The organism is Methanoculleus sp. UBA208, assembly GCF_002498065.1.
Lineage (GTDB): Archaea > Halobacteriota > Methanomicrobia > Methanomicrobiales > Methanoculleaceae > Methanoculleus.
Map to the genome: position 1 here is coordinate 425 of NZ_DAFZ01000054.1, position 51,096 is coordinate 51,520.

Annotated in this window: 50 protein-coding genes and 2 tRNA genes; 29 read left to right on the forward strand and 23 right to left on the reverse strand. The window is 62.2% G+C overall.

All coding sequences use genetic code 11. The annotated features are described in order from the left end of the window. From BRA62_RS05455 to BRA62_RS05480, 6 genes are all read left to right on the forward strand, one after another. The coding region (locus BRA62_RS05455) for an HD domain-containing protein (RefSeq protein WP_292365498.1) at positions 1-1,200 on the forward strand (1,200 nt) is incomplete at its 5' end. Between the two features lie 14 nt (positions 1,201-1,214). Beyond that, the gene (locus BRA62_RS05460; RefSeq protein WP_292365500.1) at positions 1,215-1,769 is read left to right on the forward strand and encodes a UbiX family flavin prenyltransferase; all 555 of its coding nucleotides are present in this window, start codon (positions 1,215-1,217) and stop codon (positions 1,767-1,769) included. Continuing rightward, positions 1,762-3,003 (forward strand): UbiD family decarboxylase, encoded by a 1,242-nt coding sequence (locus tag BRA62_RS05465; RefSeq protein ID WP_292365502.1) that lies wholly within the window; start codon positions 1,762-1,764, stop codon positions 3,001-3,003. The genes BRA62_RS05460 and BRA62_RS05465 overlap by 8 nt, the downstream gene beginning before the upstream one ends. Beyond that, complete coding sequence (locus BRA62_RS05470; RefSeq protein ID WP_292365503.1) at positions 3,004-4,164, forward strand: aconitase X catalytic domain-containing protein; 1,161 nt, start codon at positions 3,004-3,006, stop codon at positions 4,162-4,164. Positions 4,165-4,451: 287 nt separating this feature from the next. Further along, positions 4,452-4,715, forward strand: a complete 264-nt coding sequence (locus BRA62_RS05475; protein ID WP_292365505.1) for a HEAT repeat domain-containing protein — start codon at positions 4,452-4,454, stop codon at positions 4,713-4,715. Positions 4,716-4,747: 32 nt separating this feature from the next. After that, positions 4,748-5,071, forward strand: coding sequence for a HEAT repeat domain-containing protein (locus tag BRA62_RS05480; RefSeq protein ID WP_331518851.1), 324 nt, complete (start codon positions 4,748-4,750; stop codon positions 5,069-5,071). A gap of 7 nt (positions 5,072-5,078) precedes the next feature. Here BRA62_RS05480 and BRA62_RS05485 read toward each other — a convergent pair whose 3' ends face one another. Next, on the reverse strand, positions 5,079-6,359 hold the full coding sequence (locus tag BRA62_RS05485; RefSeq protein ID WP_292365507.1) for an ArsB/NhaD family transporter: 1,281 nt from the start codon (positions 6,357-6,359) through the stop codon (positions 5,079-5,081). Between the two features lie 170 nt (positions 6,360-6,529). Beyond that, complete coding sequence (locus tag BRA62_RS05490) at positions 6,530-9,235, reverse strand: cation-translocating P-type ATPase (protein WP_292365509.1); 2,706 nt, start codon at positions 9,233-9,235, stop codon at positions 6,530-6,532. Between the two features lie 219 nt (positions 9,236-9,454). Between BRA62_RS05490 and BRA62_RS05495 the strand changes: the two genes are divergently transcribed. The 8 genes from BRA62_RS05495 (at position 9,455) to BRA62_RS05530 (ending at position 18,936) form a co-directional block, all read left to right on the forward strand. Further along, positions 9,455-10,000: a type 1 glutamine amidotransferase domain-containing protein gene (locus BRA62_RS05495; RefSeq protein ID WP_292365511.1), complete on the forward strand. Its 546-nt coding sequence runs from the start codon at positions 9,455-9,457 to the stop codon at positions 9,998-10,000. Between the two features lie 57 nt (positions 10,001-10,057). Further along, entirely contained in the window at positions 10,058-11,260 is a 1,203-nt protein-coding gene (locus BRA62_RS05500) for a HEAT repeat domain-containing protein (RefSeq protein ID WP_292365513.1), read from the forward strand. Positions 11,261-11,286: 26 nt separating this feature from the next. After that, positions 11,287-11,814, forward strand: coding sequence for a HEAT repeat domain-containing protein (locus BRA62_RS05505; protein WP_292365515.1), 528 nt, complete (start codon positions 11,287-11,289; stop codon positions 11,812-11,814). A 29-nt stretch (positions 11,815-11,843) separates the two neighbouring features. Continuing rightward, a complete protein-coding gene (locus tag BRA62_RS05510; RefSeq protein WP_292365517.1) occupies positions 11,844-13,706 on the forward strand; it encodes a sensor histidine kinase in 1,863 nt (620 codons plus the stop codon). Between the two features lie 79 nt (positions 13,707-13,785). After that, complete coding sequence (locus BRA62_RS05515; RefSeq protein ID WP_292365519.1) at positions 13,786-14,172, forward strand: response regulator; 387 nt, start codon at positions 13,786-13,788, stop codon at positions 14,170-14,172. Continuing rightward, complete coding sequence (locus tag BRA62_RS05520) at positions 14,169-14,768, forward strand: CheB methylesterase domain-containing protein (RefSeq protein ID WP_292365521.1); 600 nt, start codon at positions 14,169-14,171, stop codon at positions 14,766-14,768. Before BRA62_RS05515 ends, BRA62_RS05520 begins: the two co-directional genes overlap by 4 nt. A gap of 58 nt (positions 14,769-14,826) precedes the next feature. Continuing rightward, a complete protein-coding gene (locus BRA62_RS05525; protein WP_292365523.1) occupies positions 14,827-18,684 on the forward strand; it encodes a DNA-directed DNA polymerase II large subunit in 3,858 nt (1,285 codons plus the stop codon). Between the two features lie 169 nt (positions 18,685-18,853). Beyond that, positions 18,854-18,936: transfer RNA gene (locus tag BRA62_RS05530), tRNA-Leu, on the forward strand. A 119-nt stretch (positions 18,937-19,055) separates the two neighbouring features. Here BRA62_RS05530 and BRA62_RS05535 read toward each other — a convergent pair. Then, a complete protein-coding gene (locus BRA62_RS05535; RefSeq protein ID WP_349680540.1) occupies positions 19,056-19,724 on the reverse strand; it encodes a DUF2115 domain-containing protein in 669 nt (222 codons plus the stop codon). A 462-nt stretch (positions 19,725-20,186) separates the two neighbouring features. On the opposite strand from BRA62_RS05535, the gene BRA62_RS05540 reads away from it, so the two are divergent. Both BRA62_RS05540 and BRA62_RS05545 read left to right on the forward strand, forming a co-directional pair. Continuing rightward, positions 20,187-20,774, forward strand: coding sequence for a hypothetical protein (locus BRA62_RS05540; protein WP_292365526.1), 588 nt, complete (start codon positions 20,187-20,189; stop codon positions 20,772-20,774). 309 nt (positions 20,775-21,083) lie between these two features. Then, a complete protein-coding gene (locus BRA62_RS05545; protein WP_292365528.1) occupies positions 21,084-21,227 on the forward strand; it encodes a hypothetical protein in 144 nt (47 codons plus the stop codon). A 37-nt stretch (positions 21,228-21,264) separates the two neighbouring features. Here the strand turns inward: BRA62_RS05545 and BRA62_RS05550 are convergent, their stop codons facing one another. After that, positions 21,265-22,545 (reverse strand): Fic family protein, encoded by a 1,281-nt coding sequence (locus BRA62_RS05550; RefSeq protein ID WP_292365530.1) that lies wholly within the window; start codon positions 22,543-22,545, stop codon positions 21,265-21,267. 729 nt (positions 22,546-23,274) lie between these two features. On the opposite strand from BRA62_RS05550, the gene BRA62_RS05555 reads away from it, so the two are divergent. The 3 genes from BRA62_RS05555 to BRA62_RS05565 are packed head-to-tail and all read left to right on the forward strand — an operon-like array spanning position 23,275 to position 25,730. Then, positions 23,275-24,639, forward strand: a complete 1,365-nt coding sequence (locus BRA62_RS05555; RefSeq protein WP_292365532.1) for an MBL fold metallo-hydrolase — start codon at positions 23,275-23,277, stop codon at positions 24,637-24,639. A 12-nt stretch (positions 24,640-24,651) separates the two neighbouring features. Continuing rightward, positions 24,652-25,158, forward strand: a complete 507-nt coding sequence (locus BRA62_RS05560; protein ID WP_292365534.1) for a YeeE/YedE thiosulfate transporter family protein — start codon at positions 24,652-24,654, stop codon at positions 25,156-25,158. Positions 25,159-25,202: 44 nt separating this feature from the next. Continuing rightward, a complete protein-coding gene (locus BRA62_RS05565) occupies positions 25,203-25,730 on the forward strand; it encodes a YeeE/YedE thiosulfate transporter family protein (protein ID WP_331518831.1) in 528 nt (175 codons plus the stop codon). Between the two features lie 242 nt (positions 25,731-25,972). Here the strand turns inward: BRA62_RS05565 and BRA62_RS05570 are convergent, their stop codons facing one another. Next, entirely contained in the window at positions 25,973-26,110 is a 138-nt protein-coding gene (locus tag BRA62_RS05570; protein ID WP_276832671.1) for a hypothetical protein, read from the reverse strand. A 377-nt stretch (positions 26,111-26,487) separates the two neighbouring features. Further along, positions 26,488-27,714, reverse strand: a complete 1,227-nt coding sequence (locus BRA62_RS05575) for an MFS transporter (RefSeq protein ID WP_292365539.1) — start codon at positions 27,712-27,714, stop codon at positions 26,488-26,490. Between the two features lie 287 nt (positions 27,715-28,001). On the opposite strand from BRA62_RS05575, the gene BRA62_RS05580 reads away from it, so the two are divergent. Then, on the forward strand, positions 28,002-28,217 hold the full coding sequence (locus BRA62_RS05580; RefSeq protein ID WP_292365541.1) for a hypothetical protein: 216 nt from the start codon (positions 28,002-28,004) through the stop codon (positions 28,215-28,217). A 278-nt stretch (positions 28,218-28,495) separates the two neighbouring features. Beyond that, positions 28,496-29,296 (forward strand): rhomboid family intramembrane serine protease, encoded by an 801-nt coding sequence (locus BRA62_RS05585; RefSeq protein ID WP_292365543.1) that lies wholly within the window; start codon positions 28,496-28,498, stop codon positions 29,294-29,296. Between the two features lie 30 nt (positions 29,297-29,326). Here BRA62_RS05585 and BRA62_RS05590 read toward each other — a convergent pair whose 3' ends face one another. From BRA62_RS05590 to BRA62_RS05600, 3 genes are all read right to left on the reverse strand, one after another. After that, positions 29,327-31,426 (reverse strand): PAS domain S-box protein, encoded by a 2,100-nt coding sequence (locus tag BRA62_RS05590; protein ID WP_292365545.1) that lies wholly within the window; start codon positions 31,424-31,426, stop codon positions 29,327-29,329. Between the two features lie 397 nt (positions 31,427-31,823). Continuing rightward, the gene (locus BRA62_RS05595) at positions 31,824-32,318 is read right to left on the reverse strand and encodes a hypothetical protein (RefSeq protein ID WP_292365547.1); all 495 of its coding nucleotides are present in this window, start codon (positions 32,316-32,318) and stop codon (positions 31,824-31,826) included. Between the two features lie 95 nt (positions 32,319-32,413). Continuing rightward, positions 32,414-32,746 carry a hypothetical protein gene (locus BRA62_RS05600; RefSeq protein WP_292365549.1) on the reverse strand — a complete coding sequence of 111 codons (333 nt, stop codon included), beginning with the start codon at positions 32,744-32,746 and terminating at the stop codon, positions 32,414-32,416. Between the two features lie 182 nt (positions 32,747-32,928). Between BRA62_RS05600 and BRA62_RS05605 the strand changes: the two genes are divergently transcribed. From BRA62_RS05605 to BRA62_RS05615, 3 genes are all read left to right on the forward strand, one after another. After that, positions 32,929-33,405: a PRC-barrel domain-containing protein gene (locus BRA62_RS05605; RefSeq protein WP_292365551.1), complete on the forward strand. Its 477-nt coding sequence runs from the start codon at positions 32,929-32,931 to the stop codon at positions 33,403-33,405. Positions 33,406-33,513: 108 nt separating this feature from the next. Continuing rightward, positions 33,514-34,803, forward strand: coding sequence for a chloride channel protein (locus BRA62_RS05610; RefSeq protein WP_292365553.1), 1,290 nt, complete (start codon positions 33,514-33,516; stop codon positions 34,801-34,803). A 98-nt stretch (positions 34,804-34,901) separates the two neighbouring features. Further along, on the forward strand, positions 34,902-35,162 hold the full coding sequence (locus BRA62_RS05615; protein ID WP_292365555.1) for a DUF3303 domain-containing protein: 261 nt from the start codon (positions 34,902-34,904) through the stop codon (positions 35,160-35,162). Between the two features lie 11 nt (positions 35,163-35,173). Here the strand turns inward: BRA62_RS05615 and BRA62_RS05620 are convergent, their stop codons facing one another. From BRA62_RS05620 to BRA62_RS05640, 5 genes are all read right to left on the reverse strand, one after another. After that, complete coding sequence (locus BRA62_RS05620) at positions 35,174-35,962, reverse strand: ABC transporter ATP-binding protein (protein ID WP_292365557.1); 789 nt, start codon at positions 35,960-35,962, stop codon at positions 35,174-35,176. Next, a complete protein-coding gene (locus BRA62_RS05625) occupies positions 35,962-37,014 on the reverse strand; it encodes a FecCD family ABC transporter permease (protein WP_292365559.1) in 1,053 nt (350 codons plus the stop codon). The genes BRA62_RS05620 and BRA62_RS05625 overlap by 1 nt, the downstream gene beginning before the upstream one ends. An 11-nt stretch (positions 37,015-37,025) precedes the next feature. Beyond that, positions 37,026-38,234 (reverse strand): ABC transporter substrate-binding protein, encoded by a 1,209-nt coding sequence (locus tag BRA62_RS05630; RefSeq protein ID WP_292365560.1) that lies wholly within the window; start codon positions 38,232-38,234, stop codon positions 37,026-37,028. Continuing rightward, positions 38,231-38,746: a hypothetical protein gene (locus tag BRA62_RS05635; protein ID WP_292365562.1), complete on the reverse strand. Its 516-nt coding sequence runs from the start codon at positions 38,744-38,746 to the stop codon at positions 38,231-38,233. The genes BRA62_RS05630 and BRA62_RS05635 overlap by 4 nt, the downstream gene beginning before the upstream one ends. A gap of 428 nt (positions 38,747-39,174) precedes the next feature. Further along, the gene (locus tag BRA62_RS05640) at positions 39,175-39,582 is read right to left on the reverse strand and encodes a hypothetical protein (RefSeq protein ID WP_292365565.1); all 408 of its coding nucleotides are present in this window, start codon (positions 39,580-39,582) and stop codon (positions 39,175-39,177) included. A 171-nt stretch (positions 39,583-39,753) separates the two neighbouring features. On the opposite strand from BRA62_RS05640, the gene BRA62_RS05645 reads away from it, so the two are divergent. Next, complete coding sequence (locus tag BRA62_RS05645) at positions 39,754-40,233, forward strand: ion transporter (RefSeq protein WP_292365567.1); 480 nt, start codon at positions 39,754-39,756, stop codon at positions 40,231-40,233. Between the two features lie 157 nt (positions 40,234-40,390). Here BRA62_RS05645 and dacB read toward each other — a convergent pair whose 3' ends face one another. The 4 genes from dacB to BRA62_RS05665 form a co-directional block, all read right to left on the reverse strand. Beyond that, positions 40,391-41,983: a D-alanyl-D-alanine carboxypeptidase/D-alanyl-D-alanine endopeptidase gene (gene dacB / locus BRA62_RS05650; RefSeq protein WP_292365569.1), complete on the reverse strand. Its 1,593-nt coding sequence runs from the start codon at positions 41,981-41,983 to the stop codon at positions 40,391-40,393. 146 nt (positions 41,984-42,129) lie between these two features. Beyond that, positions 42,130-42,202 (reverse strand) — tRNA-Asn (locus BRA62_RS05655). A 34-nt stretch (positions 42,203-42,236) separates the two neighbouring features. Beyond that, positions 42,237-42,536: a hypothetical protein gene (locus BRA62_RS05660; protein WP_292365570.1), complete on the reverse strand. Its 300-nt coding sequence runs from the start codon at positions 42,534-42,536 to the stop codon at positions 42,237-42,239. Between the two features lie 35 nt (positions 42,537-42,571). Further along, entirely contained in the window at positions 42,572-42,805 is a 234-nt protein-coding gene (locus BRA62_RS05665) for a hypothetical protein (RefSeq protein ID WP_292365572.1), read from the reverse strand. 59 nt (positions 42,806-42,864) lie between these two features. Between BRA62_RS05665 and BRA62_RS05670 the strand changes: the two genes are divergently transcribed. Genes BRA62_RS05670 through BRA62_RS05685 form a run of 4 tightly spaced genes read left to right on the forward strand, consistent with a single transcriptional unit; the run spans position 42,865 to position 46,934 of the window. Beyond that, positions 42,865-43,995: a M24 family metallopeptidase gene (locus BRA62_RS05670; protein ID WP_292365574.1), complete on the forward strand. Its 1,131-nt coding sequence runs from the start codon at positions 42,865-42,867 to the stop codon at positions 43,993-43,995. Further along, on the forward strand, positions 43,992-44,873 hold the full coding sequence (gene map, locus BRA62_RS05675) for a type II methionyl aminopeptidase (RefSeq protein WP_292365576.1): 882 nt from the start codon (positions 43,992-43,994) through the stop codon (positions 44,871-44,873). The genes BRA62_RS05670 and map overlap by 4 nt, the downstream gene beginning before the upstream one ends. 44 nt (positions 44,874-44,917) lie before the next feature. Further along, entirely contained in the window at positions 44,918-46,204 is a 1,287-nt protein-coding gene (locus BRA62_RS05680) for an ATP-binding protein (protein WP_292365577.1), read from the forward strand. Position 46,205: 1 nt separating this feature from the next. Next, the gene (locus BRA62_RS05685; RefSeq protein WP_292365579.1) at positions 46,206-46,934 is read left to right on the forward strand and encodes an MBL fold metallo-hydrolase; all 729 of its coding nucleotides are present in this window, start codon (positions 46,206-46,208) and stop codon (positions 46,932-46,934) included. 162 nt (positions 46,935-47,096) lie between these two features. Here the strand turns inward: BRA62_RS05685 and BRA62_RS05690 are convergent, their stop codons facing one another. The 5 genes from BRA62_RS05690 to BRA62_RS05710 form a co-directional block, all read right to left on the reverse strand. Continuing rightward, on the reverse strand, positions 47,097-47,309 hold the full coding sequence (locus BRA62_RS05690) for a hypothetical protein (RefSeq protein ID WP_292365581.1): 213 nt from the start codon (positions 47,307-47,309) through the stop codon (positions 47,097-47,099). Between the two features lie 341 nt (positions 47,310-47,650). Further along, the gene (locus tag BRA62_RS05695) at positions 47,651-48,559 is read right to left on the reverse strand and encodes a hypothetical protein (protein WP_292365583.1); all 909 of its coding nucleotides are present in this window, start codon (positions 48,557-48,559) and stop codon (positions 47,651-47,653) included. A 468-nt stretch (positions 48,560-49,027) separates the two neighbouring features. Next, positions 49,028-49,486 carry a hypothetical protein gene (locus BRA62_RS05700; RefSeq protein ID WP_292365585.1) on the reverse strand — a complete coding sequence of 153 codons (459 nt, stop codon included), beginning with the start codon at positions 49,484-49,486 and terminating at the stop codon, positions 49,028-49,030. A 262-nt stretch (positions 49,487-49,748) separates the two neighbouring features. Next, a complete protein-coding gene (locus BRA62_RS05705) occupies positions 49,749-50,069 on the reverse strand; it encodes a hypothetical protein (RefSeq protein ID WP_292365587.1) in 321 nt (106 codons plus the stop codon). Between the two features lie 79 nt (positions 50,070-50,148). Beyond that, the coding region (locus BRA62_RS05710) for a hypothetical protein (RefSeq protein ID WP_292365588.1) at positions 50,149-51,096 on the reverse strand (948 nt) is incomplete at its 5' end.

The following is a 51,096-nucleotide window of genomic DNA, read 5'->3' on the forward strand; positions in this document are numbered from 1 at the left end:
ATCAAGGATCCGGTGCACGGCTACGTCGAGGCGGAACCGCTCGCGCTCCGGTTGCTCGACTCGGAGGTAGTCCAGCGGCTCCGCCACGTCACCCAGCTCGGGTTTGCAAACCTCGTCTACCCCGGGGCAAACCATACACGCTTTGAGCACTCGCTCGGGACGATGCATCTTGCGGCCCTCATGTCGGGCGAGCTCGGGCTCGACGACGGCGAGACACAGCTCGTCACCACGGCCGCCCTCCTCCACGACATCGGCCACGGCCCCTTCTCCCATGTCACCGAACCGGTGATGAAGGAGTTTACCGGAAGGTGCCACCACCAGATCGATCGTCTGGTCTGCGAGGGAGCAATCGCCGGGATCCTCGAAGAGGAGGGGCTCGACCCCGCCGAGGTCTGCGCCGTCGTCGCCGGGAAGCACCGCCTCGCGAGCATCATCCACGGGAGCCTGGACGTCGACCGGATGGACTACCTGATGCGGGACGCCCACTACACCGGCGTGCCCTACGGGACGGTCGACGCGCACCGGCTGATCCGGAGCACCATCTTCACCGAATCGGGCATCGCCCTGCACGAAGGCGGGATCAACGCCGCCGAGTCGCTCCTCATCGCCCGGACGCTGATGCGCCCGGCGGTCTACTTCCACCACGTGAGCCGGATCGCGACGAGCATGTTCGTCCACGCCCTCCGCGAGGAGGTGCTGAACGTTCCGGGCACGGACGCACACGAACTGATGCGGATGGACGACGCCGCCTGCATGGAGCGGCTGAAGCACTCGCCGCACGGGATCACCCGCGACCTCGCCCGCCGGGTCTACGCCCGCGACCTCTACAAGCGGGCGCTGTATATCGGCGAGGACCGGGTGAACGCCGCAGCCCTCCGCCAGGAACTCGGCCCCGCCCGGGAACGGGAGATCGCCCGCGAGATCGCCGGGGCCGCCGGCGTCACGGAGGACTCTGTCCTCGTCGACATCCCCCGGCTCCCGGGTGCCCTCTCGATGGAAGTCCGGGTCAGGAACAGCCACGCGATGGTCGAGATCGAGGAGGTCTCCCCCCTCATCAATACCCTGAACGACACCCGGCGGCAGCAGTGGCGCCTCGGCATTTACACCGTAGAGGAGCACCGGAACACCGTGGAGCAGGCGGCAACAGAGGTGCTCCGGGTGAAGCGGGCGACAAAACAGGATAAACTCGTAGTGACATAACATATGGAGAGCACATGAAGAAGGAATTCGTCGTCGGGGTCACCGGGGCAAGCGGGATCGTCTACGCCCGCCGCCTGCTCGAGGTGCTCTGCGATCACTCAACGGTGCATATCGTCATCTCCGATACCGCCCGGCAGATAGCCGGGATCGAGCACGTGGACCTTGAGGGGTTCGACGCTATATACGCCGAGAACAGCAACCTCGCGGCCGATATCGCGAGCGGCTCGTTCTGCTACGACGGGATGGCGATCGTCCCCTGCAGCATGAAGACGCTTGCGGCGGTCAGCAACGGGTTCGCCGACAACCTGATCACCCGGGCGGCGGACGTCTGCCTCAAGGAGAACCGGCCTCTCCTCGTCCTTCTCCGGGAGATGCCGCTCTCCCGGATCCACCTGAAAAATATGCTTGCGGCCGACGAGGCCGGCGCGACCGTGATGGTCGCAAGCCCTCCCTTCTACCAGCACCCGGAGACCATCGGCGACCTCGTCGATATGGTGGTGGCGCGGGTGCTCGACCACATGGGGGTCAAACACGACCTCGGGACCCGATGGAGCGGATACGATGCGTGAATTTATCGAACTGATGCGCCAGCAGGGCAGGGTCGAGGAGATCGAGAGCCCCTGCTCGACCGTGTACGAGGCTCCCCGCATGGCGAGCCGGACGGATAAGATCCTCTTCTTCCGCGACCTCGACGGCCACCGGGGGGTGATGAATCTCCTCTCCGACCGCCAATCGCTTGCAGCGGCACTCGGCGTGGACGAGCGGGCCCTCGTCGGACACCTCGCGTCCATGACCTACGGCGGCTGCGTCGTGGATGCCGGACGGTGTGAGGGGGGCATACCTGCCGACCTCTCCCGCCTGCCGGTCATGAAACACTTCCCCGGCGACGCCGGGCGCTACTTCACCTCCGGGATCGTCTTTTCGCGCTACGACGGCGTCGAGAACGCCTCCATCCACCGGATGATGGTCCTCGACGATCGAAGGGTCGTCGCCCGCCTGGTGGAGGGGAGGCACACCCATACCATGCTGAAATCGGCGCTCGCCCGGGGGGAGAAACTCCCGGTCGCGGTCACCGTCGGCACCCATCCGCTCGTGACGTTCGCCGCCTGCACCCGCGTCCCGGAAGGAAAGGAACTCGCCTACGCCGCGGAGCTGATGGGCGGGGAACTCGCCGTCCGGGAGTGCGAAAACGGCGTCCGGGTCCCCGACGCCGAGATTGTGATCGAGGGCTATATCAGTGCCGAAAAAGCGGCGGAAGGCCCGTTCGTCGATATCACCGGGACATACGACCCCGTGCGCCAGCAGCACGTGATCGAGTTCACGAAGATGTACTGCAAGGAGGACCCCATCTATCACGGCATCCTTCCGGCCGGTGACGAGCACAAGCTCCTGATGGGAGCGCCGTATGAGCCCAGGATCTACCGTGCGGTCGGCGAGGTGACGACGGTGCGTGACGTCCTCCTCACGAAGGGCGGCGCCGGCTACCTTCACGGGGTGGTGCAGATCCGCAAAAACACGCAGGGAGACGCGAAGAACGCCATCATGGCGGCGTTTGCCGCTCATACGTCCTTGAAGCACGTCGTCGTGGTGGACGAGGATATCAATATCCACGACCCCCACGACGTCGAGTACGCGATCGCGACACGGGTGCGGGGCGATACCGATATCATGGTCGTCACCGGGGTGCGGGGCTCGTCGCTCGACCCTACGCGCCTATCAGACGGGACGAACGTGAAGGTCGGGGTCGACGCCACGATGGTCATGGGGAAAGAAGACGAATTCAGGAGAGCGGAGTGGCCGTAGATGTATCTCGATAACGATGACGAGAAGGTGCTCGCCGGCGAGTTCGGCGAGACACGCCAGAAGATGATGGAGATCCTGGTCGCGCTCGGGAGGGTCTACGAGGCTGAAAAACTCGTCCCGATCGCGAGCGCCCAGGTGAGCGGTGCGTCCTACAAGACCATCGGGAAGTGGGGGCTTTCCTGGCTGCAGAGCCTCAACGCCCGGGTGGCGGTCCCGACGGTCTTGAACCCCATCGGGATGCCGCGGGAGGGGTGGCAGGAGTTCGGGATCGGCGAGGAGTTCGCCCGCCGCCAGACGGAGGTCGTCGAGGCCTACCGGAGGCTCGGGATCCGGCTCGAGTGCACCTGCACGCCCTATTACCTCCGCATCACGGAGTACGGGGAGCATCTGGCCTGGTCGGAGTCCTCGGCAGTCGCCTACGCAAACTCGGTCCTCGGCGCCCGGACGAACCGGGAGGGCGGGCCGAGCGCTCTTGCGGCGGCGATCGTCGGGAAGACCCCGTACTACGGCCTCCACATCGTCGAGAACCGGCGGCCGCAGGTCGTCGTCGAGGTCGAGAGCGGCACGGGCCCGCACCCCAACCACTGGGGCGCCATCGGCCACGTCGCCGGGAAGAAGGTGGGGAACCGGATCCCGATCTTTTCCGGTATCCGGCCGGGCCGCGACCACCTCAAAGCCCTCGGCGCCGCGATGGCGGCGACCGGCGCCGTCGCGCTCTTCCACGTCGACAAGATCACCCCGGAGGCCCGGGTATTCTCTTTTGATACCGGCGACCTCGACCGGGTGACGGTGACGGAAGACGAGGTCGAAGCCCTCTTCGCAGAGACCGAGGTAGAGGCGGTTGCGGTCGGGTGCCCGCACTGCTCCACCGACGAGCTCCGGGAACTCGCGGAACTCCTCAGAGGAAAGGCGACGACGAAACCCTTCTACATCTTCGCCGCAAAGGGGGTCGCGCAGAACAACCCCGACCTCGTGGGCGTCATCGAGCGGAGCGGCGCCCGGGTGATCCCGGACACCTGCATGGTCGTCTCGCCCCGGATGGACGAGTTCAAATCGATCATGGTGGACTCGGGCAAAGCCCTCGCCTACGTCCCGGGGATGTGCGGGGCGCTCGCCCGGATCGGAACGAGGAAGGAGTGCGTCGAGGTCGCGACGTCGTGAGGGGCGGCGATCCGCTGTCCCTGTCGAACTTTTTTATACGGGGGTTGAGCTCCGCTCCTACGGAGCGTCGCACTCGAAGCCTGACGGCTTCTCATGCTCCGGACGTTCCGTCCGTCGCAACCCGCACCTGCGGTGCTCCAACTCCGCCTGCCCCTGGCGGGGCACGCGTCGTTACTCGAAAACGCTTCGCGTTTTCTCGAGCTCCGGACGTTCCGTCCGTCGCTACCCATAACGTTCTTAATACGAAAGAAGCATAGATGCGCGTATCGGCCAAAACGGGGAGATGTATGACGCAGAGGAAGGATATCGATACAATGCGGCGCAAGAGGGACATCGACGGGCTGGTTGAGGCGCTTTCAGACCCGGCCGAGATTGTGCGGCTGACTGCCGCCGAAGCGCTCGGCACCGTCGGCGACGAGCGGGCGCTGGAGGCGCTGGAGCGGCTGAAGTTCTCGGACTCTGATACGGGCGTCCGGCGGGCCGCATCCGTCGCGCACGCCCAGGTGGTTGCGAGGCTTGCAGCCCGGAAGGCGGCGGAGGGCCGGACGTAGTTCGGGGCCGCCTCCGGCCCGCCCGGCAAGGCATATATACCGCCGGGACGTCTACGCGAAACGATCAGGAGATTGCTATGGCGACAATCGATGAGGTCGATACCATGCGTGACGACCGGGACGTCGACGGGCTGATCCGGGCGCTGGACGATGAGGACGAGTTCGTCCGGTCGCAGGCGACCCTCTCTCTCGGGACGCTCGCCGACCCGAAGGCGCGGGAGCCGCTTGAGAGGATGCGGCGCGAGGACCCGAGCGCCTCGGTCAGGGAAGCGGCCGCGACCGCGTATAAGTGGGTGGTCGGCCGGCTCCAGGAGGTCGAGGCGACCCGGGAACCTAAAACCCCGCCGACCCGATAACGCCGGGTCACAGGACGGCAAAGGTGAGCCAGAGGATGGCGGTGCCGATCCCGACCGTGACGAAGAGCACGATCATCCCCACCTTCAGGAACTCCAGAAACGATATGGAAAGGCCGTTCCTTGCGGCGATCCCGATAACGACGACGTTCGCAGACGCCCCGATAGCCGTGCCGTTTCCGCCGAGGCATGCGCCGAGGGCGAGCGCCCACCAGAGCGGATAGGTGTCCATCGACGCGCCCATATCCTGGATAAGGGGGATCAGGGTGGCGGTGAGGGGGATGTTGTCGACGATAGCGGATGCGATCGCGGCGAACCAGGCGATGATCAGCATGGCCTCGCCCTCAGAGTGGACGTTGTTCACGACGAACCCGGCGACGGCCGCGATCGTCCCGGTCTCGACGAGGGCGCCGACGACGACGAAGAGCCCGCCGAAGAAGAAGAGGGCCGGCCACTCGATCTTCTCAAAGATCTCCTCCGGCGACTGCCGGCTCCAGAAGAGAAGGATCGATGCACCGATCAGGGCGACGAGGGCGGGCTCGAGATCGAGCTGGGCGTGGACGAAGAACATCCCGATGACGAGCGCGATGACGACAATCGATTTATTGAAGAGAGACCGGTCGCGGATCGCTTCCTGCTCGTTTAAGCCCGCAAACGTCTTCTCGATCCCGGCCTGCCCGTCGGGCGAGACGTGGAGGTCCTTTCTGTAGATGAGGGCGAGCATCCCCATGACGACGGCCAGGTTGACGACCATGATGGGGCCGAGGTTGACGATGAACTCGTTGAACGTCAGGCCGGCGGCCGAACCGATCATGATGTTCGGGGGGTCGCCGATGAGCGTCGCCGCCCCGCCGATGTTGGAGGAGAATATCTCGGCGATGAGGAAGGGGAGAGGAGTGATCCGCATGACGCTCGCGATGTAGAGCAGCATCGGGGTGAGGAGGAGGACCGTGGTGACGTTGTCGAGGAAGGCGCTCGTTATCGCCGTGACGAGCGAGAAGAGCAGCAACACCCGCATCGGGCTCCCTTTTGCCAGTTTTGTCGTTCGTATCGCGACATACTCGAAGAGACCGCTGCCGCGGGCGGTGTTGACGATGATCATCATCCCCATCAGGAGGAAGATGGTGCCGAGGTCGATGTACTCCGGGATCTTCTCCCACGGGACGATGTGGAGAAAGACGATGACCGAGGCGCCGAGCATCGCCGCCACCGCACGGTGGATCCGCTCGTCGATGATGAGCGCGTAGGTGAAGAGGAAGACCGCGATGGCGATCAGTTCCGGGCCGGTCACGCCTCCCCACCCCGGCGAGGGCTGGAGGCGGTGAGGCATGCTATGAGAGATTGACGATAGGTCATGGAACTCTCCAAAAAGAATGAATCGTAGAATTCAGGTATGCACGATTCTCCCATAATCATAACGGTCCGCACCGCCGGGTGGAGGGGGGCCGGGCGGCCTCCGGCTCACTCCGCCGCGGGTGACTCTCCCGAACCCGTCGCCCTTCTCGCCCGCCTCAGCATGACAATTTTGTAAACCTCCCCGGCGATCAGCACCGGCAGGCCGAGGAGGGCGAGCAGCCCCCAGTCGCCGGGGGTCAGCGGTGCGGTCCCGAGGAAGGTCTGCAGGACCGGGACGTAGACCACCAGCGCCTGGAGTGCGAGGCTCCCGAGGATCGCGAGGAACAGGGCGGGGTTGGAGAAGAACCCGACCCGGTGGAGAGGGTAACGGAACGACCGGAAGTTCAGCACGTTGTAGAGCTCGAAGATGATGAGCCCGGTGAAGGCCATCGTCCGCGCCCGGTCGAGGTCGGCCTCGTAGAGGCCAAGGAAAGCGTAGATGGTCAGGAGACCGAGCCACACCCCGAGGATGAGGACGATGAGGTAGGCATTCCGGGTGAGGATGGACTCCCCGGGGTCCCGCGGCCGCCTCTGCATGACGTCCCGCTCGGCGGGCTCGAGACCGAGCGCGATGGCGGTGAGCCCGTCCGTGACCAGGTTGATCCAGAGGATCTGGATGGGGATGAGGATCAGCGGCAGGCCGAGGAGGAGTCCGCCGACGATCGCGACCATCTCCCCGACGTTGGAGGAGAGGAGATAGCGGGTGAACCGGGAGATGTTGTCGTACTCCCGTCTTCCTTCCTCGACGCCGGCGACGATGCTCGCGAAGTTGTCGTCCACGAGCACCATGTCGCTCGACTCCTTCGCTACATCCGTCCCCTTGATCCCCATGGCTATCCCGATGCTCGCCTTCTTCAGCGCCGGGGCATCGTTGACGCCGTCGCCGGTCATGGCGATGACCTCCCGGTCGCGGGCAAGGATATCGATCACCCGGAGTTTGTGCTCCGCCGTGACCCGGGAGAGGACCTTTGTGGTCCGGAGACGCTCCTCGAGTTCGTCATCGGCCAGTGCCTCGAGATCGGTCCCGGTCAGCGCCCCCTCGCTCGATAAACCGAGGTCCCGGGCGATGGCGTAGGCGGTCAGCGGGTTGTCGCCCGTGATCATGATGACGTCGATCCCGGCGCTCCGACAGAGCCGGATCGCCTCCGCAGCCTCGGGCCGCGGGGGATCGACGATCCCGGCAAACCCGAGAAAGATCAGGTCCTTCTCCACTGTCTCCTCGGTCCACTCGAGACCCTCGGGGAGCGGGCGGTATGCCGCCCCGAGCACCCGGAGCCCTCCGGACGCGTAATCCCCGATCTCCGCGAGGAGCGCGTCGCGGAGGTCGTCGGTGAGCGGCACGACCGAGTCTCCCCGGAGCAGCCGGGACGAGCGTGCGAGAAGCACCTCCGGCGCTCCCTTCACGTGGGCGACAAAACCTCCCTCTTCGGGGTAGATGATCGTCATCCGTTTCCGGGTGGAGTTGAACGAGAACTCCTTCGCCGCCGCGGGGGCATCCTCGCGGGAGAGACCGGCCTTCGCCGCCGCGACCACGAGCGCACCCTCGGTCGGCGTGCCGAAGATCCGCCACCCCCCCTCTTCGAGATTGAGGGTCGCGTGGTTGCAGAGAAGGACGGTGCGCAGGAACCGGGCGAGCCCCTGGTCCGCGAGCGGGTCGACGGGAGTGCCCTCATGGAGGAACTCCCCCTCCGGGGCATACCCGGTTCCGGTGACCGCGACTTCGGCGCCGGGCGTCCTCACCCGGACGACCGCCATCTCGTTCCGGGTGAGCGTCCCGGTCTTGTCGGTGCAGATCACCGAGACCGCGCCGAGGGTCTCCGACGCCGGGAGGTGGCGGATCAGGCAGTTTCTCCGCATCATGTTCTTGATGCCGAGGGCGAGCGTGAGCGTCACGACCGCCGGGAGACCTTCCGGGATCACCGCCACCGCGAGCGAGACGCCGATGAGGAACATCTCGAGAAGCTCCCGCTGCTGCAGAAGCCCGACGATGACCACGAGCATGGCTATGCCGACGGCGATCAGCCCGAGGTCGCGGCCGAGGCGGTCCATCTGCCGGGAGAGGGGCGTCGTTTCGTCCTCGACCCGCTGGGAGAGCCCGGCGATCATGCCGAACTCCGTGTTCATCCCGGTGGCGACGGTGATACCCCGCCCCCGCCCGTTGACCACCGTCGTGCCCGCAAACGCCATGTTGCTCCGTTCGGAGAGAGCAGTCCCGGCAGGGAGCGAATCCGGCGCCTTATCGACGGGCGACGACTCGCCGGTCAGAGGCGCCTCGTCCACCTCGAGCGACGTCGCCTCGACGATGAAGAGGTCGGCGGGCACCCGCTCCCCCATCTCGAGAATAACGAGGTCTCCCGGTACGAGTTCCGGAGCATCGATCTCCTGCTGCTCTCCGCCGCGGACGACCACGGCCCGCTGGACGAGCATCTTCTTCAGCGCCTCGATCGCCTCGCCGGCCTGCCACTCCTGGGAGAACCCGAGCAGGGCGTTCAAGACGACGATGATGAGGATTGCGGCGGCGTCGACAGGTTCGCCGACGAGGAACGAGACCGCCGCCGCGATCACCAGGATGACAATCAGGACGCTCTTGAACTGCCGGAGGAAGACCTGGAGACGGGTTTCCCGGGCCTCTTCGCGGAGGACGTTCTTCCCGTAGCGCTGCAGCCGCTCCTCCGCTTCTCCCGGGCTTAAGCCCGACGGGCCGGTTCCGAGTTCCCGGCGGACTTCTTCCGCGGAGAGGGTGTACCAGTCAGGCAGAGGCCTTCCTCCCACAAGCGGTGTTTTTGCCGGGTTCTCCAATCGGCACGGGCATATGTTCCCGGTTCTGCGCAGGGCTATAAAAAGATATAGAGATCGCATCCGGCTGTCCGCGCAAAAGCCGCAACGGCGGCCGTTGTGGCCGGACGCCCGCCGGCCCCGTTCTCGATACTATTATATCCGGCCGAACCGATCAGGGGCGGGTCGGAAGTCCGGCCCCGGGAGGGAAAGGTGATGAGCAGAATAGCAGTCCTGATCACGGATATGTTCGAGGATGTCGAGTACACCAGGCCCGCGGAGGCGTTCCGGGAGGTCGGCCACGACCTCGTCCACGTCGGCCTCTCCGCGGGGGAGACCGTGCACGGGAAGAAGGAGCAGACGCCGGTCACGATCGACCGGGCAGCATCGGACGTATCGCCGGACGACTTCGACGCGCTCTTCATACCGGGCGGCTACTCGCCCGACAAACTCCGGGCCCACGATGCGCCCGTCGAGTTCGTGCGCCGCTTTGTCAAGAGCGGCAAACCGGTCCTCGCCATATGCCACGCGCCCCAGCTCCTGATCACCGCGCAGGTGCTCGAGGGCCGGAAGATCACCGGCTGGAAGTCCGTCGCCCAGGACATCAAGAACGCCGGCGCGGAGTACATCGACCGGGAGGTCGTGATCGACGACAACCTGGTCTCGAGCAGGAACCCGGACGATATCCCGGCATTCATCGAGGCGTCGCTTGCGAAACTGAAGGAGACCGTCGGCAGGAAGGCTGCGGCTGCAGAGCAGTAAGGCGGGAGCCCCGGCGCACAAACTCTTTATGGATGCGGCCCGCATCCACTCTTGACGATGAATCCTGCAGGTCTGCCGGGGGACTCATGGGAATGGGGCAGGCTTGCGATAATTGCTCTCGCCACGGCGCTCTCCGTTCTGCTGGACCTCATCTTTAACACGGTCACGTACACCCACTTCTTCTACCTGGTGCTCATCCTCGCCGCGTTCTGGTACCGCAGACGCGCAGTCGCCGTCGGGGTTCTGCTCGCCGCGGTCCACATCGCCGTCGAGTACCTTCTCTACGGGCCCCCGGGCCCGGCCATCCTCGTAAGCGCGGGGATCTTCGTCGCCGCCGCATACCTCCTCGGCTATCTCTTCGAGCTCGCGGGCAGGCGTGCCGGCGATCTCCACTTCCGTATCGGGGGGGGCGGGGCACCCGCGTGCGACCGGGATGCGGAGAGGCTGATCGCCCGGCTCTCGAGCCGGGACCCGGAGACCCGCTACCGGGCGGCCGGGTGCCTGGGCGACGCCGGCGTTTCCGCCGCGGTCGAACCGCTCGCCGCCCTCCTCGCGGACCCGGAGGTCGGCGTCCGCTGGAAGGCGACGGAGGCCCTCGGAAGACTGGGCTCTCCGGCCGTCGGGCCGCTCACCGAGAGCCTCCGGAGCGACGACGTCGATGTGCGGTGGATGGCCGCGGTCGCTCTCGGCGGGATCGGCGACCCCGCGGCGATCCCGGCACTGATGGGGGCGCTCAACGACGGGGATGCCTACGTCCGGAGCAGAGCGGCCCTGGCGCTCGGGGCTATCGGCGAGGCCGCGCGGGAGGGGCTCATCGCGAGCCTCTCTGCCGGGAACGAGCGCGTCAGGTGGGGGGCGGCCCTGGCGCTCGGCAGCATCGGCGGGGAGAGCGCCATCAAAGCGCTCATCGGTGCGCTCCGCGACCCCGACGGGGACGTGCGGCAGCGCGCCGCGGGCGCGCTCGGGGACATCGGCGAACCCGCCCTCCCCTCTCTCATCGAGGCGCTCCGGACGGACGACGAGGCGCTCCGGCAGGGAGCGATCGCCGCTCTCGGGTTTGTCGGAAGACCCGCCGTCGGGGCGCTCATTGAGGCGCTCGGCACCGGTGACGACTGGCGCGTCCGCGCGGGAGCCGCGCGGGCCCTCGGGGAGATCGGGGAACGGCGAGTGGCCGACCCCCTGATCAGGGCGCTCGACGACGAGAGTGAGGGGGTCCGCGAGGCTGCCCGTGAGGCGCTCGGCAGCATCAGGAAGACATAACACCCGCGAAGGTGTACCTGGACGCTATGACTGACAGGACCCGGATCGCGGAACTGATCGCCGATCTCCGGCAGGGCCCTCTCGCGGCCCGCCGGGCGGCGACAGCCGAGCTCGGGGCAAGCGGAGAAGCGGCCGTCGGCCCACTCATCGACGCAATGCAGACCGGGGACAACGACATCCGGTGGTACGCCGCCCGTGCGCTCGTGCAGATCGGAGAAGCGGCGATCGAACCCCTCCTCGCGGCGATGCGCGCCGCCGAAGACCGGGACTTCCAGCGATACGCCACGGCAGCCCTGACGGGGATCGGCGAACCTGCCATCGAACCCCTCGTCGGCGTCATCGAGAGCGCCGATCCCGACCTCCAGCCGTTCGCCGCGATGGCCCTCTGCCGGATCGGGGAGCCGGCGGTCGAACCGCTCCTCCGCCTGATGCAGAGCCCTGACCCGAAGACGCAGGAACGCGCCGCGCTCCTCCTCTGGAAGATGGGAGAGCCGGGAGCCGGGCCGCTCACCGAAGCGCTGGAGGCGGGCAGCCGATCCGCGAATAATAAATGATCCGGAAGCCTTCAGATCAATAGGGTCTGATGGCACCTCGTATCAAAAAGAGCCCCCTCCAGCTCCTGCCGATGGGGCGTTACCTGAAACCCCGGATGCTCCTGGTTGCAGGAACCTCCGGTGCCGCGGTCATTGCCGCACTCCTTGTGGAGCCCCCCGGCACCAATTTCATCCTCTGGTTCCTCCTTTTCCTTCCCGCCGTGATCGCCGGCTACCTCTACCGCGAGCGGGGGATCGTCGTCGCCACCGTGCTCGGGCTTGCCTACATCGGCGTCACGGTGCTGCGCGCGTACCCGGAGCCTGACGCCCTCCTCCCCTTCGTCGCCATGATCGCCCTTGCGTCGCTCGCCTCGACCGTCGGCTACTCGGCACGGGAACAGATCCACCAACTGGAGGCCATGGAGCGGGCTCCCGGCGGGGCGTTTCTCATCAGGCAGGAGGACGGGACGATAGCGGATGCGAACCGGGACTTCGCCGAGTTCCTGGATTACACGACGGACGATCTGCAGGACCTGCCGATATCGAGGATCTGGCCGTTCGCCGACGACCGCGCACGGTTCTTCGCCCAGGCAAAACCGGATGCGGGCAACGTGGTCCTCGAGACGCAGTTCGTCGACCGGGACGGCAAAATACACTGGCTCGTCCTCTGGGGACGCTGCTTCGACGATGCCGTCATCTCCTGCCGCGTCTCGGACATCACCCGGTACAAAGAGGCGGAAGCGGCCCTGAACGCCGAACACCGCCGCCTCTTCTCGATCCTGGATACGCTCCCGGCCTACGTCACCCTGCAGGCGGAGGACCACACCTTCCGGTTCGTCAACAAGGCGTTCAGGGAGACCTTCGGCGACCCGGGGGACAGGCACTGCTACGAGGTGCAGCGCGGCACCCGCCGGCCCTGCAACCCCTGCCACAGCGCGCTGGTCTTCACCCTCAGGAGCCCGCAGCGGTGGGAGTGGGACCACATGAACGGAAAGACCTACGAGGTCCATGCTTACCCGTTCACCGACGCGGACGGGTCGCCCCTGATGCTGCAGCTCGGAATCGATATCACCCAGCGGGTGCAGGCGGAAGAGGCGCTCAAAGGGTTTGCCGGGAATCTCCAGGCAAAGAACCGGGAACTGGAGGTGCTGCGAAGCCAGCTCTATGTCGTCAACCAGGAACTCGACGAAATGGTCAGGGAGCGGACCGCCGACGTGGAGAAGCTCCTCGCCCAGAAGGACGAGTTCATATCGCAGCTCGGGCACGACCTCAAGACGCCCTTAACGCCGCTGGTCGCGCTCATGCCGGGGATCATCCAGAAGGAGCAGGACCCCGCACTCCGGCGCCTCCTCGAGATCGCCGGCCATAACGTCACCTACATGAAGGACCTGGTCCAGAAGACCCTGCAACTCGCCCGGATGAACTCGCTCTACATCGAGCTCGACCTCGAGCCCCTCGACCTGCGGGCCGAGTTGAACAACATCTTAAGGAACTACGCGGTCACGCTCAAGGCGAAGACGATCGCCCTCAACAACAATGTCCCGCCGCAGATCACCGTCAGGGCCGACCGGGTCCTCCTCGGCGAGATCTTCAACAACCTGATCGCCAACGCCGTCAAATACATGCAGGACGGGACGGGGACCATCACCATCGACGCCGCCCGCGAGCAGGAGGTCGTGGTCATCTCGGTCAGGGATACCGGGATCGGCATGACCCGCGAACAGCTCGACAAGGCGTTTGCCGAGTTCTACAAGGCCGACCCCTCCCGGCACGATCTCGATTCCCCGGGCCTCGGCCTCACGATCTGTCGGCGGATCGTGGAGCGGCACGGGGGGCGGATATGGGCCGAGAGTGCCGGGGAAGGGATGGGCTCGACCATTATATTCACCCTGGAAGCGATCGACGCGCCGTGAGAAGAATCCGCAGGGTTATATATTGATTGGGGCGAGAGAAACTACTCAAAGAACCCGGCGGGTTCCGGGGAGGGAGCAGATGACGGAAGTGCCGTGCCAGCGTATTATGGTCGTCGATGACGACGTGTTCATCCTCGAGGTGATGAAGGAGCTCTTCGAACCGGAGGGAATCGAGGTCGTCGCCGTGGAGAGCGGCGATGCCTGCATAGCGGAGCTGAAGAAAGGGTTCCGGGGAGTCGTCCTGATGGACATCATGATGCCCGGAAAGGACGGCTGGGAGACGATCAAAGAGATGATCGACCTGGATCTCATGGAAGGAAACGTCGTCGCGATGCTCACTGCAAAAGACATCCCGGACGGAGAACTGGAATACATCAAGGAGCACGTCATCGACTACATCACGAAGCCGTTCGAGGCGGACGAGATCGTGACCGTCGTGAAGGGCTACCTCGATTATCTTGCATGACGAGGAGACGCATGGAGAACGCCGCACCATCCAGCCGGACGATCGTGGTCATCGGTTCTTCGACCGGCGGCCCGCGAACGCTGGAGACGATATTTTCGCGGTTCCCGCGCGTCGATGCCGCCATCGTCATCGTCCAGCACATGCCGCTCTACATCAACAGTTCGCTCTGCAGGCATCTTGCAAAGACCACCCGGATGGATGTCAGGATCGCGGAGGACGGCGAGTCCGTGGAGCACGGCACGATCTACGTGGCCCCAAGCGATGTCCACTTGAAACTCGTCGGAAACCGGACCATCCGTCTCTTCGACGACGAGAAGGTGCAGTTCGTCAGGCCCTCCATCGACGTCGCCATGACATCGCTCGAGAAGAACGGCGGCGACCGGTTCGCCGGGGTGATCCTCTCGGGGATGGGGAGCGACGGAGCGCAGGGGATCCGCCACATCAAGGCCATCGGCGGCGTCACCCTCGCGCAGACCCTCCGGACATGCGCCATCCACGCCATGCCCCGCGCCGCGTTCGAGACCGGAAAGGTGGACCAGATGCTCCCGCCGGAAGGAATCCGGGAGCAGATCATCCGGATCGCAGGCACCCTCTGAGGCGGTCCGGTCATCGATCCCGCGCCATCTAAATGCGTGAAGAACCCATACTCCATGCATGGAGGTCTCACCTGCTACCGCCCGGTACTTCGACGAACTGATATCCGGGCTTGAGTCCGCGATGCGGTTCGCCGCTGCCGCACGGGCCCGGGGACTCGATCCGAGGACGGAGATCGAGATCCCGGTGGCAAGCGACCTCGCCGACCGCGTGGAGGCGCTCCTCGGCTACAAGGGTATCGCGGCCCGGATCCGCGAGCTCGAGCAGGAGATGTCCCGGGAAGAGGTGGCGCTCCGCATCGGCGACGATTTTGCGGCTAAAATGTTCGGTGAGACCACGCCGGAGGAGATCCTCGACCACGCCATCCGGGGAGCGATGGCGCTCCTGACCGAAGGCGTTGTGGCAGCCCCGACGGAGGGGATCGCGAAGGTCAGCCTCGGGAAGAACGACGACGGGACGGACTACTTAAAGATCTACTACGCGGGCCCCATCCGGAGCGCCGGCGGGACGGCGCAGGCGCTCTCGGTGCTGGTGGGCGATTACGTGCGCCAGGCGCTCGGGATAGGCCGCTATATCCCCCGGCCGGAGGAAGTGGAGCGCTATATCGAGGAGATTCGGCAGTACAACAACATCATGAGTCTGCAGTATCTCCCGAGCGAGAAGGAGCTCCGGATGATCATCAAAAACTGCCCCGTCTGCATCGACGGCGAGCCGACCGAGCAGCAGGAGGTGAGCGGCTACCGGAACCTGGAGCGGGTGGAGACGAACACCGTCCGGGGCGGGATGGCGCTTGTGGTCGCCGAAGGGCTGGCCCTGAAGGCCCCGAAGGTCTTAAAGAACGTCCGCAAGATGAAGATGGAGGGCTGGGACTGGCTCGAGGAGATGATCGGCGGCGGCCCGAAGAGCGACGACGACGATGCAAGTGCCGCGATCAAGCCGAAAGACAAGTACATCCGGGACCTGATCGGCGGACGGCCGGTCTTTTCCTACCCGATGCGCAAGGGCGGGTTCCGGCTGCGCCTCGGCCGGGCGCGGAACACCGGGTTTGCGGCCGCGGGCTTCAACCCGGCGACGCTGCACATCCTCGGGGATTTCCTGGCGGTCGGGACGCAGATGAAGGTCGAGCGCCCGGGGAAGGCGGCGGGGGTCGTTCCGGTGGACTCGATCCAGGGGCCGACGGTCAAACTCCGGAGCGGGGAGGTGCGCCGGGTGGACGACGCGGCGGAGGCCCGGCGCCTTGCCGGGCAGGTGGACGAGATCCTGGACGTCGGCGAGATGCTGGTCAGTTTCGGGGAGTTCATGGAGAACAACCATCCCCTGATGCCCCCGAGTTACTGCGAGGAGTGGTGGATGCTCGAGGGCGGTCCCCGCCACCCGGCAAATGAGCTCGAGGCGATCGAGTTCGCGCTCGACGGGGCTCCGCTCCATCCCGACTACACCTACATGTGGGACGACGTCGCCCCGGCCGATATCGCCTCCCTCGCGGAAGCGGTCGGCACCGGCGGGACGATCGAGGACGGGATGCTGATGCTGCCCCACACCCCGGAGACGAAGGCGATCCTCGAGGAACTCCTGGTGCCGCATCACCTCTCGGGGGACCGGATCGCGATCGGCGAGCACCTGGTCTTCCTCGCCTGCCTCGGCCTGACGCTGCAGCTCACGAAGCGGCCGGCGTGGCAGGACGCCCCGATGGAGAACTCGCTCGATCTGGTGATGCACCTCTCGGGCTTTACGGTCCGCTCGAGGGCGGGCACTCGTATCGGCGGCCGGATGGGGCGGCCGGGGAAGTCGAAGCCGCGCGAGATGCGCCCGCCGCCCCACTCGCTCTTCCCCATCGGCGACGAGGGCGGTTCCCGCCGGTCGTTCCAGGCTGCCTGCTCTTCAAAGCCCCGGTCGAACACCGACGGCGGGGTGATCGAGGCGGAGGTCGGGGAGCGGCAGTGCCCCGCCTGCGGCGCTTTCACCTACAAGAACCTCTGCGAGTGCGGGGCGCACACGAACCCGGTCTTTCGGTGCCCCCGGTGCGGCAAGGACGTCGGCAAAGAGGTCTGCCCCCGGTGCAACGCGGAGACTGTCTGCCTCCAGAAGGTCACGATCAACGTGAAAGCGGAGTACCTGGCGGCGATGGAGAGCCTCGGGGTGCGTGAATCGTCCGTTGCACTCCTCAAGGGCGTCAAAGGGCTCATCTCCCGCGAGCGGCCGGTGGAACCGATCGAGAAGGGGATCCTCCGGGCGCTGCAGAACCTTTATGTCTTCAAGGACGGGACCTCCCGCTACGACATGATTGACCTTCCCCTGACCCATTTCCGGCCGGACGAGGTCGGCGTCCCCATCGAGCGGCTCCGCGAACTCGGCTATACCCACGATATCCACGGCCGGGAACTCGTCTCGGACGACCAGGTGCTGGAACTCCGCCACCAAGACATCCTGGTCTCGGAGGGCTGCGGCGAATGGCTGGTCCGGGTGGCGAAGTTCGTCGACGACCTGCTGGTGCGGTTCTACGGGCTCGAGCCCTTCTACCGGGCGGAGAGACCGCTCGACCTCGTGGGCCACCTCCTGATGGGGCTTGCGCCGCACACGAGCGCCGGGGTCCTTGCCCGGCTGATCGGGTTCTCGAAGGCCGCGGTCGGCTACGGCCACCCGTTCTTCCACGCGGCGAAACGGCGGAACTGTTTCTCCGGCGATACGGAGATCGCCGTCTCCGACGGTCGGCGGTGGATAACGGTGCCGATCCGGAAGTTCGTGACGGAGAACTTCGATCTCGCGAAACCCGGCTTAGACCATGTCGGGACGTTCTACTCCGATCCGAAGCAGCCGTTCTACGTCCGGAGCATCGATCCGCAGGGGAAGACCAGCCTGAAGAAGGTGACGTCCGTCTCCGTCCACCGGGCCCCGGCGCACCTGATCCGGTTCGCGACACGGCGGGGGAAGGTCCTTTCGGTCACGCCCGACCACGCGATGCTCGTCTGGGACACCGATTACCTCCGAAAGATCCGGGCCCTCGAGGTGAACGTCGGCGACCGCGTCCCGGTGGAGGAGGGCGGGCTCGTCGTGGCGGACGAGGTCGTTTCCCGCGAGACGGTGCAGGCGCTCGACGACCGGGTCTACTGCCTGACGGTCGCCGACAACCACACGCTGGTCGCGAACGGGATCTTCTGCGGCCAGTGCGACGGCGACGAGGACTGCGTGATGCTCCTCCTCGACGGGCTGATCAACTTCTCCCGGGCCTACCTCCCCGAGACACGGGGCGGGACGATGGACGCACCGCTGGTTTTGACGACCCGGATCGACCCCTCAGAGGTCGACAAGGAGAGCCACAACGTCGACGTCTGCGACCACTACCCGATCGAGGTCTACAACGGCTGCCTCGCCTACGCCCACCCCAAAGACCTCGACGACTACGTCGACCGGGTGGAGCGGCGGCTCGGGACCCCGGCGCAGTGCGAGGGGTTCCTCTTCACCCACCCGACCTCGAACATCTCGGCGGGGCCGCTCGAGTCCACCTACACGAAACTCGGGTCGATGCTCGACAAGCTCGAGGCGGAGCTCGACCTCGCGAAGAAGATCCGGGCGGTGGACGAGGACGATGTTGCCGAGCGGGTCCTGAATACCCACTTCATCCGCGACCTCCAGGGCAACCTCAACGCGTTCTCGAAGCAGAAGGTCCGGTGCATGAAGTGCAACGCGAAGTACCGCCGGATGCCGCTCGCGGGGAAGTGCACCCGCTGCGGGGGGCACGTCATCCCCACCGTCCACGAGGGTTCGGTGAAGAAGTACCTGGAGATGTCGCGCAACATCTGTGCGACCTACGCGATATCGGACTACACGAAGCAGCGGGTGGAGGTCCTCTTCATGCAGATCGAGTCGACCTTCGGCGAGCCCCCGGAGAAGCAGCTCGGGCTCGCGGATTTTATGTGAGGTGGGTTCGCGGGACGGCGGTCTGCCGCCTCGCGCCGGGACATCCCTTCCGGGCGGCGGAGGACTGCCCCGGCACCTGCCCGGCGAGGAGCTCCGTCCCGGCGGCGGGTTGCCCGGCGGGGCGGGGCGCCATCAAGCTCATTACTCCAGACGTTCAAGAGGTACAGGCGCGAGTGTTACCGAGAGGCCAAAGGTGATCGACTCAAGATCGATTCTCGAAGGAGTTCGCAGGTTCGAATCCTGCCACTCGCATTCTGGTTTGTCAAAACCTCTTGCAGGGTCAGGCTTTTTGCCACATACTCTGTATCACTCCATCTCGTGCCGATTCGTTTTGGAGCGTCATCCCCCTCACCCCGGTTGCCCACCCGGAACTACCCGTCCTCGGTCTGCAGTGCGGGGCAGAAGTTGCAGATCGAGAACGGGACTTCTTTTTCACGGTCACGGATGAGACAATAAAAAGACCCATTGTGCTCTTCGACCCGGAACCCTCCCGGGAACGGCGTTCCCACCGGGTGACCCGGGCGGTCGAGCACGAAGATCGTAAATGCCGAGACCAGGTAATAAAAGGCCCGATGTCGGGGTGTATTCCGAAACGGGATCCGTTCCGGAGATTCATCCCGCTGGAAGCATCCATCGGGAATCATATTGCAGAACTCAACGAACGTTGCACGATCAGTGATCGGTTCGGTCATGGACCGGAACCGGCCCGACCGGTGCATGGCGAGAAGCTGGTGGTGAGCGCCGAATAACTGCTCGGTGATGAAGGGGTGGACCTGTTTCCGGTAGGGATCGGGCAGCCGGATCATCTCCGCGTGCAGCCGCCCCCCGATGATCTGAAGATCCATGAGCGAGTAACGACTGACTTCTTCGGCGAGGAGCAGCCCGAGATCTCCCTTTGTTACCGCGGCCGCCATCCGCCGGACCATTTGATGAATTGCACCTGCTTCGTCCTCTGCCGTGATTGGATCGAACTCCTTCCAGTATGAGTATACTGATAATCTTCCATTAATCTGGCGGGCGTTGACAGCAGTTGCTGTCACTCTGCTGAAAACTGCTGTCATTGCTGTCATTGTCTGGATCCCCGTCCAGCCGGACCGTGACCTCACATCCGCCGGCCCATTCGCAGCAGTGTTGTAGAGGCCGATCGCGAGGTATTTTTCCTTGAGTCCAGGGCCGGCCTTCCCGGGGATCTGTTCAGGGGGCCAGATTCCTAAACTACTAATTTAGTAGAATTTAGTAGTTCGTTAGTAGTTCGCGGCAGCGATACCTGGCACTTGCTAACGCGATACGTGGCTTCGTCCCGGTCGATTCACCCGGCATTCAACCTCTGGCATGTAGTGTCATGATCGGAAGAATATTGGGATGACTTCAACCGTTAGCGGACTTCTCTTAACACCCTCAAGCCTGCCCAGCACTGCGATTTTTTATAAAACAACATTCTACAGAGCGATAATGATGGTTAGGACAAATATTAACAACCCGGAGAGAATGAATCCCCATTTATGATCAGTCAAGAAAGATTCGAATTTATCAAAGAGAAGTATGGGTGTTACGCTAGTTGGGCAATATGGGCTGATGCAGGAGAAAAACCAAAAGACAATATTGGTGACCTGAGTGTTTTTGATCTAAAACATAATTCAGGTCTTTTAGAGCAATTGAATCCAGATATCATTCTGGTCGGGCTGAATATATCGCGCGGACGTATGAAGTATCCACTGGCGAATTTTCATGATGCGAGACCTGAAGCGATGGATTTCAAGATCCGGTATACGTTGAGAAGCTCCCCTTTTTGGGGCGCATACATGACAGATATCATCAAGGATTTTGATCAAAAAGTATCTGGAAAAGTCAGGAGTTACTTAAGAACACATAAACAGTTTGAAATTGAGAATGCAAAACTGTTTCATGAAGAAATAATCGATGTAGCTACTCATAACCCTACTATTATCGCTTTTGGAGATGTCGCTTATAGGATTCTAATGAGGAACTTCATGGATGAGTACAAGATTTTGAAAGTACCTCATTACAGCATTTATTGCAGCAAGGAAAAATACAGAGAAAACGTAGGGCGTATTTTGCAGTATGAATAGGGGGTCATCCCAATATTCTCTCAATCATGAACTACATGCCGGGTAGATCAATCCCAAGTATGGTGAGCCCGAGGTATCGCCAAGAATATCTCTCCCGGCATTTGTGCCACAGCCGGTGGCACTTTTCCACCCCATCCATCTCAGGATCAATTGAGAATGAAACAAGTATTTTCCCATGTATCCCAAAGAATCCAGACATTGGGAATAATATGGTCAACTCCCCAGATTGACCCTAATGAGATGGAGGGCCAAAGGATCCGGACTACTGATTCCGATAATAATATTTCACCGAACGATGATTGTGAAACCATGGCGAAGCCACTGCAAACCGGGCTGGAACTGACCGGAGAAGATGCGCTGCGTTTTCACCGGTATATGGAAGGCCACGAAGAGCTGCCGCAACGCGGGCGTGAGATGATGCGGGTAGCGGTTCGGCTGGCCGAGCAGGAGTAACTTCGATTACCGTAGGTATCTGAACGATATCAGGGAGTCATTCTTTCAAACCCCTGAATATGAAGATGTACTCCTTGCCCGACTTCTGCTTCGCCAGATATCCCAGTTTTTCGAGATGGAAGAGATCGTTTCTCGCTGTTCCATACGCCACACGGTATGTCTCGACGATCTCTTTGATCGTGATCGGCTTATCCGGCTTTTTAATGAGCGATTTGATTATTTCTGCCTGGCGGAGGCTCAGTCCTTCGCTCTTCTGGAGAATGTTTAGTGCCTGTCTGCTCTCTTTCTGCTTCTTCTCGATGTATTTCTGGATATTGTCGACCGCGGTCTTTACTGCGGCGAGATTGTAGCGGATGAAATACGTGAGGTCATATTCATCACTCTCGGTATACTGGTATGCCAGTTTATATTGCCCCTTCGTGTCTTTTATCGCTCTGGATACCGCCATATATTCGAACAGCCAGTAGTCCTTCCGCAGCATATACCAGTAAAAGATACTCCGTGCAGTCCGACCGTTTCCGTCATTGAACGGATGTATGTATCCTATCAGGAAGTGCAGGATGATGCCTTTGATCACCGGATGGATGAACTGCTCGCCGTCATTATTCGCAAAGGCACAGAGTTTTTCGACGAGTCCTTCGATCGACGCGAAATCGGGAGGTGTGTGCAGGACATTGCCCCGCATATCGAAGACCCTGATATCGTTGTTGTCTCTGAACCTTCCTTCGTCATTCGGGTCTTCGAGTGTACCGCTGGTAATGGTCTTATGAATCTGTAGAATCAGCTCCGGGGTCAGATCTTCGTCTTTTACCTGAGTGATCCTCTTCATCGTGATGTAGTTATTCAGGATCATCCTCTCGTCTTTCGTGGCGGGCTTCCTCTTTTCACGGAGCATCTTTTTTGCAATCGTCCTCGTGACTGCGGCTCCCTCGATCTGGCTCGATGCAATTGCCTCCTCCATCAGGGAGTTGATGATAAACTGGTCCCGATCGTGGGGCAGCGAATCGAGGCCGGATGAGATGCTTCCCGCTGCCGACTTATCAAGGAAATGAAGTTTTTCGAGGAAATCATCTAGAAGATTGTATTTCAGCTGAAGATCGTCGAACGGTACGTATTTCATGTCCTTTTTTCTGAGGGTCTTCATCAGTATCCAGACATAGAGCGGGTCTACCGGGAGTTCGCGCCATTTCAGCTCCTCCCAGTGCAGATACCTTTTGTTGTAGTTGAAAACCGCGTCGATTACATCTTTAGTATCCGCATACTCCCAGGCTTTTTTGAGATCTGCTGGAGAGTATTCCGGCGTGCGGGGGAGTTTCATGCTTAAATTTCATCTTTTGTTTCAATCCTTATTATCATTATCTATCAGTTTGTTACATTTTGATAGATATCATAAGTGAGGCGGTATGATATGCATCCATTACCAACGATAAAATCTGGTTCGATTTGACCGAAAGAAGATCGTATGATCTGGAATCAGAATCTCCCAATTTTGCAAAATCCCCATCTCTCCGGGCTTCTTCTCATTGACAGCACCTGCTGTCACTCTGCTGAAAACTGCTGTCATTGCTGTCATCATCGGGCTGGACGCCGACCCCGACGGTGACACCGCCTCTCCAGGTATTCAGGGGCGCTCCCGCTACCCTCGCCTGCCAGCCAGTCACTCCCGTCCGGCCGGCCGTCGCGTCAGCCGCTATACCCCGTCGTCGATGCGGCCCGTACCCCTCAGGCACCGGTATACGCCATACCCACTCAGCAGTGGCCTCTCATCAAACCGCTTGAGCGAGGGTCCCGCTCTTCTCTGGCAGAGCGGAGTCCAGGACAGAACCCTGCGTTCTTGCTCTCCTTGTCGGCCTTTGTGCCCCCAATCCGTTTCTTTTGCCGTCCACCACGTGAACGCCCTCCTGATGAGACCCGGAGGCTACCGGCGTTACGTATTACCTGAACGGCCGGAGGTCCCCTGAAGGTACTCTTACTCATCGTTGTTGCAGGATGGATTTATCTGATCTTCGGGTAACTACCTGCTCGTAGAAGACTTGGGGGGTACAGCATGTTCATCCAAAAGTTTTTCATTCCTGGAATCGCGCATAGCTCCTATCTCATCGGAGCTGGCAAAACGTGCGCAATCGTCGATCCGGTACGCGATGTAGGCAGATACCTCAATGCCGCCAGGGATCTCAACCTCGCGATCACGCATATCCTGGAAACGCATCTCCACGCCGATTTCGTCTCAGGACATATGGATCTCGCCGATATCACCGGAGCTGAGATATACGCACCGGCATCAGGCAACTGTGAGTTCGAACATGTTCCGGTGGAAGATGGCACCCAATTCGAGATCGAGGATATCTTTTTTGAGATCCGGGACACCCCCGGACATACACCGGACGGTGTGACCTACGTAGTTACGGATCGCTCCCGGGGGGACGATCCAGTTGCCATATTCCCCGGAGACACGTTGTTCGTCGGTGATGTGGGACGGCCGGATCTCTTCCCCGGAAGGGCCCGCGACCTTGCAGGCATCCTGTACGAGAACCTGCACGAGAAGATCCTCACCCTGCCGGACGGTTGCATGGTATTCCCCGCCCACGGGGCGGGCTCCCTCTGCGGCAGGGCGATGGGCGCGATGCGATTCTCCACCATCGGCTACGAGCGGAAGTACAACCAGGCTCTGACCATCACCGACAGAGAAGAGTTCGTCCGATCCCTCACCGAGGATATGCCCCCGGCACCCGATCACTTCAGCCGGTGCAGCGAGATCAACCGCCGGGGTCCGCCGCTCATCCGCACGCTCCCGGAGATCCGTCCCATGACCCCGGAAGAGTTCAGAGTCCGGGCGGAACAGGACGACACTATCGTGCTCACCGTCGGCGATTACACGGCGTTCGGAGGGCAGCACATTCCCGGAAGTTACCACATCGATATCAGCAGCAATTTCTCCACGTTTGCAGGATGGACACTCCCGCCCGACAGAGACATTCTGCTTGTTGCCGACAATCCCGAACAGTGCCGCGACGCAGTCACCATGCTCCGCCGGGTCGGACTTGACCGGGCCGCCGGCTACCTCGAGGGAGGGACCCATGCCTGGGTCATGGCCGGATGCGCCACCGATTACGTCCCCCTGCTCTCGCCAGTGCAGACCCGCGCGATGCTGGATCGGGAAGCAGTACAGGTCGTTGATGTGCGATCCCCGGCGGAGTACATGGAGGAGCATATCGAGGGGGCTGTCAACATACCTGCTCCCGACCTGAGGACGCGGTTCACCGAACTTGATCCCGACCGACCCGTCGTCGTGATGTGCAGAACAGGACATCGGTCGAGCCTGGCATGCAGCCTCCTCAAGCAGAAGGGATTTACCAAGGTCTACAACGCAGCTGGCGGAATTACCGGGCATCGTGCGGCAGGATACGTCTGAAGGGGTGGTTGCATGGACTGGACTCCCTACCTCGCCGGCCTGGGGATAGGCATTCTCAGCTGGTTTACCTTCCTCCTCTCGGCCAGACCTCTCGGATGTTCGACGGCCTATGCCCGAACGAGCGGCATGATAGAACGGGCTATCCGCGGCGATTCGGTGCTTGAGAAGCCTTACTACAGGAAGTTCGTCCCGCAGATCGATTGGGAATGGATGCTTGTCCTGGGCATTGTCATCGGTGCCTTCATCACAGCGATCGTCCGGGGTGAGTTCGCTCTCATCTGGGTCCCCTCGACATTCGAGGGGGCATTCGGATCGAGCAGCCTTCTTCGGCTCGCAGTCGCGCTCGTCGGGGGCGTCCTGATGGGTCTTGGTGCCCGATGGGCGGGAGGCTGTACAAGCGGGCACGGGATCTCCGGGACACTTCAACTGGCGATAGCAAGCTGGATCGCTGTTGTCACCTTCTTCGTAAGCGGAATCATCGTCGCTTTTCTACTCTACGGGGTGATCGCCCCATGGTAGAGGGTGCTGACAGCCCTCTACACCGCCTTCGCCAGAATCAGTCCTTGCAACGGCTTCTGGGGCTGGTGATGGGCGTTGCGTTCGGGGTCTTCCTCCAGCTGGGGGGCGTCACCAGTTATGATGTCATCATCGGGCAACTCCTACTTTATGATTTCACCGTGGTGAAGGTGATGCTCTCTGCGGTGGCTGTCGGCATGGTGGGCGTCTATCTGCTGGTGCATCTTGGTCTTGCCAGCCTCACCATCAAGCCGGGATCGATAGGCACCACGGTGCTGGGAGGGATCATATTCGGGTGCGGGTTTGCGGTCCTCGGATATTGCCCCGGAACGGTCGCCGGTGCAGTCGGATCGGGAGCACTCGATGCTCTCTTCGGCGGAACAACCGGCATTCTCATAGGCGCCGGGATCTTTGCTGAACTCTACCCCCGCCTGGATGCATCGGTTCTGCAACGGGGGAAAATTCCCGACATGACGATACCTGAACTTGTCGGCGTCCGGCCCCGGGCGGTGATTGTTCCGATGATCATTCTGATTATCGCCATTCTCTACGGGATCGAGTACCTGGGCCTCTGATCTCCGGACAATACTATAAATCCCGGTTTTTTCATACCGCCGCTGGAACCATGAACAAAATTGCACCTCCCCCACTGCCATCATGATCCGGAGAATTAGCAGGCGAGCCCGGGAATATCAAATCTAACCATTGGGCCTTTTGCCGCACTCAAAGGTGCAAGCATCTCGCGACTTGCACAGGTGTATTCGTTGCAGTAGCCCTTACATAAAAAAATAAAAAACGGTTTGAAATCTCGGGCGGCTCACTTGATCTTCTTCTCGAGCTTCTTGAGTTTCTTCTTGGCGGCCTGGCTGCCCGCAGCCGCCTGCTGCGCAAGTTCTTCCGCCTTGGCCTTCTTTGCTCTGTTCAGTTTCTCCATTTGTTTCTTGCTTGTCGGCATAAGGTTGCCTCGTTACGTCTTTGAATAACTCTATCTGCCGATTCCCGTCATATACGTATCCCTATCGCTGTACCAGCCGGGAAAACTCCGGGTAAATGGAAAACCGGCCAGTTCAGATTTTATATATGGGGGTCGCCGCTCCCGGCACCGGACTGTGGCCCTGCCTGACGTACGGCGAATCCTCTGCAAACGGAACCGTGCGCGATGCAGAGCGGATCTGTGAGATCATCTCCGGCTATCTTGCAGAACAGGGGTTCGGGATGTCCGCCCCGTGATCGCAAAGAGGGGTCCGGCGGAGGGTGGTAACACTCTCGTACTCAACCGGACCCGGTTTTTAGCACAACCTGAAAGACAGAACCCCGCAAAAAAAAGAAGTTTCACTCCGCCCCGGGCTTCACGTCAACGGCAACCCCCGGCAGGGCAAACTGCCTTTTCACCATTGCGAGAGCATACGGCAGGGCGAGCGCAAACGCCGCACACCCGAACGCCAGGAAGAGGTTGCCGTAGGTCGCGACAACGGCGATGATCGGCACGATGGCAAGCGTGGAGACGAACTGGCCGAGGTTTAAGGCCACCGAGAACCCGCCGCTTGCCCTGCCGAGGAACTGTTTCGGCGTAACTGCGGCGATCCAGTTTAAGATCGTCGGCATCAGAATGCCCTCGGCCAGACCGACGAGGATCACGGAGATCCCGACGGTGAGAAGCGACGTGGCAAACCCGAGGCCGCATAGACCGATCCCGAAGAAGACAAAGGCAAGGGTGAGCAGGGTATACCGGTGGAACCTCCAGGCGACTCTCCCGTAAACGAGCCCCACGAGCGAGGAGGCGCAGCCCATGGCTCCCAGGAATATCCCGGTGGTAAGCGCGAAGTTTTCGCCCACGACCCGTGCCGCATCCAGATTCGCAATCAGGTAAGGGAACTTCGTGGGCACCAGGAAGAACAGCATGTTCCCGAGGAACAGGGTCACATATCCGGGGAGGAGGAGGAAGGCCGGGAAGGTCTCCTCGGGCGCTCCCGCTGCCTTCTCGACGCTCACGCGAGCGGGCTCTCTCATCGTCAGGAGAACACCCGCGAGGATGACGATGCCGACCAGGTAAATGAGGAACGCCGCACGCCAGGAGATCCCTGCGAGGTACCCCCCGCTGATCTCGAGGACCAGTACTCCCGTACCCATTGCGGCCGCCTGGTACCCGAGCACCCTGGCGCGGGAAATCCCGTCGTAATAGCAGACGATCAGGGCGGATGTCGTGCAGATGATACCGGAAATGCCGATCCCGAGGATGAACCTCCCGACCAGTATTGCGGATAAGGAGGTGAGGAAAAATCCGGAACATCCCGCGATGGAGAAGATGGCAACGGAGGCGGCAAGGACCGGGATTTTGCCGATCCTGTCCGAGAGAGCACCGATGAAAAAGCCGGTGAGGGCTATCGCAAGCGCGGGAAGCGTAATGATCAGGGAGATAGTGGCTTCTGATGCATCGGGAAATGCGTCGCTGATTAAAGGTAGAGCCGGCGCGACCGCTGCTCCTCCCATGAGAACCATCATGGCTGCAAGCAGGAGGAAAAACAGCGTCCATCTCGTTGGTTTGAACGGTGTAACCATGCCTTATCCAGTCGCCAGTAATCCGACATGAAGAAAGTGGTCCTGAATACAGTAGCTGATTGCCGTGATCGATGATTCGCGGCCTTTACGACGAAAGAAATCGAGGTGAACGTGGGGTGAAGGTGTGCGCAACCCCTTCGGTTCTGCGGTTGGCAATCCCCCGCGAAATCCATGAACTGAGATCCCTTGCGACGGAAGAGTACACTATCAATCAGCCCGGGCAGGATTAGACAGTTAAAAAAGTCGCGTATCGAAAAATTATTCCACAAACAGCCCAAACCCTGATTGTGACCGATGTAAACCGGACCATGCCGATAATAAGGTGCCCCGACTGCGGTTCTGCGGTTCAGATTACGGTCGAGCACTTTAGAAACAACAAACCGATCGTCTGCGGCGGCTGCAACAAGATCATGACCCTTCGCGACGCCGATCGGTCGATTGACGACTACCTGAAGAATTTCAGGGCGGCGGCTGAAGACCTCGACCGCAACCTGAAGCGCTGACCGGGACCGCCTATCAGGGATAGCAACCCCGTTTCAGCGCTTCGTGAAATACTAATTTAGTAGATGTTAGTAGTTCGTTAGTAGTTCGCGGCGGCGACGCCTAGGTGACGCAAGGAGGCCAGGATGGCGCGCCAGAGCAGCCCGTCGGCACCCGACCCCCGGGTGAATGAACTCTAAGGAACGATGCCGTGTGGCCGTATGACCCCTCACCCCACACGGTCACGGTCAAAAGCCGAAAAAGAAACCCTTATCCAGATCTCAGACGACTAACCATCTTAATGGCCTCCGCCGGCGGGAACCTCGCCTCTATCCTCGGGTATGCAAAAACCATCCCGGGCTCGGTGTATCTCCACTTCCTCGGTTTTGTTGTCGGAATAGCGGCGTTGCTCGTCTTTTTCCAGTATTCTATCCTCTACATCATCCCGGCAGGCTTCACTCTCGACTACATCTACCTCAACATGACCACGCCGAATCCATCGAGCATGTTCCTGAGCAACTACATGCACAACCCGTTCGATCAAACACACATCACGAGCAACCTTCTCACCACAATCTCCCTTCTCGTCGCCGTCTTCCTCGCCGGCACGATCGTCCTGCCCGCCACCGGCTACCGGATGCCCCCGAAGTTCTTCCCCGTGACCTACTCCGTCTTCTTCCTCCTGTTCCCGTTCGCGATCTCCGGAATCACCGTCTGGTCTGCCAGGATCATGGGGATATCATGGTCATCCGGGTTTTCCGGAATAAGCTATGCACTGTTCGGCCTCCTCGTCTTTCTGATGCTCGGCTGGGCCTACACGGCGATACTTGAGAGCCCGAACCGCGACACCTACCGGCTGGCATTCGCCCTCCTCTCAATGACGTTCGTCAGCCTTATCCCGGTAACAGCCTTCATCCTTCTCGACCTGCGCACCAAAAACATCAACGTGTACGCACACCTCGGGGGGTTCGCGCTCGGGCTGCTCGTGCCGTCGCTGGTCGCGGTGGGCATGACTGCCGAAACAAAAGGGGAGAAGGTAGCGGTGGCGGCGATGCTTGCCGTGGTGATTTTACTGCCGAGCGTTGGGTGGATCGTCGTGTGAAGGCGGGTTACAGCCCGTGCTTCAGCCGCCCTACCCGGCAATCCCGAGCGTAAACCGGAACACCGCCCCCTCCCCGGGACGGCCCGGCACCCGGTCCTCGACCCAGACCCGGCCCCCGTACCGCTCGATGAGGATCTGCACGAGGTAAAGTCCGAGCCCTTCGCCGACGCCGCGTTTCTGCTGCTCGTAGCGGTGGAAGATCCCCTCCTTCTGGTCGTCCGGGACGCCCGGGCCGGTGTCCTCGACCGAGACCCGGGCGAACCCGTCCTCCTCCTCGACCCGGACGGCGACCTCGACATCGGGGCCGCCGAACCTGACGGCGTTGCCGATAAGGTTGTTGAAGACCACGGAGAGCAGATCGTCCGCCATGACCCGGTACTGTGTCCCTTCGTAGTGGAAGGTGCCGCCTGTGAAGTTCTCGATCGTCCCCCGGATGACCGCATCGAGGTCCGTCGGTTTGAGTTCCGGGGACGCCTGGTGAATCAGGCGGATGGTGGAAACAGTGCGCAGGATCTCGATGCTCTTTTTGATGCTGCGTTGCAGCTGCTCCGCGTACCGGGCCTCCTCTCCCTCCAGGGACTCGAGGAGCAGGTCGACGTAGAGGTTCGCGACGTTCTCGGTGTTCCCGATGTCGTGGGTCAGGATGTCGAGGTAGAGGTTTGCCTCCCGGTTCGCGGACTGCAGTTGCCGGTGCAGGCGGGCAAGCTCTTCGGCGTGGCGCACGAGCGCTTCTTCGTCACGCTTGCGCTCGGTAATGTCCCGGAAAACAACCACCGTCGACGGCAGGCCCTGGTAGAGTATGGGGGCACCGGTGATCTCGACCCAGAGGGTCCTGCCCTCAAGGGTCAGGAGCCTCTGTTCGAATAGCGGGATACCCGTGCCTTCCTGCTCCACCCGGCGGATGTACCCGGTGACGAGATCGCGGTCATCGGGGTGGACGAACTGCTCGAGCGGTTTGCCCAGGAGGTCTTCGGGACTTTTTGCACCGATAATCCGGACGCCGGCCGGATTCACGTAGACGATAACACCGTCCCGGTGTACGGCGACGGCGTCCGGCATGAGCTCGACCAGGGAGCGGTAGCGCTCCTCGCTCTCTTTTAACGCCTCTTCCGCCCGCTTGCGGGCTGCCCGTTCCCGCAGGGACGTGATGCCGAACGCCAGATCGTCGGCCAGTTCCATCAGCAGGTGCACTTCATCGGCGTGGAAGGCATCCGGCACCGCGGTGTAGATGCTCAGTGCGCCGAACACCCGGCCGCCGCCCTCACGCAGTGGCAGCGCAATGGCCGACAGGTAGCCGCGCCGAACCACCTCCTCCCGCCAGGGAGCGAAGTTGGGGTCGGTCTGGATGTCTTTTACGATACGGGGCTGGCCCGAACGGATAGCCGTGCCTGTCGGCCCGCGGCCGCGTTCGGTATCGGCCCAGGTGATGCCGAGGGTTTCCAGGAACCCTGCCTCAGAACCCGCATGGGCCGCCGGGCGCACCGCACGATCGGCGTCCTCTTCGGCAAAACCGATCCACGCCAGGGAGTAGCTGCCCTCGTCTACGATGATGCGGCAGATCTCCTGCAGAAGCGCCTGCTCTCTCGTGGCCCGCACGACAGCCTGGTTGCACTCGCTGAGGATGTTGAGCGTGCGGTTGACCCGGGCAAGCTCCGCGGTACGCTCCTCCACCCGCCGTTCCAGATCGGCACGGGCTCTCTGCAGCGCCTCTTCCGCCCGCTTGCGCTCGGTGATGTCGAGCACGATCCCCTGGTAGTGGGTGACGGTGCCGTTTTGATCGCGGCGGATCCAGGTCCGATCGTCGAGCCAGCGAACCTCGCCGGATGCCGTGAGAATCCGGTACTCATGAACGAACTCGTCGCGCCCTTCGCGGCTGTACCGGGAAACCTCCGCCGCTACCTGCTCCAGGTCGTCGGGGTGGATGATCCGTGCATAGGGAATGCGGCCGGATATGAAATCCGCCGGCGTATAACCGAACTGGCGGACGTTCTCGGAGACGAATTCGACCGGCCATCCCTCCGCCGCACGCCAGAGAAACGCAACGGCCGGACATCGGTTGACGATCTTCCCCAGCTCCTCCAGTACCCTCTCCGGCTCCTCTTCCGCCCGGTTGCGCCCGGTTACATCCATTGCCACCCCAACGATGACCGGGACCACCGGGTTCTCGTGCGCTCGTTTTCTGCCATCCAGTGCCCTCTTGTATTCCCTGCGGAGGATTTCGCCCTCCTCATCCAGGGGCCGTCCGTGGCCCGGGCTTACCCGTCTTTGCCGGCTAATACGCCGGCCCCCCGGTCTTCAGGAGAGAGGCATACGGGCGTATTCCTTCCCCTGGTACTCAAGCGTTTTGTCCATCCATCGATCGACCTCCCGGGGGCCTCAGCCGCAGGTTTTCGTCTGCAGTCCTGAAGAACGCTCTTCTCCATGCTGTCGGTCCCAACCCCGGGGCATCTCCGTTTCGGATAATCGAACTATGTTCTCTTCATACTATAACGATAGTCCTGCATGCATACCCGGGACAGGAGGGCCCCTACCTCCCCCCCGCCCCGGAGGCCGCCCGCTCCGTCAGCCATTCGTAGAACTTCCGGTGCCAGAACGGCACGTCCACCGGCCGGGAAAGCGACTGCCAGGCCGCCCACATGACCCGCTCGGACATGCTCTGCCACTCGCCCGCCCGCTTGGCCATATCGTCCGCCGGCTGCCCTACCGCGTGCAGGATCTCGTGCCAGATGCGGAGGACAATCGCTTCGTCGTCCCTGTCCTCGCGCGTGACCCGGACGCTCGCCCGGTTCTGCATCCCGCCCCCGAGGGCCCGGGCGGGGATCGCGTCGTCGAAGACATAGACGGTTCCATCAGGGACCGGGAAGGGGAAGCCTTTCCACATCGGGTCTTTCTGGTCGAAGTAGCGGACCTCCGGGGTGCCGATCCGGACGGTGAACTGAAAGTACGGCGGGATGAGGCGGAGGTGCGGCTCAAGCCTCCGCCGCAATTCTTCGGTCTTGAAGAAGAGGTCGAAGTGAGGCATCGGGGCCGCATTGGTGCGGGTAATGATAAACCATAGGGTCAGCCGGAGGGGGGGCCGCCCGGATCGGGGCGTTCCTCCCCGCGCGCCCGGAACGGCTATCCCCGATCTCCACCCTGCAGAGGGCCCCGGGCGAGCGCCTCCTGCCGCTCGTCGATCCAGGCCCGGGTCCAGACCCGGAGATCGTTGATGCTGGCGGACCCCTGCCGGCTGCGCATCGCCCGCAGGTGGTCCTCAAGTTCGTCGGCCATCGAAAAGATCAGCGCTTCGGAAGTTTCTTCCGGTAACGACCCCTCCACCCGCAGGCGGGCTGCCCCCAGGTCGAGAAAGTGTTGCAACTCGCCTGTTGCCTCGAGGATCGTGGTGAGATCCAGTCTAACAGTAGGCCCCATAAAGAGGGGATTGTCGCACCCGGTAATAATCTCATCCATTTGATTCAGGGCCCATAAACAGGCCCTCAGGCCGAATAAAAATCGCTTTAACACCCATTCAACCCGGAGGCCCACCTGCTCGATGACCGGGCTACCCCCCCCGGCATGGAGGTGCAAATCATTTTAAGGACTCCCGGCACTCAGGGCACGCCCCCTCGCAAGAGACAACGGAGGCGAAGAAGATGCAGGAGAGATCGGATGTAATTCTGGAGCGCAGGACGCGGACGGGCGGCGAAGAGTGGTTCATGTCGGCCGACGACATCCTGGACAAGAACGTGATCAACCCGCAGGGAGACGATCTCGGGGAGATCTCGGATATGCGGATCGGGTTCCCCGAGGGCAAGGTGGAGTACCTGGTGCTCAGGTACGGCGGCATGCTCGGCGTGGCGGCAAAGAGGTTCGCCATCCCGCCCGAAGCCGTGATCTACCGGCCCGGGGACGACAACTTCGTCGTGAACATCGACAAGCGGCGGCTGGAAGACGAGCGGGGCTTCGAGGAAGATCTCTGGCCCCGGGAAGCGGACTACGGCCTGATCCAGTCGGCCGGAACCATGGCTCCTCCGACCCGGGAGGAGGCGGAAGTCATGAAGCGCGAGGAGCCCCCGCCATCCGAGGTCGTCACGACGGAGCGCGTCGAGACGCGGCCCCGGCGGAGGTAACCCCGGACAGTAAGTCCGGGGAACGGCTGCTTTTTTTTCGGCGGTCGAGAGAAGTCGACCGCAAGGAAGATTACCCGGAACCGACGAACGGGCCGCATCGTGCCTGCCATGCCCGCACCTGCAGACGGCCAGGCGCCGCCGGAAGAGCGGACCTGCGTCGACCCCGGTAACCGGGAAGGAACCCCTAACCTGCGGCAGGTCGTCCTCATCGCCGTAATCGCCATCACCTTTACGGTCGCCTTCCTCGCGCTCTACGGACTGCTCAACAGGGTCGTCTGGGTCCAGAACGGCTTCGTGCAGGCCAATCCCTGGGCGGTCCCGGCAGGCGTCCTCGGCTTCTCGCTGCTCGTCGGCCTCTGCCGCAAATACCTGCACGCACCTACCGTTATCCACGGCGGAATCACCGACTCGCTCAAGGGCGGAGGGGAAAAGCCCGACTATCGGACGTTCCCCGGCGCATTTCTCTCTTCGATCCTCTCGCTCCTCTCCGGGGCAAGCGTCGGGCCGGAAGGAACCATCACCGTCCTGATGGGGTACGTCTCCCCCTACATCCGGGACAGGCTCGGGATCGGGTCTCCCGGGGCCGCGCTCGGGTTCGACGTCGCAGCCCTGGCATCGGCGTTCAACGGGATCGTCGGCAGCGTGCTCTTTACGGGGGTGTTCGCCACCGAGTTCCAGGTCGGCGGGAGCAAAAACGCCTTCCGGTTCCTCACCTGGAACCTGCTCGCCGGCGCCATCGGCTTTCTCGTCTACCTGCTTCTCGGGCTCCCCTCCTTCGCCCGGAGCATCCCCTTCGAGCCGATCGCCGAACTGCACCCCGCCTACATCCTCTACGCGGTCGTCCTCGGCATCCTCGGGGGGCTGCTCGCGATCTTTGCGGGAGTCGCCATGCAGGCTGCCGGGACGGCCATGGACAGGATGTTCGGCGACGCAGTCATCGCCCGTGTCCTCGTCGCCGGGGCGGTCATCGCGTGTGTGGGCTACTTCATCCCGGAGGTGCTCTTCTCCGGGGAGGGCCAGATCCACGGCATCATCGCCGATCCTGCCCGGCTCGGGGTCGGGATGCTGTTCGGCGTGGCGGTCTTAAAGATCCTCCTGCTCGCGCTCTCGTTCAAGAGCGGGTATATCGGCGGCCCGCTCTTTCCCATCATCTTCTCGTCCACGCTGATCGGGCTCGCCTTAAACCTCATCTTCCCGGGCGTGCCGGTCTCGATCCTCGTGCTCTGCATCGAGGCCGCGGCTCTCACCCTCGCCCTCGGAGCACCCCTGACGTCCATCCTCCTGGTCGCGGTCGTGGGCACGGCCGACCAGTACACGGTCGTGCTCCTCGTAATCTCCGCCGTCACCGCCATGCTCATCTCCGCAGCCGTGAAGGAGAGAATGGGTGGGCAGCCATAGCGGACGGTCCGCCCTGCACCAGGCTTTTATACTCCGGAACCCATGACGCCGACCGTCCATCCCGGCGTGCCGGGATGCGGCAACGAGGGGGGAAGAACATGCAGTTCATACACATATTCACCTGGGAGCCCGGGAAGACAGCCGAGATCATGGAGGCGCGGGCCAGGGAGGAGATTCCGGAAGGCGTGACCCTGATCAACGAGTGGGTCGACCTCGTAGGGAACATGGTCTTCCGGCTGATCGAGACCGATGACCCCGTCGCCCTCATGAAGGCCAGTTTTCCCTGGAATGATCTCGGCTACAGAGAAGTGCATCCGGTCATGGAATCAAAAGAAGCGTTGACCATTCTCAGGGGATGAGGAGGGGGCCCTCACACCCCTTCCCTCAGGCTGCCCGGCCTGACCGGAACCATGTATGGCGCCGAAAGGTCCCGTTTCACCACCGCTTCGATCCCGTAGACGGACCGGAGCATCTCTTCGGTGAGCACCTCATCCGGCGTCCCGTAACCGTAGATCGACCCTGTCTTCATCACCAGAAGGCGGTGGCAGTAGGTGGCGGCGAGATTCAGGTCGTGGAGCGCGATGACGACCACGAGCCCCTTCTCCTCGGCAAGGCCGCGGAGGATTTCCATGACCCCCATCTGGTGGCAGACGTCCAGGTTGCTCGTCGGTTCGTCGAGGAGGATCGCCCCGGTCTCCTGCACGAGCGCCCGGGCGATCATCACCCGCTGGCGTTCCCCGCCGGAGAGTTCGGCGACCTTCCGGAGCGCGAGATCCCCGAGATCGAGGAGGTCGAGCGCCGCAACCACCTTCTCCTCGTCGGTCCTGTTCACCGTCCAGTTCAGGTAGGGCCGCCTCCCCATCAGGACGGTCTCGAAGACCGTCGCCGCGGTCCGGTTCCCGGCCGACTGCGGCACGTAGGCCATCGCCCGTGCAACCTCGCGGCGGTGCATCGAGCGGAGCTCCCGCCCGTCAAGCATCACCTTTCCCCCGTTTGGGGAGAGCATCCCGTCGACGCAGCGGATGAGCGTCGTCTTCCCGCACCCGTTCGGCCCCACGAGCCCGAGTACTTCGCCCGCGTCCACCGAGAAGGTGATCCCGGAGAGCACCTCCCGGTCGCGGTAGGCAAACGAGAGGTCGTTCACCGATATCAGCGCCATCAGACATTCCTCCGGTGCATGAAGAGGTAGATGAAGAACGGCACCCCGAGGAACGCGGTCACGATCCCGACGGGAAGAACCTGCGGCGCGAGGACGCTCCGTGCGATGCTGTCCGCTGCCAGGAGGAGAAGAGCCCCCACGAGGCCGGACGCGGGGAGGAGCGTGCGGAAGTCCCCGCCGACGGCCATGCGGGTGATGTGCGGGGCGACGAGCCCGATGAAGCCGATCGTCCCGGTGAAACAGATGATGACAGCTGTGATCAGGGAGGCGATCATCATCAGGGCGGTCATCGACCGCTCGACGGGAACCCCGAGGCTGGCCGCCACCTCGTCTCCTTCCGCGAGGGCGTTGAGGTCCCAGGCGCGGTAGAGGAGATAGGGTATGGTGCAGGCGAGAACGAGGGCGACGATCCCGAGTTTCGGCCAGGTGGATTTGTCCACCGACCCGAACATCCAGAAGACCACCGCCTGGAGCTGTTCGGCGCTGCCGACGTACTGCAAAAGCGACGTCACCGCGGAGAAGAGGTACATAAGAGCGATGCCGGCAAGGACCATCGTCTCGGAACCGATGCCCCGGTAGCGGGCCATCCCGTAGATGGCGAGCGCCGCCAGCAGGGAGAAGAGGAAGGCGTTGCCGATGACGAGGTACTCCCCGCCGGCGACCCCGGCGCCGAGGACGATGGCGATCGAGGCGCCGGTGGCTGCCGCCGAGGCGATCCCGAGGGTGAAGGGGCTTGCGAGCGGGTTTCTGAGGATCCCCTGCATGACACAGCCCGCCACCGCGAGCCCGAACCCGGCACAGACCGCGAAGAGCACCCGGTGGAGCCGGAAGTCCCAGACGATGGTCGTCGCGAGGTCGGGGGCGTTGAATATCCCGGGGAAGAGGCCGGCCAGGATCGCGAGGTAGGACTCGCCCACGGTAAGGCCGGCCGACCCGAGCGTGACCGCGATGCCGATGAGGATGACGAGGCCGGCAAGAAGACCGCCGATGAAGAGGACGCGGGTCTTCTTCAGCCGGGTATACCCCTCCTGGATGATGACGTGCTGTTCCATGGCGGCACCGGTCACGGGTAGACGAACGTGCCCCGGGATGCGAGGTCGAAGTCGATCCCCTGGAACTCGGTGAGGTAGCGCTGGTGGACGGCGTGCGGGTCGAGGTCGCTGAACCGGTCCGGGTAGAACCACTTCGCGAGGTAGGCTGTCCCGATAAAGTGCTGGGCGCCGCCGAGGATGTCGGAGTGGATGACGTGGACGCGGCCGTCCTCCACCGCGGAGATCCTCGACCACCCGGGCCGCTCGAGCAGCGCCGACCGGATCGCGGCGAGCGCTTCGGGATCGTGTCCCGCGTAGCCGCCGGCGGCCAGGCCCTGCCCGGCCAGTTTGACGACGACCTGTGGGTCTGCGACGATGATCGCCTCGGGGTCGACGGCGGGATACTCCGTGGTCCCGACGGCGAAGGGGTTCTTCCCACCGGCGAGTTCGGTCTTCTCGTTGTAGCCCGCACTGGCGGCAACGGTCGTGTAGTCGAACCAGTACTCGAAGTAGACCCGGGTCTTCTCATCGTCCGGGATCCCCGCCGTGCCGTCCTGGATTTGGTCCATCGTCGAGCCGTAGAAGGAGGCGAACTCCTCCCCCCGTTCGGTCTCGTCGATGATCGAGGCGATCGTGCGGATCTCGCCCGCGTAGGTGGCGGGTTTGAAGCAGTCGAACCGCAACACCCGGATCCCGGGGCTGCTCGCCTCGAGCCTCTTCTGGATGTCGTCGCAGGCCGCGGTGCTGATCGTCGCGTAGAGGATGACCGTGTCCGGCCGCACAGAGAGGACCTTCTCCATGTCGGGGGACCAGATCGACCCGACGTTTGCCTTATCCCGGCATTCGGGGAAAAAAGCCTCCTTCTCGTGGCTGTATTTGTCGACGGCGACGACCCTGTCCATATCGAACCCGAGCGACCGCAGGGTCTCGAGGGACTCGCCGCTGAAGGTCACCACCCGGCGCAGGGGGCGGTAGAGCGTCACCGTTCTCCCCGTGGAGTCGGTGACCTCGCGGGGTTTTCCGTCCCAGCGGGCATACACCCAGGCGGCGTCGCGGATGTCGTCCCGGTCGAGGTCTCCCGTCCCGCCCATGCAGGCGGTATCAAGGTAGGCGAGGGCCGCCGAGGCGTATTCGGCACGGGTGAGCGTCCCGTCGGCGTCGGCGTCCCCGGGGATGCTCTCTGCCGCCGATGCCGGGACGGCGAGGAGCAGGAGGAGGGCGAGGAGGTACCACCGGTTCATCGCCGACCACCCCATCCGGCGATGAGGAGGGCGGCAGCCGCAGCGACGACCGCAAACTGCGGGGCTGCCTCCGGTGCGGCGGGATTCTCCCCGCCGCTCTCCGCCGCCGTCTCGATGCCGTCCACCGCGACGTGCGAGGCGGCAATCTGACCGTCCGACTCACCGAGGAAGTCCTCCCAGGTGCCGGTGATATCCCCGCTCCCGGAGGCGGGGGCCATGACGGAGTAGGTTATCTGGGTGTCGTTCGTCACGAGAAATGCGACCTGCTGCCCCCGGACGAGGACGCGGTCGTCCGGGTGGTCGGTCGCAACAAAGACGTAGCCGGCCGGCAGCGTCTCGACCACCCCGCCGAGGGCGATGCCGTCGATCGAGAGCGAGGCGGTGAAGATCTCACCGTTGCCGGGTTCGGCGGTCGAGAGCGCCCGGGTTACCGGGGCGCCGCAGACCGCGGCCGGGACGAACAGAAACAGGAGGACGAGGCAGAAGAGACGGTTTGCCGGGAATCCCATCATGGGTTTCCGTTTGTCGATCAGGTAATATGAACGTTTCTTATTGTGCTAACAAGTCTGAAGATCAGGTGTTCAGAAGTATATCGGGATGACTGACCGGGTGGAGAGGTGCATCGCAGGACACACTGGTGAAAGGCGGGGGGGTGCCGGAGTTCGGAATAGGATGAGTTTGGCATGAGGGTATGAGATCTGCAAAATACTGCCGGACCTGAAACAACGATTGTACTCTCCTTTTCAAGGGTTGCCAGAAGTAGAACGGTGAACCCTTCCCTACTTTGTCCCACCTACCTCAAGGTAGCCTCATCCGTTTCGGGAAGGACTTACTCACTAGATGCATAGTATGTATGCGGGGGATATAAACATCGTGCAAAAACCGCGGTCACAACCCGGGTTGATGAAGCAGGCGTAAATCCTCTTTGAACGCCCGCACACTACAGCATCCCCTGCTGCCCCATCGCAACGAGCAGCATCGCCGACGCTGCCGAGAGAGCGAAGATCGTCACCGCCCAGACGGCCACGAACGCGACGATCGCGAGCGGACTCGTCTCCCGGTAGGGCACGAGGCCTTCGTTCATCCCTTTCGCCGTCCGGTAGGCATCGTAGCCGCCCCAGAGCCAGATCGCCACCCCCGGAACGATCATGACAAAGAGGCCGAGGAGGCTTCCGAGCAGCACCAGGACGCCTCTTACGAACTGCCCGTTGTAGGCCTGCCCGAGGCCGTTGAAGATGAGCGAGAGCCCTGCGGCTATCGCCGGGTTCTTCTTCTTCTCCCGGCGGGAGACCTCCGCCTCCCTGAGAGCGTCCGCAAGCGAGACCCGTTCCGCCGCATCGCCGTGCATGATTGTCAGGTACGCCCGGCGGGACTATCATTCTTTCCCGGGCTCCCGACAGGGGACATGCACGCGAACGGTTCCCGCCCGTCCCCGGCGACCGGCCTCCCACCTGCTATATACGGGAGAGGCGTATACCCGGTGACGCCGGGATCTGCGGATCCGGCTTCTGGTGACGGTATGCAACAGGCTGCAGGAAAGACCCGACAGGAGAGGAAGGCGGATCTCAGGGATCTCGTCTACCGCATCCTCTCCGACGGCCTGATGATCTTCCTCGGCCTGGTGATGGCCCCAATCGTCATCATACCCCTCCTGGTCCCGACCCTCCCCCAACCGGTCGTCGAGTTCCTCAATATGGCCGATACGACGATCATCGCCATCTTCGTCCTCGAGTACGTCCTCAAACTGGCCCTTGCAGAGGACCCGGTGAGCCACTTCCTGGACCGCTGGCATCTCCTCGATCTCGCCATCATCACGCTTCCAGCCCTCGAGGTGGTGCCGGTTGCCGGTTCGACCCTCGCGAGGTCCTCGCCCACGCTCCGGCTCCTCCGGGTGCCGGGCCGGCCCGAGGAAGGCGCGGCGTTCCGGTTCACGCTCAAAAAGGCGGATCACGGCAGGATGAGATATCCCGGACCGGGAGATCGTGAAAGGCTGCGGTAAAGATCGGAAGAACTGCGGGTACATGATTGAGCGGGTCCGGCGATAAGCACGCAACCGAGCAGGAACAGGCCAACCCCGCCGGTCACCGGAAGGTGCGCCCCCCCGAAAAGACCGGACCCGTAACGGTCCAAAATGCCGTCTGGCCGAAAAAAAGGGTTCAGAGATATTCGTATATCAAAACGGCGACATCGTTTACGTCGTTCACCACGCCCTGCACGTCGTCCATCGACGCAAGGCCGGCGATGTTGTTGACGTAGATCGCAAACGTGACCGGCGTTCCCTTCGCCGTCGTCATGTAGCCGAGCAGGCCGCGGGTGTAGAGGAAGACCCGGCCCTGCTGGTCGCCGCTCGCCGAGGTTCCGGTCTTGGCACGGATCACGCCGTAGCCCGGGTCTCCCGGCCCGGCATTGCCTGCAAGCGTCCCGTCCACGCCGAGGACCGGCAGGGCGTCGGAGAGCGGGGCATACACCTCCGTCCCCGCCATGTAGGCCGCGAGATCGGTCGCCGCGAGGGGGCTGATCCGGTTCACGATGCTCCCCTCGCCGTCGGCGAGCAGCAGGGTGTCGGGGTTCACCCCGATCTCTTCGAGAAACGCCTCTTCGACAAAGAGCCCGGCCTCGACCGTATCGTAGCCCTCGTGGGCGGCGATGATCCCGAGCAGGCAGTTTGCGTAGAGGTTCTGGCTCACCTTCAGGGTCACCTTCGCGTACTCGGAGAACGGCAAAGAGACGAGTTCGGCGACTTTGGCCGACCCGTACTCGTCGGGAAGGCGCCCCGACGGATTCTCCCCGCCCGTGGGTGCCAGGACCGCCACCCCGGCGTTCTCAAGCGCGTCGATGAAGAGGCTTCTTGCGAACGCCGCCGGGACCTCCACGTTCGAGGTCAGGTTGACCGGTCCTGCGTTCGCCGGCACCGTTCCGGTCACCTCGATCACCGCCTGCCCGGTGTAGGCGGGGATCGCCACCGCCGGCGCCGAACCCGGCGCCCCGGTCACGACGCTGTTCTCGACCGTGTATGCGGACGATCGCGGCCGCCAGTCGACCGTCGCCGGCTCTCCCTCCCGCCCGGGAACGATCGTCACGTCGATCAGGTTGTCGTTGACGACGATCGGCGTCACCAGCCCTTCAGACATCATCTGCGTCTCGCAAAAGAGCCGGTCGTCGACGATCACGTCGTCCGCCGCCGTTATCCCGGCCGCGGCAACCTGTTCGGCCAGGCTCTCCAGGCCCGCGAGCGGGTCGGCCCCGACGAGCAGGCAGTCCCCGAACGCCCGGGCATCGCCGTGATCCTCGTTCGTGAACGCAAGGGTGCCGTTCGGCCCGGCCCGGCCGCCCATCGCAAGGTCGCCCGAGGCCACCAGCACCAGGTCGTCGCCGACCCGGTACACCGGCGTCCTGAACCGGTAGTCGGGGCCGAGAACGTCGAGAGCGGTCGAGACGGTGAAGACCTTCGTCGTCGAACCCGGCGTGAAGAGACGGTTGCCGTTCATCGAGAGCAGCACCTCACCGGTGGAGGTGTCCCGCGCCATCATGCCCCACGTGGCGTACGCATACCGCTCCTGCGAGATGACGGCGTCGATCCGTTCTTTGAATTCGGTTGCGTTCGCGGCGTCGGGCGGTATAACGGTGTCGGCCGGGGATGTGGCGGTGCAGCCCGCGGTGCAGAGCGCGGCAAGAACGATCAATACTGCGCCCGCGACGGTAAGCAACCGGCGACCTGTTGACGGTGTTCCGGGAATTTGCGCATCCATGAGTGGATCTTTGAGTTCTGCGGATTTAGGCGTTCTGAAAACGGTTGGGACAACAGTATGTGTTGTACGGTCTTTATGAACTCAGGAGAGCAATCACGGGAATGAAGGGAAAAATGGAGTGTAACGGGGCGCTGTTTTACTGGAAACGCCGCCAACAGGACTCGAACCTGTGACATGCTGGTTAACAGCCAGCCACTCTACCAACTGAGTTATGGCGGCAACAAGTGCTCTATAATGTCTCGCATGAATCGTATTAAACGTTACGGGAATTCTCTTTCCGGATAACCAGAAGGAGATCGATCAGTTCGTCGACCTCGCCCTCGAGATCGGAGAGAAGGTCGGCCGCAAGCGGCGTCGCCACCGCACCGGCCGGGGAAGCGCGGATATACCCCTCCTGTTCGAGGATTCGCAGCGAGTAGCGGACCCGGTGGTAGGGCAGATCCAGGATCTCGGAGAGCTTCATGATGCCGATGGGCTGATGCTCCACGACCGCCCGGATCACCTCAAGGTGCCTTGAGACGAGTTCTATCTCGGATTTGAGTTTTGCGAGCATTTCATCCGGCTTCGGGTATGGCAGGTTCACGCGCGTTACGGCTGTTCGTGCAGCCAGGCCTTCGTCAGGGTGTAATGTTTCCGGAACGAGAGGGAGAAGGCCGCCCCGACGGCGAGGAGGAGGATGCCGATCACGAGGCCGGGGGTTCCTTCGGGAGCGAACCGGAAGAGGACGAAGGCCGCCATGGCAAAACACAGGACGATGATGTTCAGCATGACCGTCAGTACGATAAACCTGCCCTTGAAGGCCTGTTTGGTTGCCTCATCCATTATTCATACTTGAACGCGGTGGTAAAAGTACTTGTGGTTTCAGCGAGAGAGTTGGTTGAATGAACGGACTGGATTCGGCTATCCGGGATGCGGGGGCAGCAGCATACGCGGCTTACGGCTCGTCTATAGATGCCAACGTGCGCTACCTGACCCGGTTCCGCACCACCGACCCCGTGGTCTACGTGGCAAAGCCGGGCGAGCGCGGGATTATCGTCGTCCCGCAGATGGAGCACGAACGAGCGGTCCGTGAATCGGCTGCGGCGGTCGTCACCCGGGCCGATGCCGGGTACCTCGAGTACATCAAGGCCGGGGAGCCGCGCTGGCGGGCGACCGCCCACATGATCGCGGACCTCGCCGGCGGCCCCGTCCTCGTCCCGGCGAACTTCCCGCTCGCCCTCGCCCGGGAACTCGAATCGTTCCACCCGGTCCTGCTCGATGACGCCGGAGCGGTCGAGGGGATGCGGGCGGTCAAGACGCCGGAAGAGATCGAGCGCATCCGCTCGGTGCAGCGGGCCACCGAGGCCGCGATGAACCGGGGGATCGCGCTCATCCGGTCCTCCGTCCCGAAAGGGGGCATCCTCCACCGGGACGGCCGCCCCCTCACCTCCGAGGACGTCCGTGCAGAGATGCACACCTTCCTTCTCGTCAACGGCTACCGCGGGGTCGATACCATCGTCTCCTGCGGCCCCGACACCGCCCTCCCGCACAGCCCCGGTACGGGACCGCTCCGGGAGGACGAACCGATCGTCATCGACATCTACCCGCAGGACGAACGGACCGGTTACCACGCCGACATGACCCGGACGGTGGTGAAGGGCGAGCCGTCCCCCGCGATCCGGGAGATGTACGACGCCGTCCGTGACGCCCAGGCCCTCGGCGCGTCGATGCTCCGTGCCGGGGCCGTCGGCGCCGACCTTTACCGCGCGGTGGTGGAGTTCTTCCGCGACCGCGGCTACGAGAGCAACATGCACGGGTTCACCCACAGCCTCGGCCACGGCATCGGGCTCGAGGTGCACGAGGAGCCGTCGCTCGGGCCGAACGGAGGCGTGCTCTGTGCCGGGAACGTCGTCACCGTCGAGCCGGGCCTCTACTACCCCGGGACCGGCGGCGTCCGCCTGGAGGATATGGGCGCGGTGACGGGGACCGGGTTTGACCGGTTCACCCAATACGAAGAGGAGCTCACGCTATGATCATGGATGATGAAGTCTACGACGCCTACCGGGAAGCAGGAGCGCTGGCAAGGAAGGTGCTCCGCCGGGGCGCGGGGCTCGTGAAGGAGGGGGCGGCCCTCCTCGACATGGTCGAAGAGACGGAGAACATGGTGGCCGAAGAGGGGGCGCTGCTCGCCTTCCCCTTGAACGTCTCCTTCAACGAAGCCGCAGCACACGACACCGCCATGCCCGGCGACGAGCGGACGTTTTCCCGCGGCGACCTCATCAAGGTCGATCTCGGTATACACGTCGACGGCTATATCGCCGACACCGCCATGACCGTCGACCTCGGCGACCACGGGGCGCTCGTCGAGGCGTCCCGGGCGGCCCTCGAGGCGGCGATCGCCGCCGTTCGTCCGGGAGTCGCCGCCGGGGAGCTCGGGGCGGCCATCCAGGCGGCGATCGAGGAGCACGGCTACCGCCCGATCGCGAACCTCACCGGGCACGGCCTCGACCGCTACGACCTCCACGCAAAGCCCATGATCCCGAACATCGGCATGACCGGGGGGGCCGTCATCGAGGAGGGAATGGTCTTTGCAATCGAGCCCTTTGCCACAACGGGGTCGGGGAAGGTCGGCGAAGCGGCGCGCGTGGAGATCTACAAGCAGATCGCGGCCCGCCCCGCACGCCTCCCGTCGGCAAAGCGGATCCTCGAGACTGCCCGGCCGCGGCGGGGGCTCCCGTTCTCCCGCCGCTGGGTCCCCGGCGACAAGGTCGAGATCGGGCTTTCCACGCTGGTCCGGGCGGGAATCCTTCATCCCTTCCCGATGCTGCACGACATTCAGGGGTCGTTCGTCTCGCAGGCGGAGCATACCCTGATCGTCACGGATACCGGGTGCGAGGTCACCACCCGGTGAGTTACGCTTATTGATAGCGCGCGCAAATATGTCTGCTCATAGACATGACCAGTGACACGGGTACGCGCGAAGTCCTCGCCATCATGGAACTCCTGCTCACCGCGGAGATCTTCAACCGGAACGAGGACCTCGGCATCAACGACCTTCATCCCCGCTGCCGGGAGTTTTTCAGCGCCGGCAGCGGCGGGAGCACCGAGGTGAAGCGCCCCCTGATCGTGAGCGAGGGAGCGATCAAGAAGGTGCTCGGCAGCACGGACGCCGTCTGCCAGGCTGTTCGCGCAAACCCGTTCGTCGGCTACGACGAGTTCGGACAGCGCCTGAGCCTGCCTTCGCTCGACGCGGCCGCAACATGGTTCCTCAAGAAAGGTGGCGAGGAAAGGGTCGAGGAGAACCCCGTCCTCGCATACTTCTTCGAGGGTAGAGACGGCACCGCCGCCCGGTACCAGGACGTCCGGGCGAAGAACCCCCGGTTCGAGGACACGAAGGAGTACATGGAGGCGAAGGTCTCCCGGCTCATCGCGGGGAGCGAGGAGATGCGGGAAGCCCGCGACCTCATCATCATCAGCGCGCCGGACGAGGTCGAGTTTACGCTTGCAAAACTGGTCTGCACCCCGCGGCAGGAAGAGATCATCAAAAAGATCGGCGTCGCCCTCGAGCACCGCGACTTCTTGAAGCAGCACCGGATCTACGAGTTCGGCCGGCTCCTCTTCGTCGGCCCGCCCGGCACCGGGAAGACCTCGCTTGCGCTCGCAATGTCCCGGGAGCTCCACATGCCGGTGCTCGAGGTCCGTCTCGCGATGGTCACCTCCCAGTACCTGGGCGAGACCTCGAAGAACATCGACCGTATCTTCGACCTCGCAAAGAAACTCGCCCCCTGTATTCTCTTCATCGACGAGTTCGACTTCGTCGCGAAGACCCGGGTCAGCGACGACCATGGCGCGATGAAGCGGGCAGTGAACATGCTCCTCAAAAACATCGACCAGATCAGTTTCGTCAAGAACGGCGTCCTCCTCATCGGGGCGACGAACCACCCCCGCATCCTCGACGAAGCGGCATGGAGGCGCTTTGATGAGGTGGTGGAGTTCCCGCTCCCCGACCGGGCGATGCGGCAGGCGATCCTCGAGAAGGTCGCCGCCACGATCGAGTGCGACTGCGACTTCGCGGACCTCGCCGGCCGGACGGAGGGGTTCTCGGGCTCCGATCTGCGTATGATGATGAAAGAGGCGGTGATGTCGGCGCTGATGGAAGACCGGCACCGGGTCGACCCGGTGGACATCGAGCAGGGTCTCCTCAGGGTCGAGGAGCGAAACGTCATCCGTACAGGGCGCTAGTATGCGAATCACGCTGCTCGGGACCGGCGACGCCATCGGAACGCCGAAGATTGGGTGCGACTGCGAGAACTGCCGGGCGATGGTCGCGGCGGGGAGGTCGCGGCTCCGGACGTCCCTCCTCGTCGAAGCGGAAGGAAAGCACATCCTCATCGAGTCGTCGCCGGACCTGCGGCAGCAGCTCCTCCGGGCCTGTTCGCCACACATCGACGCGGTCATCTGGTCCCACGGCCACTACGACCACTTCATCGGATTCGGCGAGTTCTACCGGGTGCAGAAGGTGCCGGCGGCCTACGCGCCGCCGCAGGTGATGGACTACTGCTCGGGCTACCTCCACTTCCTGCCGTTCGAGAAGCACCCGGTCCCGGAGTATGAACCGTTCGACCTCTTCGGCGTCACCTTCACGTTCTTTCCGGTGAACCACCCGCCGGTCCACACCTGCGGGCTCCTGCTCGAGCACGACGGCGTTACGGTCGCCTACACCGCCGACACGCGGGAGGATATCCCGGAAACGAGCAGGGCCCTTCTCGTCGGCGCCGATATCGACCTCCTCTTCGTCGACGCCATCGCCCCGGAGGGCTACGCCATCAGCAAGCACATGAACTACGCCGAGGCGGTCCGGTTCGCCCGCGACGTCGGGGCGAGGGACTACCGGTGCGTCCACATGAGCCACCTGGTCCCGCCGGGCATGCCGCACGCCGGGTACGATATGGAGACGTTCTGCTGGGAGTAGGGGAGCGGGAGGGTCAAGCCCGATGGGCGTGACACGTGTCAGGCCACGTCGACAGGTATGGCGTGGGTTGGATTATTCTCAGCGCGGACCGGCGTCATCACCATAGAGACCGGGAGCAGGCCGATGACGCCGGCAACGATATTCTGAAGATTTTGTTCTGTTTCATGGCTCAAATCCTCCTTTCGCGCATGTTCCGAGAGGCCACGGATCCGTAGCGACCAGCCTCAACGGCGGCCGACAGCGCCACCCTCGACCGGTGGCGTTCCAGATGACGGAATCGCTGCCGTCGAGTTTGAAGATCTCGTAGGGCTGTTTCCCGCGCCAGGGCCGGATCTCTCCCCTGATGAGGTACCCGCCGTCTGCCGTCTGGATCATGCTCGTTGCTGTATCATCTCCTCCGGTATCGATGACAATCTGCCACTGTTCCGTTCCGCTGGCGTCGACCTTAAAGACTATTGTCGCGGCCTACCCTATACTCCGGCACAAGGCACCCCGCCGTGAGGACCATCAGAAGACAGAGCACGGCCATCTGGATGCCGATCCCCCAGAATGCAGCTGGTTTCATGCTCGCCTCTTTATCATCCCAATGTACACCACACGCGGCGCTCGCAATTGTTCATCTCTCTGTTCCGGGATAAACTGTTTATGGGACAAACACCCGCTTGAAACTTCCTTTATAGGAAAAATAATCTGCGGCCCCGGGGATTACGACCACCTCACGCTGCACTGCACAGGCGCATCCACTCGGAAGAATCCATTTGAGGACCAAGGACCAGCTCTGGCGGGGAGATGAATACCGTGAACTTCACGGGGATGTCCTCAATTCCCATCTCCTGTGCCCGCTCATCAAGCATCGTGTACACTGCTTCAATCGAGGAGACGTTCTTCGGCGGAGGCGGGCCGTTCCAGATGCCCACCCGGAGGTAGCTGTCGATGTCGTAGCCGAAACCGATGAGAGACCCGTTGGGATAGAGGTAGCGTTCCCGTATCAGATCCTCTGTGGCGGTGGTGAAGTTCGAAAGCGCTATCCCTTTTCCGCCTTTCGAGATGGGAAGCCCTCCGAGCGTGACGGTGACGGGCTCCCGCCTGTTCAGGGCGGCTTTGAGGCGTTCGACCCCCGGGTCGGTGAAGGCCGGTTGGGAGGATTGGAGTTTCGCGGCAGATGTTGTCGACCCCTGATCCCGCAGGTCTTCCGGATAATTAGAAACGTTAATCCCGTTAAAGTGGCGCTGATCGATTCCAAGCCCGGGATCTGCCCGTACAGAAGCGGATTGTGAAGAAACTCCCGAAGCAATCCTATCTGCAACAGAGCGATATTTATGTAACTGTCTAAGCCTTTCTGCAAGTTCTCTGCTCTCACTTTCACTCATGCCGTCAAGATATGATATCTCAGGCATCTCTTCGATCATTTGAGAAATTTCCCTGTCGCTCAATCTGTTTCCTGCATCATCAAAGAGATGAGGACTTCGCTCTAGCACTACATCCCTGTCTACTGGATCCCCTCCGGACGGAGGGATATTCTCCAGAGTGTCCTCATTCGCGCTCACCGCCGCCACGAAGATCGTGCTGACGATCAGCAACGCCGCAAGCAGGGCGCGGATCCCGGAGAGGAATTTCGTCTTCATGGTTCCAGTCCTCCTTTCACGCGCATCCCGGGAGGCCACGGAACCGCAACGGCTATCCCCGATGCGCAGCCAACACGACCATTAGTCTCCGGGCACGCGGGACGTTCACCCATCCAATTCGCTACTGGGCCGGGTGAGCCTCCGCGCCGGTTGCAGGCGCCGCCTGCGAAACCCATGGTTGAAAACTCAACGTTCTTTTATATCCCTTTTCTGTCACGATCATCTACACGTCGAGGCGTTTCGATACATTTCGCCTTTCAAAACATGCCGTAACTGCCTGGGCCCACGTTGCATCGGCTAATAAGAGAACAAGCATAACCCGGGAACCGGGGAGGCGCTGAACGACGAGGGGCAGGCACCCTGTCGCCGAGGGCAATCCCCACATCAGGTTTCCACACCTCAACACAGTTCCGTTCATGTTGTACTCCCACAACTTCGCCAGCGAGGGTCGGCATCTCACTTGTGAGATCAATCAAGTATCCCCTCCATATCAATGATCGAGTACGATGGATAGAGGTAGAAGAACATCGTGCTGTTATAGACCATAACAACCCTCTCGTTCCGATCATCGAAGACGTGCCACCATCCCTCCATCTTATCCTTAGCCTGATGATAATTCCCCGGGCGAGGACCTGAGACAGGCTCTGCAACCCAGACCTCGGCATCGCAGTAGCCACCGGTGGTATGCCCCTCCTGTTCATCGACTCCGATGTAGAACGATAGCCCCTCCTTTTGGAACTCCACGGCGGCGGAGCCCCGAGCGCGGTCTTTTGTATCGTTCATCTCGTTGATCGATGCGACGTTCCACCCGTTCTCGATCAGGAGCCGCGCACGCGGATCGTTTCGGAGAATCGAGGAGATTCGCGTGACATTCGGGCTGAAGTCCGGCCCGCCCCTGATCTCGGCCTGCGAGAGGTCGACAGGCATCCCCGTACCCCCGGTAGCCGCGGAGGCGGGTGTACAAGAGCCGCTCATCGGCAATCCTTCCGTGGTGCCGTTCTGCATGCCGTCATCCCCGACGGCGTCCCGGGTATCAATACAACCGCAAGACGCCAGCAAGATCATGAGAACAAAAAAAAAGGGAGCATTCGGTTTTCATTCAATCATCCTAATTCGCAGTATGGAGTTTTACCTCGTACGGGTTTTGTATCATTTCGACGTAACATTGGTTTATTTAATGAGTCCAGACTTACTCAATGGAGTTAGAAGAATTCTCCAGGGGAGGAGGCATCCGGCGGACTTTGTAAACGCTCCCCTCATAGGTCACATCAACGAGGAGACTTTCGAGTGGTTCGTGAGTGGTGATATTGGAGCGGTCGATCCGGACAACGTAGAATTTTTTAAGACTCTGCTCACGTATATCCGGGACGCTCAGCGTCCCGACGGAGATCTGGAACGAATCGTTTTCGATTGCTTCAGCAACTCCCGGATGGGAAAGGGCGACAATGACCGCATCCGGTCGGGAGATAGGTTCCGTAAGCGAATTATTGATGCATTCGGAGAGCGTCATCGGTCGCTCCTCAACGCAACCGGTACAGCAAAATAGGGCAAATGAAAGGATAATTATCAACCCTCCAATTGCTCTTCTCTCATGTAATCCACGTATCGATTCTGTATGCATTTGACCACCATGGCTTGTAGAAGTCTCCATAAACTCCTTCAGTTTCATTTTGCGCAAGATATGTTGGGTTCGCTAATTGTGCATCCAACTGCTCATTCCACCACACACCATACCCGTTGTAATAAACATAGGAATCCCATACGTACGAGGTTGATACATCGGAGAACGATCCAGGGTCGTCTCTGATGTACTCATGTACCTCATTCAGATCACCTTCTGCAAAGGGAACAAAACCGGTCCGAACAACCTGTCCTTCCCATGAGATCATATAGGGGTAACCTTCCTGATACTCCACATCGCTGACGTATATCTCAAAATTGTAATCCCTGCTGCCGTCGGTAAGGTCGTAATGCGTGACCCACTCATTTCCCACATCGTTGTTATCATAGGTGAAGATATAGTAGTGACCTGGATTCCAATAGACTGTTTCCACACCGATTTCGATCCAGTTATCGGTTGAGCCGATCTTTTTCCCAAGATGAGTCGTAAGATACTGGTATTTGGTTCCGCCTGAGGAGCATTCCATCGGTCCGGGATATACCCTTCCATTGACCCCGGAAAAAACCGTATCAAACAAGAACATACCAGAAGGGATCAGATCTTCTCCCGAATCCCTATTCTCGGCCATAATATTTGCTTCGCCATGCATCGAATAGTTTATCCCTTCCCTTCCTTGTTGCAGGAGCGGTGATATCCGTTTGTTGTCCTCTTCTGTCCATCCGGAAATATACGATACTCGTGGCAGATTGACAATTGCTTCCGCAATTTCTTCCTCTGAACATCCCTTGCTTCGAAGTTCGTTAATGAACGAGGGGGTCCTTTCCTTAAGCATAGCAGGATCCACAATGTCCAGATTTGCAGTCTCGGACGTCTTGCCGTCCATAGCCATCGCCGGCACAACACCCACGCTCACCAG

Coding starts and splice junctions, on each gene's coding strand:
- BRA62_RS05620 (WP_292365557.1), bottom strand. CDS start 35,962: ATGGCGCTGATATCGGTGAACGACCTCTCGTTTGCCTACCGCGACCGG.
- BRA62_RS05585 (WP_292365543.1), top strand. CDS start 28,496: ATGGCCTCCGCCGGCGGGAACCTCGCCTCTATCCTCGGGTATGCAAAA.
- BRA62_RS05590 (WP_292365545.1), bottom strand. CDS start 31,426: ATGGATGTAACCGGGCGCAACCGGGCGGAAGAGGAGCCGGAGAGGGTA.
- BRA62_RS05635 (WP_292365562.1), bottom strand. CDS start 38,746: ATGATGGGATTCCCGGCAAACCGTCTCTTCTGCCTCGTCCTCCTGTTT.
- BRA62_RS05495 (WP_292365511.1), top strand. CDS start 9,455: ATGAGCAGAATAGCAGTCCTGATCACGGATATGTTCGAGGATGTCGAG.
- BRA62_RS05465 (WP_292365502.1), top strand. CDS start 1,762: ATGCGTGAATTTATCGAACTGATGCGCCAGCAGGGCAGGGTCGAGGAG.
- BRA62_RS05500 (WP_292365513.1), top strand. CDS start 10,058: ATGAATCCTGCAGGTCTGCCGGGGGACTCATGGGAATGGGGCAGGCTT.
- BRA62_RS05660 (WP_292365570.1), bottom strand. CDS start 42,536: ATGCTCGCAAAACTCAAATCCGAGATAGAACTCGTCTCAAGGCACCTT.
- BRA62_RS05470 (WP_292365503.1), top strand. CDS start 3,004: ATGTATCTCGATAACGATGACGAGAAGGTGCTCGCCGGCGAGTTCGGC.
- dacB (WP_292365569.1), bottom strand. CDS start 41,983: ATGGATGCGCAAATTCCCGGAACACCGTCAACAGGTCGCCGGTTGCTT.
- BRA62_RS05460 (WP_292365500.1), top strand. CDS start 1,215: ATGAAGAAGGAATTCGTCGTCGGGGTCACCGGGGCAAGCGGGATCGTC.
- BRA62_RS05510 (WP_292365517.1), top strand. CDS start 11,844: ATGGCACCTCGTATCAAAAAGAGCCCCCTCCAGCTCCTGCCGATGGGG.
- BRA62_RS05695 (WP_292365583.1), bottom strand. CDS start 48,559: ATGAAGACGAAATTCCTCTCCGGGATCCGCGCCCTGCTTGCGGCGTTG.
- BRA62_RS05570 (WP_276832671.1), bottom strand. CDS start 26,110: ATGCCGACAAGCAAGAAACAAATGGAGAAACTGAACAGAGCAAAGAAG.
- BRA62_RS05630 (WP_292365560.1), bottom strand. CDS start 38,234: ATGAACCGGTGGTACCTCCTCGCCCTCCTCCTGCTCCTCGCCGTCCCG.
- BRA62_RS05575 (WP_292365539.1), bottom strand. CDS start 27,714: ATGGTTACACCGTTCAAACCAACGAGATGGACGCTGTTTTTCCTCCTG.
- BRA62_RS05665 (WP_292365572.1), bottom strand. CDS start 42,805: ATGGATGAGGCAACCAAACAGGCCTTCAAGGGCAGGTTTATCGTACTG.
- BRA62_RS05525 (WP_292365523.1), top strand. CDS start 14,827: ATGGAGGTCTCACCTGCTACCGCCCGGTACTTCGACGAACTGATATCC.
- BRA62_RS05645 (WP_292365567.1), top strand. CDS start 39,754: ATGCAACAGGCTGCAGGAAAGACCCGACAGGAGAGGAAGGCGGATCTC.
- BRA62_RS05540 (WP_292365526.1), top strand. CDS start 20,187: ATGATCAGTCAAGAAAGATTCGAATTTATCAAAGAGAAGTATGGGTGT.
- BRA62_RS05555 (WP_292365532.1), top strand. CDS start 23,275: ATGTTCATCCAAAAGTTTTTCATTCCTGGAATCGCGCATAGCTCCTAT.
- BRA62_RS05690 (WP_292365581.1), bottom strand. CDS start 47,309: ATGATCCAGACGGCAGACGGCGGGTACCTCATCAGGGGAGAGATCCGG.
- BRA62_RS05640 (WP_292365565.1), bottom strand. CDS start 39,582: ATGCACGGCGATGCGGCGGAACGGGTCTCGCTTGCGGACGCTCTCAGG.
- BRA62_RS05520 (WP_292365521.1), top strand. CDS start 14,169: ATGACGAGGAGACGCATGGAGAACGCCGCACCATCCAGCCGGACGATC.
- BRA62_RS05505 (WP_292365515.1), top strand. CDS start 11,287: ATGACTGACAGGACCCGGATCGCGGAACTGATCGCCGATCTCCGGCAG.
- BRA62_RS05545 (WP_292365528.1), top strand. CDS start 21,084: ATGGCGAAGCCACTGCAAACCGGGCTGGAACTGACCGGAGAAGATGCG.
- BRA62_RS05600 (WP_292365549.1), bottom strand. CDS start 32,746: ATGGATGAGATTATTACCGGGTGCGACAATCCCCTCTTTATGGGGCCT.
- BRA62_RS05610 (WP_292365553.1), top strand. CDS start 33,514: ATGCCCGCACCTGCAGACGGCCAGGCGCCGCCGGAAGAGCGGACCTGC.
- BRA62_RS05605 (WP_292365551.1), top strand. CDS start 32,929: ATGCAGGAGAGATCGGATGTAATTCTGGAGCGCAGGACGCGGACGGGC.
- map (WP_292365576.1), top strand. CDS start 43,992: ATGATCATGGATGATGAAGTCTACGACGCCTACCGGGAAGCAGGAGCG.
- BRA62_RS05515 (WP_292365519.1), top strand. CDS start 13,786: ATGACGGAAGTGCCGTGCCAGCGTATTATGGTCGTCGATGACGACGTG.
- BRA62_RS05680 (WP_292365577.1), top strand. CDS start 44,918: ATGACCAGTGACACGGGTACGCGCGAAGTCCTCGCCATCATGGAACTC.
- BRA62_RS05475 (WP_292365505.1), top strand. CDS start 4,452: ATGACGCAGAGGAAGGATATCGATACAATGCGGCGCAAGAGGGACATC.
- BRA62_RS05685 (WP_292365579.1), top strand. CDS start 46,206: ATGCGAATCACGCTGCTCGGGACCGGCGACGCCATCGGAACGCCGAAG.
- BRA62_RS05625 (WP_292365559.1), bottom strand. CDS start 37,014: ATGGAACAGCACGTCATCATCCAGGAGGGGTATACCCGGCTGAAGAAG.
- BRA62_RS05670 (WP_292365574.1), top strand. CDS start 42,865: ATGAACGGACTGGATTCGGCTATCCGGGATGCGGGGGCAGCAGCATAC.
- BRA62_RS05615 (WP_292365555.1), top strand. CDS start 34,902: ATGCAGTTCATACACATATTCACCTGGGAGCCCGGGAAGACAGCCGAG.
- BRA62_RS05700 (WP_292365585.1), bottom strand. CDS start 49,486: ATGCCTGTCGACCTCTCGCAGGCCGAGATCAGGGGCGGGCCGGACTTC.
- BRA62_RS05560 (WP_292365534.1), top strand. CDS start 24,652: ATGGACTGGACTCCCTACCTCGCCGGCCTGGGGATAGGCATTCTCAGC.
- BRA62_RS05550 (WP_292365530.1), bottom strand. CDS start 22,545: ATGAAACTCCCCCGCACGCCGGAATACTCTCCAGCAGATCTCAAAAAA.
- BRA62_RS05595 (WP_292365547.1), bottom strand. CDS start 32,318: ATGCCTCACTTCGACCTCTTCTTCAAGACCGAAGAATTGCGGCGGAGG.
- BRA62_RS05705 (WP_292365587.1), bottom strand. CDS start 50,069: ATGACGCTCTCCGAATGCATCAATAATTCGCTTACGGAACCTATCTCC.